Genomic DNA, 54,658 nt, shown 5'->3' with positions numbered 1-54,658 from the left:
GGTGTCGATATCCCCGGCGCGTTGGCAGCCTCGGCCACGGATGGTGTTGCCACGCTGAGCGCGCTGCAGGAATCTTTTGCACCTGCCGCACGGACGGCGCTGGCGGATGCACGCGAAACGGACAAGGGCAGCGGTTTGATGGCCTTCATCCAGCGCCAGACCGGCGCACGCTCGGTAGAGCCGCGCGATGGCTCTGACCCCGATGCGGTCCTGTCCCGCGCTGAGGCGGCGCTGACCAAGGGCGATGTCTCGACCACGCTGACCGATCTGGACGCCTTGCCGGACGCGGCCAAGGCGGCGCTGGCCGACTGGATCGCGCGCGCGACCTCCCGTCAGGAGGCGCTGAGCGCCGCTGATTCCCTGTCAACCAGCCTGAACTCGAACTGAAGGACCCGCCATGCTTTGGTCACTGCTCAAAATTCTCGTTCTGGTGGCGATTGTTGCGCTGCTGGCATTGGGTGCCGGGTATCTGATGGATACACAAGGCGGCGTGCAGATCACGATCGCCGGTACCGAATACACACTTGGGCCGCTGCAATCGGTTCTTGCCCTGATCGTGCTGGTCTGCCTCGTCTGGCTGTTCTTCAAGCTGTTGACCCTGTTGATCGCGACGCTGAAATTCCTCAACGGGGATGAAACCGCGATGTCGCGCTATTTCGACCGGGGCCGCGAGCGTCGGGGTTACCAGGCGCTGGCAGATAGCCTGATGGCGCTGGCATCGGGTGAGGGCAACGTGGCGATGGCCAAGGCCAGCAAGGCCGAGAAGCTGCTGCAGAAGCCAGAACTGACCAACCTTTTGGTGGCGCAGGCGGCCGAACTGAACGGCGACACCAAACGCGCCGCCGAGACTTATAAGAAGTTGGTCACCAACAACGCGACCCGCTTTGTTGGCGTGCGCGGGATCATGAAGCAAAAGCTGGCCGATGGCGACGAAGAGACCGCGCGCAAGTTGGCCGAAAAGGCGCTGGAGTTGAAGCCGAAACATGGCGAGACGCAGGATGTGTTGCTGAGCTTGCAGACCAAGGCACAGGACTGGGCGGGTGCCCGCTCGACACTGACCGCCAAGCTGAAATCCGGCGCCCTGCCGCGGGACGTCTATAAACGCCGCGATGCCGTGCTGGCTTTGTCCGAGGCCAAGGAGCTGTTGGATGAGGATGGCACCATCGATCAGCAGGAGCGCGCGATCGAGGCCAATCGCCTGTCGCCGGATCTGATCCCGGCTGCCGCCATGGCGGCGCGCGCGCATATCGCCAAGGGCAAGCCGCGCTATGCAACGAAGATTCTCAAGAAAGCATGGGAGGTCCGCCCCCACCCGGAACTGGCCCATGCCTTTGCCGAGATCGACCCTGACGAGACACCCGCAAACCGGGTCCGCCGCTTCTCTGCCCTGTCGCGGTTGCATCCCAACGACCCGGAAACACGACTTGTCATGGCCGAGTTGAACGTGGTCGCCGAAGACTTCCCCGAAGCGCGCCGTGCGCTGGGCGATCTGGTCGAGATGCCGGACGCGGATGCGCGCGTCTTTACCCTGATGGCGGCGATCGAACGTGGTGAAGGGGCCTCGGACGCGGTGGTGCAGGGCTGGCTCGCCAAGGCGCTGACCGCGCCGCGCGGGCCGCAATGGGTTTGTGACAATTGCCACGATATTCAGCCCGAATGGGCGCCGGTCTGTGCCAATTGCGGTAGCTTCGATACCTTGACCTGGACCGCGCCGACCAAACAGGAGGTTGCAACCGCAACCGGTGCGCAGATGCTGCCTCTGATTCTGGGTGCGCTGGAAGATAAATCCGATGAGGTTGAGGACGCGCCCGAGGATGCCCCGGACGAGGCCACGATTCTGGATGGCGAAGTTCAGCCATCTGACACGCCAGAGGCAGAACCCCGACCCGCCACCTGATAACTGCGCCCCGTATCAGGATGTGGGGCGCATCGACTGTCCTTGATGAAACAGATGCACCTTGGCCGGATCGGCGGTCAGGGCGACTTCGCTGCCGCGCTGATTGCGCTGGATGCCGGGCAGTTTGGCGATCACCGGTTCTGCCCCCGCGACCGGTTCAAAGTAAAGCAAGGTGACCTCGCCCAGTGCTTCGGTGATGTCCACCTTGCCCTTGAACAGGTAATCACCGTCGCTTGGCACCATATCCTCGGGCCGGACACCGATATTGACCGCCTTGCCGTCATCACCTGCTGTAGTCGGGATATTGGAAACCGCCGTGCCGCCGCCCTCAAGCGCGATGGTTGTCTTGGCGCCGGTGCCGGTGATCGTGCCGGGCAGCAGGTTCATCGAAGGCGAGCCGATGAACTGAGCGACAAACTCGTTTTCTGGCGTTTCATAGAGTTCCAGAGGCGTTCCGACTTGGGCGATACCCTTGTTGGCCAGCACCACGATGCGGCTCGCCAGCGTCATCGCCTCGACCTGATCATGGGTCACGTAGATCATCGTGCGATCCGGCATAGCTTCTTTCAGTCGCGCGATCTCGATCCGGGTGGCAACGCGCAGGGCGGCGTCGAGGTTCGAAAGCGGCTCGTCAAAGAGGTATACTTTCGGATCGCGCACGATTGAGCGGCCAATGGCGACACGCTGGCGTTGACCACCGGAGAGCGCCTTGGGCAGGCGATCCAAATAAGGCTCTAACTGGAGGACTTTGGCCGCTTTTTCGACGGCTGCGTCGATCTCGGATTTCGATTTCTTGGCGATCTTCAGGGCAAAGGCCATGTTGTCGCGCACCGTCATATGCGGATAAAGCGCATAGGATTGGAACACCATGGCAATACCGCGCTGCGCCGGGGGCACGTCATTCATGACCTCGCCGTCAATGGTCAGTTCACCGCCGGTGATTTTCTCCAGACCAGCGATCATCCGCAGCAAGGTTGATTTGCCGCAGCCTGAGGGGCCAACAAACACGATCAACTCGCCGGTTTTGATATCCAGGTTGATGTTGTTGAGAACATTGACGCTTTCGGCGTAGGTCTTTTCAACATTGGTGAGTTTCAGATCGGCCATGATGTCAGCCCTCCGCCCGTTTCACGATCAGATACTGCCAGGCTCCGAGCATGGCGTGCTGCCCCTTCGGGCTTACCGCGCCTCGCATCCCCTGGCTGACCACCTGCCATGACCCATCGGGAAGCGTGGCCACCGCCGGTTCGTCGCCAAGGTTGAAGGCGCAGAACAGCGTCTCGGATACATCGCTGCGCTGGAAGCTCAGCAGGTTCTGATCCGCGCGCAGATCGTCCTGGTGGCCCGCCTGCAAAGCCGGGTGCGCGCCGCGCAGCGCAATGGCGCGCCGGTAATGGTGCAGCATTGCGCCCGGGTCCTGTTCCTGCCGATCGACGGCCGCTTCTGCATGGGTCGGGCTGACCGGCAGCCAGCTTTTGCCGCTGCCGAAACCAGCATTTTCCGCCTGGGTTTGCCAGACCATCGGCGTACGGCATCCATCGCGGCCCTTGAACTCGGGCCAGAACTCGATGCCATAAGGGTCCTGCAGATCCTCGAATGCAACATCTGCTTCTGCCAGACCTAGCTCTTCGCCCTGATAGAGGCAGACAGAGCCGCGCAGGCACATGATGAGCATGGTATAGCAGCGCAACGCGTCGTCGCTCAGCCCCCAGCGGCTGGCATGGCGTTGCACGTCATGGTTCGAAAACGCCCAGCAGGCCCAACCATCCGGTGCGGCGGCTTCAAGGTCCCGGAATACCTGGGCAATGCCTTCTGCGGTGGCGCGGCGGCCTTCGAGAAATTCAAAGGCGTAGCACATATGCATGCGCGTCTCGCCTTCGGTATATTGGCCCATGATTTCAAGCCCGCGATGGGCATCGCCGATCTCACCCAGACAGGCGCGCGCGTCATAAGCGTCGGTCAGCGCGCGCAGCCGCTCCAGAAATGCCAGGTTTTCCGGCTGGCTTTTTGAATGGAGGTGGTCCTGATGGTTATAGGGGTTCACCTGCGGCGCGATACTGTCATTGCGTGCGTCCTGCGGCAGCGGCGGGTTGTCGCGCAAGTCCTTGTCGTGGAAATAGAAGTTGATCGTGTCCAGCCGGAACCCGTCGACCCCGCGATCCAGCCAGAACCGTGCCACATCCAGCAGGGCGTCCTGAACCTGGGGTTCGTGAAAATTGAGGTCGGGCTGTGCAGCCAGAAAGTTGTGCAGGTAGTATTGCTGCCGCCGCGCGTCCCACTGCCAGGCCGAGCCGCCAAAAATCGCCAGCCAGTTATTGGGCGGCGTTCCATCGGGTTTCGGATCGGCCCAGACATACCAGTCGGACTTTGGGTTGTCGCGCGACGCCCGGCTTTCGCTGAACCACGGATGCTGATCCGAGGTATGGGACAGAACCAGATCAATCATCACTTTCAGCCCAAGCGCATGGGCGCGGGCCAGCAGCGCGTCGAAATCTGCGAGCGTGCCAAACATCGGGTCGACATCGCGGTAATCGCTGACATCATAGCCGAAATCCTTCATCGGAGATTTGAAGAAAGGCGAGATCCAGATCGCATCGACGCCCAGTGAGGCCACGTAATCCAGCCGCTGCGTAATCCCGGCGAGGTCACCGATGCCGTCGCCATTGCTGTCCTGAAAGCTGCGCGGATAGATCTGATAGATCACCCCGCCGCGCCACCAATCCGCCGCACGTTCGACCGGAACACCCGGTTGAGGAGCCATTTGAGCGTTCATGAGTTTACCCTATTTGACAGAGCCGGCCAGCAATCCGCGGACCAGGTATTTTTGCATTGCGAAGAAGACCAGCAGCGGCACCGCGATCGACACGAAGGCCGCTGTAGCAAGGATTTCCCAGTTGCCGCCGCGCGTGCCCATCAGCTCGACAATCTGCGCTGTCATCACTGTGGTCTGCCCTGACGCATCGATCAGGAACACTTTGGCGACCAGCAGGTCGTTCCATGTCCACAGGAACTGGAAGATCGCGAAGGATGCCAGTGCCGGGAAGCTGAGCGGCAGGATGATCTTGGTGAAGATCTGAAAATCCGTGGCCCCGTCCACCCGTGCGTTTTCGATAATGTCGCGGGGCAGACCGGCCATGTAGTTCCTGAGCAGATAGATCGCCAGCGGCAGCCCGAACCCGGTATGCGCCAGCCAGATGCCCAGATAGCTTTTGCCGATCCCCACGCCCAGATGCAGCTTCAACAGCGGGATCAGCGCAAGTTGCAACGGCACCACCAACAGGCCGACCACCGCTGCGATCAACAGCGCGCGACCGGGAAAATCCATCCAGGCCAGCGCATAGGCGGCAAAAGCGGCCACCAGAATGGGAATGATCGTGGCCGGGATCGTCACGGTCAGCGTGTTGAAGAACGCCTTGGCCATCCCATCCACATTGGCCGGATCGAACAGGATGTTGCGATAATTCTGTAAGGTCAGTTCAGGCGGCGTTGTGGCGGTGACGAAGACTCGCGGGCCGCGATTGCCTTCGAATGCTTCGGTGTTGACCAGACGATAGCCGCCATCAGCCTGCACCGTGATCTCGCCTCCGCGCCGCAGCTCGGCGGTTTCCCCCGGCGTATAAGCGTCGATATCGCGTGACGACACGCCCCAGACCGAAATTACCGCGTCCGGGTTGTCGCCGAACAGATTGCCCTCGATCACGTACATGTCGCCTTGCTGGACCTGAGTGTCCGGCGCCGCGGTGCGCAGGGTCAGGTTCTGCTCCGAGGCGAACATGGCCCGCCACCAGCCGCTTGTGGCGATCTGGTCCGCAGTGCGGAAGGAGGACACGAACAGGCCAAATGTCGGGAAGAGCCAGAGGCAGACAAGGCCGAGCACGCAGAGATTGACGATCCAGACCAGTGCCGATCTTGAGCCAGCGATATTGTTCATCTCGGCACTCCCTATTTCATCTCAGCGCGCGCATTGCGCACATTCCAGACAAGGATCGGCATCACCAGGATCATGATCACGATGGCCGAGGCCGAGCCCACGCCCCAGTCATTGGCGCGGAACAGCTTGTCGAACATGTAATTTGCCAGCACCTGCGTCTCCCACTGGCCGTTGGTCATGGCAAAGACGATGTCGAAGACCTTGAGCACGGTGATGGTGATCGTGGTCCAGACCACCAGAATGGTGTTCTTGATCTGCGGCACCTTGATCTTGAAAAAGATCTGGAACGGGTTCGCCCCGTCGACGATGGCTGCCTCGACCGTTTCCTCGGGAATGCCACGTAGGGCCGCGGACAGGATCACCATGGCAAAGCCGGTCTGAATCCAGATCAACACGATCATCAGGAAGAACGAGTTCCAGAACGGTGTGGTCAGCCAGGTTTGCGGCTCGGCCCCGCCAATCGCCATGTAGATAGCGTTCAGTACGCCGATCTGGTCCTGCTCGACGGGCCTTGTGTCATAGACCAGTTTCCAGATCACCGCCGCGCCGACAAACGAGATCGCCATCGGCATGAAGATCAGCGATTTCGCCAGATTTCCCCAGCGGATACGGTCGGTCAGCTGCGCGGCCAGCAGGCCAAAGCCGGTGGACATGGCTGGCACCACGATCAGCCACAGCATGTTGTTGCGCATGGCCTCCCAGAACTTCGGCTCCTGCATCATTTGTTGGTAGTTCTGCAACCCGACCCACTTATAGCCGCCGCCGGGCATCCGGTCGGTCAGCGACAGTCGCAGGGTTTCGACAACCGGATAGGCCAGATAGAGGCCCAAGGCGAACAGCGCGGGAAACAGGAACAACCAGGGCCGGATCAGGTTGGCGCGGTTGATGTTGCGGCCCGCATTCGGCCCGCGCGCGGGATAGAGAACTTTGTCGAGAAACTGGTTGGAGAGGTAGAAATAGCCGACACAACCGACCACTCCGATCACGATGGTCATAAGACCCTGCAGCGCTGGGCTCATCTCTCATGCTCCGGGAAAAGGGGTAGGGGTGGGGCAGCCCGGATCATGCCGGATTGCCCCTGCTCATGAGTGAGTGGGGGTTATTGGAGAGAGTCCCAGGAGGACTGAATTTCGTCCGCAACCTCTTGCGCGTCTTTGCCGCCGGTATAGTCGACCATGCCGGTCCAGAAGGTTCCGGCGCCAACGCCGCCTGGCATCAGGTCGGACCCGTCAAAGCGGAAGGTGGTCGCGCCCAGCAGGATGTCGTTCATCTTCTTGAGTGTGGGATCCGAAAAGACTGAGGTATCGACGCCCTTGTGCGGTGTCAGGAAGCCGGTGCGGGCCATCCAGATTTCATGCGCTTCGGGGGATTGCAGGTAGTTGATCAGGTCATGCGCGCCCTGGTTGTCATTGGTGATGGCCCAGAGCGTGCCAGCGCCCAGAACGGGGCTGCCCAGATCCTTGCCTTCATAGGCGGGGAAGTAGAAGAAATCTGCATCTTCGCCCACGACTGTGCCTTCCGGGAAGAAGGCCGGGATAAAGCTGGCCTGCTTATGCATGTAGCATTGTGGCGGCGAACTGAAGAGGCCCTTGGGGCTGTCGCGGAAATCGGTGGTGGCCACCGCGCCGGCGCCTCCTGCGACATAGTCGTCGTTGCGGGCAAAGGCACCGAATTCCTCGATTGCACCAATCACCGCAGGGTCGTTGAACTTGGTCTCATTGGCGACCCACGCGTCATAGACCTCGGGCGGCTGGGTGCGCAGCATCATGTCCTCGACCCAGTCGGTTGCGGGCCAGCCCGTCGCGCCGCCTGATCCCAGGCCGATACACCAGGGCGTTTCGCCATCCGCCACGATCTGATCGGTGAGTTCTTTCAGCTCTTCCATCGTGGTGGGCACATCATAGCCCGCATCCTCGAAATTCTCGGGGCTGTACCAGACCAGCGACTTCACATCGACTTTGTAGAAAAACCCATAGAGGTCCTCGGCGCCATCCGGACCCGCATAGGTGCCCAGATCGACCCAAGATTGTCCGGCAGCGTAATTGTCGCGCACCCAGTCACCGGTGCCCTCCGCCAGCGGCGTCAGGAACCCTTCACCCGCCATGTCAGAGGCAAGGCCGGGTTGCGGAAAGACCGATACGTTGGGGGCCGAGCCCGCCTCGGCGTCGATACGGATCTGCTGTTCGAAACTGTCCGACCCGACATAGGCGACCTCATGCCCGGTGGCTTCGGCGAATCCCGCCAGCACGGCCTCGACGTTTTCCTGGTCCGGCCCCAGCCAGGGTCCAAATACGGTCACCTTGTCGGCCTGCGCCGCGCCAGCGATCAGTGCAAGTGCTGCGGTTCCCGCGAGCAATCTGTTGTTCATTGTTTCTCCTCCCAACCGCGTGGGGCGCGGTGCCTTGCTTTGGGCGCTTTCCAAAGCGCTTTGGATTTCCCTTTGTGACGTCGCGCAAGAGATTCTGTCAACACTTAGTATGAAAATTGCGTGATAAGGAGCAACTTTGAGTGATTTTCCACCCATGATCCAAAATAGATTGACGTGGCGCTCTATTCCTTTCACAAATTATCCACGAAAATTGAAAGCGCTTTGAATACCCTATGAACCTAAAAACCCTCGCCAAAAAACTGCAATTGTCGCAGACTACCGTCAGTCGCGCGCTGAACGGCTATCCCGAGGTGAGCGAGGCGACACGACGGCGGGTGGAAGAAGCGGCGCGCGCGCATAACTATCGCCCCAACAGCCGCGCCAAAGGGCTGGCGACCGGTCGGGCAATGGTGATCGGCCATGTGATCCCGGCCTCGACCCAGCATGAGATGGTCAATCCGGTCTTTGGTGATTTCGTCGCCGGGGCCTCACGCGCCTATGCCGCGTTTGGTTATGACATGATGTTCACCCGCGTCGATGATGGCGATGAGGAGCAGGTGTATCACGCATTGGTGGCCAAAGGCTCGGTCGACGGGGTCATTCTGCAGGGTCCCCGGGTGAATGACGGGCGTATCCCGCTGCTCAACCGCATCGGCTTACCGTTTATCGTGCATGGCCGTTCCTCGGGGATCGATGAAAGCTATGGCTGGGTGGATGTGAACAACAAGCGTTCGTTCCAGCGGGCGACCGAGTTTCTGCTTGATCTGGGACATAGACGGATCGCGCTAATCAACGGGTTGGAGCAGATGGATTTCGCCCATCGCCGCCGCGAAGGCTATATCAAGGCGCTGAAAACCGCTGGAATAGAGCCTGATCCCGCCCTGATGCGCAGCGCCGAGATGACCGAGGTGTACGGCCATCGTGAGACCCGAGAGATGCTGAAGATGAAGACCCCCCCCACCGCGATCCTCGCCGCGTCGATGATCTCAGCCATCGGGGTGCGCCGCGCCATTGACGAGGCGGGGCTGACGCTTGCGCGCGATGTGTCGGTCATCACCCATGACGATGATCTATCCTATCTGCGCAACGGATCGGACGTGCCGATCTTCACCGCCACCCGATCCTCGGTGCAGCAGGCCGGAGAAATCCTGTCCCGCATGTTGATCGAAAAGATCGAACAGCCCGATGCGCCGAACCAGACCCACATGCTGGAGGCTGAGCTGGTCGTCGGCCGCTCAACAGGCCCAGCGCCGGAGATGAGACGATGATGCGCCATGCGCGGCAGGATTTTCCGCCCGGCTTCACCTTTGGCGCGGCCACTTCGGCCTATCAGATCGAAGGCCACGCGCTGGGCGGTGCCGGGCCGACCCATTGGGACAGCTTCGCCGCAACACCAGGCAATGTGGTCCGCGCGGAAAACGGCGCGCGCGCCTGCGAGCATTACCTGCGCTTCGAAGGCGACCTCGATCTGGTCGCGGCGGCCGGGTTCGACGCCTACCGCTTTTCCACCAGCTGGGCGCGGGTGCTGCCGGAGGGGCGCGGCGCGGTGAACACCGACGGGCTGGATTTCTACGACCGCTTGGTCGACGCGATGCTGGCGCGCGGGATCAAGCCGCTTGCCACGCTCTATCACTGGGAATTGCCGTCGCCGCTTGCGGATCTCGGCGGTTGGCGCAATCGCGACATCGCTGGTTGGTTCGCCGATTTCACCGAGATCATCATGGGCCGGATCGGCGACCGTGTGCACTCGGTCGCGCCGATCAACGAACCATGGTGTGTCGGCTGGCTGAGCCATTTCCTTGGCCATCACGCACCGGGGCTGCGCGACATCCGTGCCACCGCCCGCGCGATGCACCACGTGATGCTGGCGCATGGCAGCGCCATTCAGGCGATGCGGGGGCTGGGCATGGATAATCTGGGCGCGGTGTTCAACATGGAATGGGCCGAACCCGCCGATAGTTCACCCGAGGCACGGCAGGCTGCCGATCTTTATGACGGCTATTACAACCATTTCTTCCTGAGTGGCGTGTTCAAGAAATGCTATCCTGAAAACGTACTTGAGGGGCTGGGGCCGCATCTGCCCGAGAACTGGCAGGACGATTTTGACATCATCGGCACACCGGTCGACTGGTGCGGGTTGAACTACTACACTCGCAAACTCATCGCACCCGATAACGGGCCCTGGCCGCATCACCACGAGGTGCCCGGACCGCTGCCCAAAACCCAGATGGGGTGGGAAATCTATCCGCAGGGCCTGTATGATTTCCTGAAGTGTACCGCTCGCGACTATACCGGCGACCTGCCGATTTATGTGACCGAAAACGGCATGGCCAATGACGACAGGCTCAAGGATGGCGCGGTGCCGGATCAGATGCGGATCGACTATCTGAATGACCATCTGGACGCCGTCAAAGCGGCCGTTGCAGAGGGCGTCCCGGTGGCGGGCTACATGGTCTGGTCGCTGCTGGACAACTACGAATGGGCGCTGGGCTATGAAAAGCGCTTCGGTCTGGTGCATGTGGATTTCGAAAGCCTGATGCGCACGCCAAAGGCCTCTTACCATGCGCTGGCGGCGATGCTGCGTTAGGCCGCGCGGCACACGTCCTTGCGAGCGGGGCGAAACAACTCTTTGCTTTGCGCAGATGCGCCCCATTTGTTAGTCAAATGAGACACCACATCGGGGGTACCATGAGCCGATATTTTAAAAACCCGGACGCGATTGCCGCGCTTTCGCCCGAAGAATTCCACGTCACCCAGCGCAGCGGCACCGAACGCCCCGGCACCGGCAAGCATCTGAGCAACAAGGAACCCGGCATCTATGTGTGCATCGTGTCGGGCGAACCGCTCTTCGCCTCAGCCCATAAATACGAATCCGGCTGCGGCTGGCCGAGCTTCACCAAGCCTATCGAGCCTGCCCACGTGCAGGAGCTGGAAGACAAGACGCTGGGCATGATCCGCACCGAGGTCCGCTCGACCCATGGCGACAGCCATCTGGGCCACGTGTTCCCGGACGGGCCGCGCGAACATGGCGGGCTGCGCTACTGCATCAACTCGGCTTCTCTGCGCTTTATCCATCGCGATGATTTGGAAGCGGAAGGCTATGGAGAGTATCTGGACCAAGTGGAGGATATCGCATGACAAGTGAACGCGCCGTATTGGCTGGCGGATGTTTCTGGGGAATGCAGGACCTGATCCGCAAACTGCCCGGAGTATCCAAGACCCGCGTGGGATATACCGGTGGAGATGTGCCCAACGCGACCTATCGCAATCACGGCACCCATGCCGAAGGGATCGAGATCATGTTTGATCCCGCCGTGATCAACTATCGCGATCTGCTGGCCTTCTTCTTCCAGATCCACGATCCCACCACGCCGAACCGGCAGGGCAATGATCTGGGTCTGAGCTATCGCTCGGCGATCTATTACGTGGACGAGGCGCAAAAACAGACCGCAATCGACACCATCGCTGACGTGAACGCCTCTGGTCTCTGGCCCGGTACGGTCGTCACCGAGGTGGAGCCCGTCGGTGATTTCTGGGAGGCAGAGCCGGAGCATCAGGACTATCTGGAACGTGTCCCCAATGGCTATACTTGCCACTTCCCGCGCCCGGGCTGGGTGCTGCCAAAACGGATGGATGCGGCGGAATAGAGCGCAATCCAAAAAGTAAGAACCGGGTTTCGGACCAAATTGCGCGTCGATAAATGGCTCTGTTTCAGCCCGAGGCCACGCGGGGCCGCCCGCTGGCCTCGACCGTCAGGGTTGCTTCGACAAACACATCACGCGCCTCGACCTGGGCGGTGCGGATATCGCGCGTGGCGATCAGGCGGATATCTTCGGCGCCTGCCGCGCGCACTTCTGCCTCTGCAACGCCCCGCAGCGTGTCTTCGAGCATCGACATGGCGGCGTCAGGATCGCCAAAGTCGCGAGGGCCGCTGTCCAGATGCACTCGGTATTTGCCCTCTGACGGCGCGGTGACAACGCCGCTGCGCCGAAAGGTGACGCGGCCCACAACCGCGCCGATTGCATTTGCCACGCCCGCGTGTTCCGGCAGCACCATGCGGCAACGCAGCCGCTCTCCCACCGCCGGGTAATAGGTCGGGGCCGAGGCGCCGAGGCCAATGACATCCACGTTCAGCGACGTATCCAACGCCAGCAAGCCACGATGCGCCGACAGGCCCTTTTGCGTCAGGACGTGGCGCGCCAGCTGGTCGGGCGGCACACCAAATTCTGCCGTTTCTTCGGCAAATGCTGCCTCCAGCAGGGTCTCTGCGGTCTGTTCGGTCAACTGGTCGACGATCATCCGCGCCAGATCGCGTGCCTCGGCAGCAAGGCGATTGCCCGATCCGATCCGTTTGCGCGCAACAAGCGTCAGCGCCTTCTCTGCGGCGTCCCTGTCCCAGACCGACAAGGTGCCGAGAACGTGACAGGCATCGGACGGGGTCACCGCCGACACCTGCGCCAGCCCGCGATCCACCAAACGGTTCAACGCTGCGTGGTCCATCCGTGTGCGCAGCAGCGCGCCCATCGGGTGCACCGCGTCACCGAGCCGATCCAGCAGGGCCTGTTCGCGCGGGCCAAGCCCGCCAGCATCCATCCCGGCCAGAGCGCGGACAAAGCGGGCGTCATACTCGCCCGGTGCTGGCGCGCGCAGTTGGGCATCAAGGCTGTCATGCACAATTTCGGGCGCTGCATGCGCAATGAGCGAGACCGGCAGCACCCGGCGCGGGCCGAGCAGGACACCGCCGCGCAGCCCTTCGGTCTGCACATGAACCTGACTATCTCCGCCGAGACCGCTGGTGCGCATCGCCACCGCCTCGACCATGGTGCGGAACGCGCCCACCCGCGCGCCCGCCGGGTCAATGGCAGGTTTACCATCGCGGATCAGGGCAACATCCGTGGTGGTGCCGCCAATATCCGAGACCAGGGCATGCTGCGCGCCGGTCAGCCAGCGCGCGCCCACGATCGAGGCTGCCGGGCCGCTGAGAATGGTTTCAATCGGTCGTGCCCGTGCCTGTTCTGCCGACATCAGCGCCCCGTCGCCACGCACCACCATCATCGGCGCGGTGATGCCCATTTCGCCCAGCACATCCTGCGCCCGCCCGATCAATCGGTCGATCATGCCGATCAGCCGCGCATTCAACACGGCCGTGACCGCCCGCTTCGGCCCGTTCAGCTTGGCCGAGAGTTGATGCGAGCATGTCACCGGAACGCCGGTACGCTCCTGAATAATGCGCGCCGCTTCCAGCTCATGCGCCGGATTTCGGGTAGCAAACTGCGCCGCAACCGCATAGCCGGAAACGCCATTATCTTTCTCTAAAAAGGCAGAAAGCGCGTCTGTGTCCAGAGCGGCGGCCTCATTCCCCGCATGGCTATGCCCGCCTGCAATGACCAGCGCCGGATCACCTTTCAGAGCATCTCGCAGCCCGTGCCTGTCCAGATCGCTTTCCCGGAACCCGATATAGATCAGGGCCACGCGCCCGCCTTGACCTTCAACCAGCGCATTGGTGGCAAGGGTGGTCGACAAGGATGCCAGCGCGATCTGATCCGCGCCCACACCCGCGCTATCCAGCACCGCACGCACGGCCGCCCCGACGCCAATGGCCAGATCGGACCGCGTGGTCAGTGCCTTGGCGCTTGCCACCACCTCGGCCTCGTCCCGCACCAGCACCGCATCGGTATAGGTGCCACCCGTATCCACCCCCAAAGCAAGGGTCATGCCTGCCTCCCGCATCTTGCGAGCCGAGAGGTAGAGCGCGATTGTTGAAACATCCAGCCTGTTTGCGTCATTTATGGCAGGCGCCCGACAGCCCAGGATGCCGCGTCCGAGACCGCCTCGTCCGGATCGTTCAGCAAGGTCTGCGCGACGGGCTTCAGCGCCGCGACACCCGAGTTGCCGATGGCATAGAGCACATTGCGCACAAACCGGTCCCGCCCGATCCGCTTGATTGGCGAGCCGGAGAACTTCGCACGAAACCCGGCATCATCCAGCGCCGCCAGCTCTGCCAGATCAGGCGCGCGCAGATCGCCGCGCGCCGTATAGCGCAGATCGCTGGCGGCAACCGCAAACTTGTTCCACGGGCAGGCGGCAAGGCAGTCGTCACAGCCATAAATCCGGTTGCCCAGCTTGCCGCGCAACGCCAGATCCACCGGCCCCTTATGTTCGATTGTCAGATAGGAGATGCAGCGCCGCGCATCCAACTGGTAGGGGGCGGGAAACGCATCGGTCGGGCAAACGTCCAGACAGGCGCGGCACGACCCGCAGCGGTCCGGTTCGGCCGGATCAGCGGGCAGGTCGAGTGTGGTAAAAACAGAGCCTATAAAAGCCCAATTGCCCCAATCGCGACTGACAAGATTGGTATGTTTGCCCTGCCAGCCCAGCCCGGCTGCTTGCCCCAAAGCCTTTTCGGGCACCGGTGCGGTATCGACAAACACCTTCACCTCGCCGCCCGCCTCTTCAATCAGCCATCGTGCCAGCCGCTTGAGGCGCTTCTTGACCAGATCGTGGTAGTCTTTGTTTTGCGCATAGACCGAGATCGCGCCCTTGTCCGGTTGCTCCAGAATGCCGCGCGGATCGTGATCCGGGGCATAGCTTTCGGCCAGCATGATCACGGTTTTCGCCTCGGGCCACAAAACCTGCGGCGCGCCGCGCCAATGCATCCGCTCGGCCATCCAGCCCATCTGACCATGATACCCGGCCTCGACAAATCGCGCCAAGCGTCCCGGTACTTCGGGCACATCCCATGGCCGGCAAAGACGGCAGGACACGAACCCTTCGGTCCGGGCCTGTTGCACCAGTTCTGCCTTTAACCCCGATCCGATTTTCATCCGGCTAAAATATCTGCCGCATTGCGCTGGTCAACACCTGGTCCCAACGCCGGAGCGCGCGAAGTGCAGTTCCCTCAGGTTTCGTGGCCGAGTGCCATATTTCTCTGACCCGTTCGCGAGCCTCGTCCCCTTGGACGTAATCAATCATAGCTGAGCGACAGGGTTTCCGACATTGGTAGCGACTGGCAGGTCAGGATCGCCCGTTTTGCAATCTCCGCGTCCTCCAGTGCCATGTGGGCGCGCATGTGGACATCGCCCTTGGTCAACGTGGCGCGGCAGGCGCCGCAAACTCCGGACTGGCAGGAAAAGGGAGGTTTCAGACCGGCGGATTTGGCCGCATCGAGAACCGACATCCCTTTAGCCACGCCGATTGAATGTTGAATGCCGCCCAGCGTAATTTCTGCAGTTGCGGCCACGCCTTCGACGCTGGTGTCAAGCTCTGCCGCGCCGCCATAGCTTTCCATGTGGATGCGGCTGGCGGGCACGTCGAACGACATCAACGCGGCCTTGACCGCCTTGTTCATCCCGCCCGGCCCGCAGATGTAATACTGCGCGTCCTGCGCATATGGCGGGTTTTCGGCGATCAGCGCCTCAATTGCGGGTTTGTCGATGATGCCCTTGCGCCAATACTCGGCAGAGGACCAAAACCCGGGTTTGGAAAAGATATGGTGGATTGTCATCCGGTCGGGGTTTGTATCCCGGATGGCGTCCAATTCTTCCTGCAACAGAATGGAATTTTCATTGGTGTTGCCATAGGCCAGATGCGCGTATGAGCTGGGCTCTGCCGCTATGACCGAGCCGAGCATCGCATAAAGCGGTGTGATGCCCGAGCCCGCACCAAAGAAGTAATGCGTGCGGCGCGCCGTAGCGCCGGGATCGAGACAGAACCCGCCAAAGGGTGGCATCACGTCGATCACGTCGCCTTTTCGCACATTGTCGTTGATGTGGTTGCTGATCACACCACCCTCAACGCGCTTCACGGTGATCCGCAGCGGGTCACCGGTGAAGGGCGAAGACGAAATCGAATAGCTGCGGCGTTGTTCCTCTGGGTCTAACGTGAAGCGGAGCGACAGATGTTGGCCCGGCCGCCAGGCGAAGGTTTCGTGCAGCGCTTCGGGTACATCGAACATGATCGTCTTGGCCATGCCGCCCATTTCGGTGCGCGTGTCCAGAACGGTCAGCGGGTGGAAATTGCGCGGGGTCATTTACCGTCTCCCAGCCATTTCAGAACGACCTTCTGATGGTCGATGACCGGGCTTTCGCCAGCTGCGGCAGGACCAGTCTCGAAATAGGGCGATTTCAGCGATTTCTGCTGCTGTTCGCAGGCATAGATGTCCTCGCCGGTGAAGTCGCCCGCGACCATCGGATCATCCTCGTTCACCGCGTCATGGGCTGCGTATTTTCCGCTGAGGCCGAACTGGGTCCAGAACATTGAGGACTTCATCGATTGCCTGGCAAACTCCCAGTCGGAACTGTTCGAGACCCGACCCCGGTTGCTGACCCGGGTCAGTTCTGGGCCGAGTGGCTCGATGATGAAAATGTTCCAGCCGTCTTCTGGTCCGGCCAGCCCGATGCCGGGGAACAGCATCGGTACCCAGGTGCCGTTCATGTCCTCGGGGATCACCCGCGGGGCAATCAGCTTGCTTTCCTGATCCTTCAGGAATGCCTCGACCGGCGGCTCCCAGAACATGTAGTGGGGGCCTTCCCAGTGGTATTCCGCCGCCTTGTGGTCGTACATCTGCAGCGTGTTCGAATGCAGATGGCTCAGGTGGTAGACGTCGATGTAATTCTCGACCACAACCTTCCAGTTGGCCTTGATTTCGTAACTGGTTTTCAACTCTTCGTATTCGACCAGCTCTTCGGGAACATGCGGGCCGATATCAGGTTCCACGGGCCCGAACCATTCGGCGATGGTCGGCGCGTCAGGGTCCGGATGCACAAAGATCATCGATTTCCATATGTCGACGCTGGCGGGTCTCAGGCCCAGGCAGGATTTGTCGAGTTGACCAAACTCTTCGCGCTCTTCGGGCACCGAGATCAGGTTGCCTTCCAGGTCATAGGTCCAGTCGTGATAAGGGCAGGTCAGTGCCTTTTGCGTCTTGCCGATGGTGCGGATCAACTGCGTGCCCCGGTGACGGCAGATGTTGTGAAACGCGCGCAGGCGACGGTCTCGGCCCATCACGACGAAGATGTTGCTCAGCCCGGCCTGAACGGTGATGAACTGGCCGGGTTCGCTGACATCCTCCATGAAGCCCGCATAGCGCCAGGTTTTCGAGAAGATGTCGCGCATTTCGCGATCGAACCAAGCCTGCGAGGTATAGGCCTCGACAGGCAGCAGATGCAGCATTCGGGTCAATTGGGTACTCCTCGAATTGGCATCAGCCCCAGCCAGGCAGAAAATCAGCCATCATCAGCAGGACGCCGAAGACGAACCAGGCGATTTGGATCAGCCAATACAGGGCCGGGTCTTCTTCCCGCGTTACGTCTGACAGCAGGAAAGCATAGCCCGTGCGGTAACTCTGGACCGTCCAATAAAGGAACAGCAGACCCCAGAGTGACTGATAGCCAAGTGCCGTGGCCGTCATCAGCGCAGCGAAGGCGGCGTAGTTGAGTGCGCGAGCCTGCGTCATGACGGATCACCCAACCTGCTCAAAAGACTACGCGCGAGGGCATGCGCGGTATGCGCCCACTCCTGCGGCATATCCAACGGCGCCAGAGAGGCCACGTTCAGATAAAGCGCTACGATGCCATGGGCTGCTGCATTGATCGCGTGATCGTCGGCTAGTGGATGGTCTTGACGCAGAACTCCGGTGAACGCGGCCTCGAACTCCAGAAGGGACTCGCGACAGGCGGCGCGCAGGTCGGTGTCTTCGGCAGCGCGCGCCGTCAGGGCCGCAAAGGCCAGCACCATGTCCGGAGACGATCCCGTCGTGTCTAGGAACAGAATATCGACCAATGCCGCAGCGGCTGCGTCATCGGGCAAGGCCGCGATCAACGCCTCGGTCTGTTCGCTAAAGCTCTGCAGGACGTAGCCTTGCAGCGCCGCGATCATCTCTTCGCGATTACCCAGATGATGACGGATCAGCGGCCGGGTCAGCCCGGCCTCGGCCGCGATCTGGGTCAGAGAGGCACCTTCCAGCCCAAAGCGCGCCACACATCGCACCAGAGCCTGCATCACCTGAGCATAGCGTTCGTCGCGATTTGAAGGGCGTCCAGCCATGTCAGTTCCAGTATTTCAGCCGCAGCGTTGATTTAGCCGTCGCGCCGGTTGCGACGGCCGCATCCTCGAATTTTGACGGCAGGCCACGGCGCCCCATGGCGGCAAAGGCATAGCCCTCGGTTGGGACCTCGCCCTTCATGCCTAGATCGCCGTCCAGGTCTTCGTCATGCATTGCGGCGAAGGCATATGTTCCCTGCGGCAAATCGTGAAACGTGACCGAAACCTTCGCGCCAGCAGCAGGAATTTGGGCCACCGCAGCAGCTTTGCTCATGTCCATCGCCTCAAACGCCACGGCCTGATCGAAGGCCGCCACGATCACCGCGCCCTTCCCATTGCGAAGCCCCTCGACAGTCACCGAAAGCGGCGCGGTTTCAATCGCTTGGGCGAAGGCCGCGCAACCGCCAGCGGCGGCAAGACCCGTGAATGAGAGGAGTTTGAAAGATCGCATCAAGTCGCCTTAAATTGTCAATTATGACAGCACTTAAGGGCATGCATATTGATTGTCAATAGAGACAGCTTAATGCCGGAGAGGCACCCTCTGCGCCAGCACGCCTAGCTGGCAGTTACAGTGGCCGAATACTTGCACCGCTCTGCCATCTTCTCGGGATGAAAGGTCAACCCTGCGAACAAGGCCTGCGCCCAGTGCAAGGCTCCGGAGGTCAGCAGGAACACTTCGGGTATGATCACCCATTCTCCGATCCATGCGCCGCCGGACCTTTCGTGCTCATGCAAGGTGAACTCTCCGATCTGTTCGGCCTTCTGTCGGCCAAGGCGGGAAACCGCTTCCATGAACTCGGAGGCTCGCTGGTTGCGCTTGTGGTGCATGGAAGAGGACGCGCCCTTGCCGTTCGCAGGCGCTTCCGAGGCTTCGGCAATGTCGGAGGACGACAACAGGTTCACATTGTGGGCGATCTTGCAGAGTGTGGCGCATAGGGCACCTAGAGCAGTCGCCACATCAGCAATCCCGTCCCGCGCGTTTTGCCAATGGGGCGCGACAACACCTAGCCCGAGCCGCGCTGCAACTGCGGCTTTGACCTGCTCTCCTGACCCGTCCTGATAGCCGCGCAGATCTCCGACCGGGCCGCCGATCTGCACGTTGAGACCACGGTCGGCGGCCTGTTCAAGAGCCTCTCTGCGCCGAACCAGTTCCGAGCGCCACACGGTCAGCTTGGTTGTCAGTTTCATAGGAACCGCGTGCTGCCCATTCGTGCGCCCCAAGAGCATGGTCGATGGGTGGGCACCTATATGGCCGTCCAGCAGATCAATCAGGTGTCCCGTACAGGCCCCGATCTCGGTCAGACCGAGGTTCATTTGCATGACCATCGCGGTATCCATGATGTCCTGCGTGGTTGCCTTGTGGTGTAGGTGGCACCCATACTCTCCTACCAACGCCCGAAGTTGTTTCACCAGCCCAACGATGGGTCGCCCGACCAATTCCATCTCGGTCGCCAATGCTTCGATGTCCAGATCAGAGATGCTGACCGTTTCGAGTGCAGCAGCCGCATCCAAGGGGATCAGAGACAGATCGGCCTGACAGCGGGTAAGGATCTGTTCGACTTTCAGCCAAGCGGAGATCGTCGCATGCTCGGACCAGATCATTCGCATTTCCGAGGATGAGAAGCAGTTGCGGTAGACACGGTAATCAAGCATCGCCAAGCCCCCCTTCGGCGATGCGGCGTTCTTTCATGATCGACCGGATGCGAAAGCCCATGGCGGCAAGTCCGAGCAGCAGGAAACCAGCGGCGATGGGGCGTTCAACGAAGATCAGCGCGCCGCCATCGGACATCAGCAAAGACTGCCGGAATGTTTCCTCGGCTCCTTTGGCCAGCACGAAGGAGATCACGAAGGCCGCGACGTTGAAGTCGAACTTGCGCATCAGCCATCCGATGAACCCGGCCACGGTCATGACGGTCACGTCGAACATCGAGCCACGGGCGGAATAGGCGGCGATAAAGGCGGTCAGGAAGATTAGCGGATACAACACGTTCACCGGAACCTTCAGGATCAGGCGCGCGACCTGCGTGGCGCCAAAATAGCCGATGAGGCCATAGGCGAAGATGCCCAGCATCCCGCAGGCAAAGAGTTGATAGACCAGTTCCTTGTCCGTCAGGAACAGGGTGGGACCGACCTGAATGCCGTGGATCAGAAAGACGCCTAGCAGGATAGCCCCGATGGTGGAGCCCGGGATGCCGAGTGTCAGAAGCGGCGCCATTGATGGGCCAGACACCGCGTTGTTGGCGGCCTCGGGCGCGGCAACGCCTTCCAATGCGCCCTTGCCCCATTGTTCGGGGTTCTTGGCGCGACGCTTGCCTTCCCCATATGAGATGAACGCCGCGATTGCCGAGCCGAGACCCGGTAGCACGCCGATACCAGCACCGATGAAGCCGCCACGAATGGCATGCGGGATGCAGGGCTTGTATTCTTCATAGGTAAGTGTGTGCCCGCTTGGATCGCTTTCATTTTCGCGGACCTCGCCCTTGGCTTTTTTGCGCTCTTCGAGCTGCGCAAAAACTTCACCCAGAACAAAAACACCGATCATGAGCGGCACCAGACCAATGCCATTGGACAATTCGAAGGAGCCGAACGTGTACCGCTCCTCGCTGGAGATCGGATCGAGGCCGACCATGGCAACAAGGATGCCAAGCAAGGCCGAGATCAGACCTTTGGTAACGGATTTGCCGATCACCGAACCGATCACCACGAAGGCGGCGAAATAGATGGCAAAGGTCTCCGGCGGGCCGAGCTTCAGTGCGATGGCGGCGATGAATCCAACGCCGATCACAAGCATGATATCGCCCATGAAATCGCCGATGACTGACGAGATCGTCGCGACCTTCATCGCTTTTCCGGCTTTGCCTGCGCGGGCCAGCGGATAGCCATCGATCTGCGTCGCAGCACTTGCCGCCGTTCCGGGCGTGTTGAACAGGATCGCGGCAACCGAGCCGCCGTAGCGCCCGGATTTGCCGATCACATAGAGAAACGCCAATGCAAACAGCGGCGGCATGTAAAAAGTGATGGGCAGAAGCATCGCAATCGCTGCGGATGCGGTGAGGCCTGGCGTCGCTCCAACGATCATGCCGACAGCAGCGGCCAGCACGATGGCGAACAGAAGCGTTGGATCGGTGATGACCGACAGAAGGGCGGGAAATATCTCCATTCGGTTTACCCCCTAAACCAGTCGAACAGGTCGAACACTTCGCCATAAGGCGGAAAGACACCGAGCAGCTCGAAGAAAATGATGTGGAAGATGAGCGGGCAGGCGATCACAGATGCGGCCAACCCGATCCAGTTGCGGACGCCGAAGATATAGAGCACCACCGGCGCAACGATGGCCGTGGGCAGGACGTAGCCGAACCAGCGGAAGGATTGCTGGTAGATCAGCGCAACCGCAAACAGGATCAGGATATCCAGCGTACCGCTATCACCTCCGTCAGCAGAGGCTTGGCCGGCGTGTGTGGCGCGCAGCCCGTTCAGTAGCACGACACCGGAAAGAGCCAGCAAGGCAACCGAGGCCGCGAAAGGCACAATCCCTGCCCAAGTATCGCCGGGGCTAGCCGCCGGTACCTGCCAGGCGCCCCAGATCGCGACCAACGACAACAGAGCGAGCACAATTCCTTCGACCATATCTCGCATGGCGTCCTCCCTAGAATATAGGTGCGGTGAGACGGGTGGGTCCGGTCTGAATCCGGCCCACCCGACACCTGCCTCAGTTGTTCAGGTTCTTAACCAGCGGAGCGGCATCCGCTTGCATCGCGGTCAATGCGGCCTTTGCATCGGCCCCGTTGGCAAAAACCGGCCCGGTGCCGCGTTCGGCCAAAAGCTCTGCAAATTCAGGTTTGGCGGCAATCTCTGCCAGCGCCGTTTCCATGGCCGTAATGATCTCGACCGGCGTGTCTTTGGGCGCGAAAACGATCACCTGAGACGACACGGCCGCGAACGGAATACCTAATTCGCCAAAGGACGGAACATCGGACATGATGGTGTCCCGGTCGGCGCTGTTGACGGCCAGAGCGCGCAACTGCTCTTCAAAGCCGCGCAGCTGCTGTACCCCGAGGAACCCAAAATCGGCCTGCTCGCCGATCAGCGCGGCGCGGGTTGGGCCGCCACCCTTGAAAGGTACATCTTGTGCCTCGATCCCGTTGTTGGCCAGGAAGCCCAGACCGCCCACGTGATGGAACCCGCCGCGACCGGAATGGGCCCAACGCAGCGAACCGGGCTCCGCTTTTGCCGCGTCAACGACATCTTGCACGGACTGATAGGGGCTGTTGACCGGCACCATAAGCGAGGTCTGCAACTGACCGACCTGCGCAACGAAGTCGAAACTGTCCAGAGCGTCGATCTTGGTGTCCCGCGTCATGGTCGAAAGCAGGAACGATCCACCCGAGGTCATCATCATCGTGTATCCGTCGGGCCGGGCTCCGACCACGGCGTTGGCACCGTTGAGGCCGCCGGATCCGGGTTTGTTCACAACGACGACCGGTACATCCAGCACGCCTTCTGCAGCGGCGGAGATGGCACGCGCATAAGCGTCGGTTCCACCCCCGGCCTTGTAGGGCACGACCAGGTTGATGGGGCGTTTGGGCCAGTCAGCCGCATAGCCGGTGGCCGTCGTCGCAACCAGCGCGGCTGCCGCCGTTATCGCACCAAGGAATGCTCTGCGTTTCATTTGGGCTCCTCCAAAATAGTGACGCAGCCTTAATAGCAGGCGCTTAGATTGTGATTTCTGCAAATATAGCATCTAATACTGCAAAATAGTAAAGAGTCGAGATCATGAACATCAAAGCGCTCCGGGCCTTTCGTCATGCCTTTTCCGAAGGCTCCGTTGCCGCGGCTTCCGAGGTCATGCATCTCAGTCAGCCTGCCATCAGCAGATTGATCAGCGGTCTGGAGGCAGAGTTGAAGCTCAAGCTCTTCGATCGCAGCGGGCGTAGCCTCTCCCCTACTATAGAGGGGATTGCATTTTACCGGGACGCCGGTCGCATCCTCGATAATCTCGACGAGATTCCCCGGATTGCAGGGGAAATCCGGGCTGGCCGAACAGAGAGCCTCAGAATCGTAACGATGCCAAGGATCGCCCAGTTCCTGTCGGCCCCAGCCGTCGCGCAATTCATCCAAGATCATCCGGATGTCAACGTGACCCTCGATGTGCGGGCGCGTCGCGAGGCCGGAAAATGGCTGGCCGGACAGCAATATGATATCGGCATCGCCGCCCTGCCGGTCAGCCATCCCGATATTCAGACGATACCTCTTGTCCGTGTCAGGGCCCTGGTGATTCTGCCCAAAAGCCACCCATTGTCAGATGCGGATCATGTGACTGCCGATCAACTCGCCAATGACACGATCATCCGTCTGATGCACGGGCTGCTGCTACGCGATCAGCTTGACGACACGTTCAATTCGGCTGGTGTAACACTACACAAAACGCATGAAGTGTCTTCGTCGCAATTGGCCTGTGCTCTGGTTGCGGAGGGCGCGGGGATCACGATTGCGGATGAGATGGTCGCCCATCCATTTCGCGATCGGATTGCTGCGGTTCCAATTGAGCCTGCGAGATGGATGACATTTGGCCTGTTGCTGCCGAAGACGCGCAAGCCCAACGAAGCGGCAGATCGCTTCAGAGAAATCCTGACCTGGCATGTCGACCGCGTATGCTCCTCTAGCGAAACCATGCACAGTCTAACCCGAAAGTCAGATGGTTGAGCCGGAATCCACGGGTGCCTTGGCGGATAGGGATTCTATGAACCGCTGCTGACCGTCCAGGCCGCAGATAGCCCTCTCTGCCGAATGCGCTCAGAAATCCAGATCGGCGTAATGAGCAGGCGGGCGGAACCCGGGGATCTGATCGGCCAGGATCGAGCGAAAGGCCGGTCGCGACTTGATCTTGGCATACCAGTCCTTGACCGGTTGGCTGCGATTCCAGTCCACATCCGAGATATAGTCGAGCGACGACAGATGCGCGGCGGCGGCAAAATCGGCCAGCGACATGGCGTCGCCCGCCAACCAGCGGCGGTGATCCAGTAGCCAGGTCATATAGTCCAGATGGTATTTGATCGCCTTGGCGCCGTCCTTGACGTTGCGGCTGTCGGGATAGCCTTCTTTGGTGACCTTCTTGTTCACCCGCTCATAGAGCAGCTTGGCGGTCACCTCGTGGTGGAATTTGTCATCAAACCAACTGATCAACCGCCGAACCTCGTAACGATCCTCGGGTGATTTGGGCATCAGGGCCGGTTCGGGGCGGGTATCCTCGATATATTCGCAGATCGCCGCGCTTTCGGCCATCATCCGGCCATCCAGTTTCAGCACCGGAACCTTGCCTGCCGGGTTGCGGCGCATGAAGTCGGGGTCACGTTCCCAATAGCGCTCTTCGATCAGCTCGACCTCGATCTTCTTTTCCGCCAGCGACAGGCGGACTTTTCTGCAAAAGGGCGAGAGGGGAACATGAAACAGACGCGCCATGATATTCCAATTTCAAAGATAACAGGGTGATCCAGAAATGCCTTGCCGCGCGGATTTTTTCAATCCTCGAAACACGCGGCGCGACCGTCTGCGCGAATCGTGGCCGCCCCGTCGATGATCGAGGCGGTGCGGCGACGCACGAAACTGGTGGGTTTCGAGGCCGAACGGGTCTTGGGCGCGGGCAACACGGCGGCGATGCGTGCCGCCTGCAGTGCGGTAAGATCCTGCGCGTCGACCTTGAAATAGGATTGCGCCGCCGCCTGCACACCGAACACGCCCTCATCCATCTCGGCCACGTTCAGATAGACCTCTATAATCCGCTGCTTTGACCAGATTGCTTCGACCGCCGGGGTCAGCGCGGTTTCCAGCGCCTTGCGCACCCAACTGCGGCCTTGCCAGAGAAACACATTCTTGACCACCTGCTGCGACAGGGTCGAGGCGCCTCGCGTGCTGCCATCTTCGATCGCGTCCCGGATCGCCTCGACATCAAATCCCCAATGCAGGCAGAAATTGGCATCCTCCGCCGCGACGACTGAACGGGCCATGACTGGCGCGATCTGCTCAATCGCTACCCAGTCGCGATCCACCGATCCCAGCCGTCGCCATTCTGACCAGATCGTATGGGTGACGGGAGGGTTCACGAAGGCAAAGAGAAAGATCAAAGCCGTGAACAGAACCGCCACGACCAGACCGGCGCGCACCACAATAGTACCCACTCTGTTGAGGAGGGGCTTACGAGTTTTCTGGCGCGATTTGCTCGATTTTTTGCCTGACTTGCGGGCTGCCTTTTTCGCCATGGGGGATTTATAGGCGAGCTCCGCGGATCTGCAAAGGTGATCTTGCGGACGAATAAGGTGTTTCACACTTGGTAGATTTAGCACCGTCGCGGGAGGGCGATCCCAAGAATTGGTAGGCTGACCTTCGATTCAGGGTTTCTGGCGGCCGTTATACGGGACGAGGGCGAAGCCGCTTTCGCGGTATTGGCGCTTGTGGCGAGTTGGGTGCGCTGAACTGGACACTTCGATTTTGTGGATGGGTGTGTCTGTCTGAAGTTTGGGATTTTCTCAATCTGATGACAGGAGGTTCCGATGACGGACCTGTATATTCCCGTTCTTCGCCGGCGATTTCTTGAGGACATGCGGATCAAGGGGCTGCTGCCCAAGACGCAGACGATGTATCTGCGGGCAATGCGCGAGTTGCGGATCTCTTCCGCGCCCATGGTGCTGCCTATCGCAGCGACCATGCAGGCCACCTGAACCGGCCGCAGTTGAAGGTGATGTCCGCGATCGAGACCTGCCGGACCGCCGCGCTCGGCGGGCAGGTGGCGGCCTGCACCAAGTGCGGCCACGAGCACATCGCTTACAACTCATGCCGCAACCGACATTGCCCGAAGTGCCAAGGGGCCGCGTCGCGGGAATGGATGCAGGCGCGCATCTCGGATCTGTTGCCGGTGGAGTACTTCCACGTGGTCTTCACCCTGCCGGCCCAGCTTGCTGACAATGCCTTCCAGAACAAGGCGGTGGTCTATGGCCTGCTGCTCAAAGCATCCGCCCAGACGCTCCTCACCATTGCGGCCGAGCCGAAGCATCTTGGTGCCCGGATCGGCATGACCAGCGTGCTGCACACCTGAGGATCGGCGATGACGCACCACCCGCATGTGCATATCATTGTGCCGGGCGCAGGAATGTCACCGGATGCAACCCGATGGATCGGCTGCCGCCCGGGGTTCTGCCTTGCCAAGTTCATCGCCGCCGGATCACACGCATCCAGAAACCACAAAACGTGGACAAAACGGACCTCGGCCCGGTCGGCTAAATCACTTCGCAGGCCTACGTTAGGGACCGTCCTTGGGGGCTGCTGTAACCAAATCTACTTCATTGAATGCATCGAGTTTCTGCATCGACCACCGGACGACCCCGCCGACCCAAATGAAGCCGAGCAAGCCGCCAAAATATACGTTCATTGTCCCGCCAGGTGCGATAAATCCGGAGTTCCCGAAGATAGTGACGGTTTCTATTGCTTGTTCCAATCCGAATAAGACACTAAGCCAAGCAAGCCAGGGCGGTATGGCCTTTTCCGTACCAAAGCCCAACACCGCGACTGCCATAGCCATAGCAGTGCTGGATGCGTTCACGACTGGACCCCAGTAGGCGGCGATGGCGAAGATTACCCGCGCTGTTTCGTCGCTCAGACCATTCGGGTGAAATGCCAGCCCTGCCCAGACCCACGCTTGGACTTGAGCCGTTATTGCAAATCCCAGCACACCCGCGAAAAATATGTAGCGATTTGGTGCCGGAAGAAGGGCCGAGACTTGGCCAGCGAAAATCATCAAACCAAGCGAAACAAAAGTCGAGGCCCACGCATAGATCCGCGCATTTGTACCGTTTTCAGAAAACCACGCTACGACCTCGGTTCCTGTCGACTCAATGGTTGGGACGGAACCGCCCAGAGCAACAAAGCTAAAAACATAGAAAGCCGCAGTCAAAAGGATGTTGATTAGCAAAAAACTCTTGGCGCTAATAGGCATCTAGTCTTCCTCTTTAATGCTCATCGCATGAAGGTCTGAGCCTCATATTTTCAGTTACTACCACGAATGGCCACTCACGTGACCAAGCGCGGATAAAATGTTGAATACGATGCTCCCATGCAAGAAATTAGGCCGTGACACCGCCCGCTTAGGGCTTCAATGCCGCTACGCAAATCTGTTTGCCAAATGTAAGCTTCTCGCAGACAACATCGGACAGGCCGCTGTGCTGGCGATCTTTCACCAACTCAAAGAAAAAGGGCCGCCGGATGGCAGCCCTCGATACCAAGTGCTGAAGGATATCAGCCGTTCACGCTGTCTTTCAGCGCTTTTGCGATGGTCATTTTGACAACCTTGTCGGCTTCTTTGGTGAAGGTTTCACCAGTGGCCGGGTTGCGGACCTGACGCTCGGGGCGTTCGCGGCAATAGATCTTGCCAACGCCCGGCAGGGTCACGGCGCCACCGCCCGACACTTCGCGGGTGATCAGGCCGGTGATGGCCTCCAGCGCGGCGCCGGCGGATTTCTTGTCAGTACCCATTTCTTCAGCAAGTGCTGTGACGAGCTGGGTTTTGGTCATAGGCTTTGCCATTTCTTGGTCTCCTTACAGTGCCCGAACACTTGGGCCTCACTGCGTAACAATAACGGCATCTAGTATGACAACACAACGAATAGTAGCGTGGAAAACCATAAAAATAGGCGATTTTTGGGATTTTTTTGCATCACAGAAAGGCTGTTTCGTCAAATGAGCGCAATTTCCGGCTGTGCAACCGCTCTAACGGCATCCCGCGCAGCATTTCCATGGCCCGGATTCCGATCGCAAGATGGCGCTGAACCTGGGTGGTATAGAACTCTGACGCCATGCCGGGCAGCTTCAACTCGCCATGCAGCGGCTTGTCGGAGACACAGAGCAGCGTGCCATAAGGCACCCGGAAGCGATAGCCGTTTGCGGCGATGGTCGCGCTTTCCATATCCAGCGCGATGGCGCGTGACTGGCTCAGCCGATGCACCGGGCCTGACTGATCGCGAAGCTCCCAGTTGCGGTTGTCGATGGTGGCCACGGTGCCGGTCCGCATGATGCGTTTCAGGTCATAACCTTCCAGTTGGGTAACCTGTTCCACCGCCTGTTCCAGCGCGATCTGAATCTCGGCCAGGGCGGGGATCGGCATCCAGACCGGCAGGTCGTCATCCAGCACATGGTCTTCGCGCAGATATCCATGGGCCAGCACGAAATCCCCCAAAGCCTGCGTGTTGCGCAGCCCCGCACAATGGCCGACCATCAGCCAGGCATGCGGGCGCAGGACGGCGATGTGATCGGTGGCGGTTTTGGCGTTGGATGGCCCGACACCGATATTGACCAGCGTGATGCCCGAGCCGTCAGGGCGCTTCAGATGATAGGTTGGCATTTGCGGCAGCTTCAGAACCTGCTCCAGCGGCGCGTCGGCCTGCGTGATCTCGACGTTTCCGGTGCTGACGAAACTGGTATAGCCGCTATCGGGATCGGCGAGTTGCTCCCGTGCAAAGGCTTCGAATTCGGATACGTAGAACTGGTAGTTGGTGAACAGAACATGGTTCTGGAAGTGTTCGGGATTGGTGGCTGTGTAATGGGACAGCCGCGCCAGCGAATAATCGACCCGCTGCGCGGTGAACAGCGCTAGGGGACCGGTGTCATCCGGCGCGGTATAGGTGCCGTTAACGATGTCATCATTGGTGGTCGCCAGATCGGGCACATCGAACACATCGCGCAGAGTAAACCCGGCCGCACCTTCCTGCGGCACCACCATGTCAGAGCGGTTAGCCACGGCGAAATGAACCGGCATCGGCGTGTCCGAACAGCCGATCGTCACAGGTTGCCCGTGGTTTCGGATCAGCAGACCGATCTGCTGCGTCAGGTACGACCGGAACAGATCGGGCCGGGTGATCGTGGTCGCATGCATTCCGGGATGCGAGACGTGGCCATAGCTGAGCCGGCTGTCCACTTGCGCATAGCTGCGGGTCTTGATCCTGATTTCAGGATAGAAGGCGCGGTGATGAATGCCACTCGCGCCATGGCGCATCACGTCGGCAAAGCGGTCACATAGGAACCCGGTCGCCTGATCATAAAGCTCTTCCAGCCGCTGAACAGCGGCGGCGGGGTCGGTGAATTCTTCGGGCTTCGGGGCGTCCGGTGTTATTGTTCTTGTCATCTGGTCGCTTTCAGGGGGTCTTTGGCGCGCTTGCCGGGGGCTGCTTCTCAACCGGCGCGACAGAGGCTGCGGGCGCAGGCGCATCTATCGATCGGACACGGGAAGGGGCGGCAGGGCGGGTCTTCATGGCTTACACTTTCTCAAAGCCCGCAGCTGTGCAACCCCCGCACGGGCCGCGTCATCAAAGTTTCACCGCTTCAGATCGTGCTTGACCAGCAAGTATAGCGCGCGGAAGCTGTGCGCATGGATTATGACAAGATAGATGCGGACGGGTTCGGGCGCGCGCTGCGCGGCATCGGATTGAACCTGCTGGTGCGCGACGTAGTGGCGGAATGTGCCTTTTTAGAGGCTGTTTTTGACATGGCTGCTCATCAGGTGACTGCCGATTTTGCCATCGTCACTTATGGGGATCAGGTCTTTCAGCTGCACAGCGATGGCACCTATCATTCGAACCCGCTTCTTGGGCTGTTGCCTGAATCGCCACCACGCGGCGCGGGTATGGAAATCCGCCTATATGACACGGACCCCGATGCGGCCGTCGGGCGTGCCGAGGCGCTGGGAGCGATGGTTCTGCAACAGGCCACCGACAAACCGCACGGGCTGCGCGAGGCCTATATCCTGTGTGAAAACGGATATGCCTGGGTGCCGAGCCGTCCCAAGGATTAACCCCTCACCCTGCTTCGGCAGCGATTTCCCGGCGTATCCAATCGGCAAAGGCCACCGCGCCCGGTGTCTGCTCGGCCTGCGGTGAGAGCAGCAGGTAGTAGGCCTCTTGCATCGCTTCGCGATGGGCGAAGGGCGCGACAAGGCGGCCTGCCTCGATCAGGTGCCGGGCGATCGTATCATGGGCCAGGCAAAGGCCGCCGCCCGCCATGGCGACCGACAAGCTGACCAGATAGGTCGTGGAATAGGTGATGGGCGGGTCCGGCCAATGCAGCCCACAGGCTTCGGCCCAGTTTGCCCAGTTCGACAAGAGGTTCGAGCAATCATAAAGCGGCTGATCGGCCAGCATGTCCAGCGTCACCGGATAACCCGGTGCGCAGACCGGGTAATAGTGATCGCTGCGCAGCAACTCGGTCCGCACGGTATCGGCGGGGCGCAGGGAATAGCGGATTTCGACCGAGGCCCCCTCGGCCATCTCGCGCGGTTCCCACAGTTCGGTCGAGATGGTCAGCCGAATATCGGGGTGCCGGGCCTGAAACCGGGGCAGGCGCGGGGCCAGCCAGTTGGCCGCGAAGGTGATGTTGCTTTGTACCTGCACGGTGTTGTGCTGATCACCGGTGACCGCGCGGGTCCCCTGCAGCAGGGTGCGAAACGCCTCGCGCACCACCGGCAGATAGGTGATCCCCGCCTCGGTCAGTTCCAGTGCACGGGGTCTGCGGTGAAACAGGGGCTGACCCAGATACCCTTCCAGCGACTTGATCTGCTGGCTGACCGCGCTCTGCGTCATGTTCAGATCGCGCGCGGCGCCGGTGAACGACAGGTGCCGGGCCGCAGCCTCGAAGGTGCGCAGCCAGCCGAGTGGGGGAAGGGCGGTTTTCATCACATAACCTTGCCATAAGTTTTACTACTGCAATAGGTTCAATTTTTTCGTTGGTCAAAACCGCGTGCCGGAGTCAGGCTGTCTGACGACACAGGGAGAGCTGGCATGAGCGTGACCAATCTGCGACCGAACATGGATCATTGGGCCGAGCGTGTGGATCTGGCCGCTGCGTTCCGCTGGACCGTACGGCTGGACATGCATGAGGGTGTGGCCAATCACTTCAGCCTTGCGGTGAACGAGGACGGCACGCAGTTCTTGATGAACCCCAACCAGATGCATTTCGACCGCATCCGCGCCTCGGATCTGCTGCTGCTGGACGCCAATGACCCCAAGACAATGGAAATGCCCGGCGCGCCGGACCCGACCGCCTGGGGTCTGCATGGCTCGATCCATCGTCATTGCACCCATGCGCGCTGCGTGATGCATGTGCATTCGATCTTTGCCACCGTGCTGGCCTCGCTGGCCGACAGTACCTTGCCGCCGATCGATCAGAACACCGCGACCTTCTACAACCGCTATGTAGTGGATGAGGAATTCGGCGGGCTGGCTTTTGAGAGCGAGGGCGAACGTTGTGCCGCGATGCTCAGCGATCCGAAGAAGCAGGTCATGATCATGGGCAATCATGGTGTGCTGGTGATCGGCCGGGATGTCGCGGATGCCTTTAACAGGCTCTATTATTTCGAACGCGCGGCCGAGACCTATATTCGCGCGCTGCAAACCGGGCAGCAGTTGCGGGTGCTGTCCGACGAGATTGCCGAGAAAACCGCGCGCGAGCTGGAGGATTATCCCGATCAGGCCGAAGCGCATCTGCGCGAGATCAAGGCCATCCTGGATAGTGAAAGCTCCACCTACGCGAGTTGACCACCATGACGGACACGCCTCAGCAAGAAGAGATGAGCCGCGAGTGGAACTACCATCCGGACTTGCCGCTGCATAACCCTTCGATCTTTCGCTGGCCGCCCGATCCGGGCTTTCTGGCACGCTGGCTGGTCAAGAACTGGCTGACGTTGAGCGAGCGGGTGCTGATGCTGGCCCTGGCCATCGCGCTCTGGGCGTTTTTCTACCCTTCGCTCGATGCCGCGCGCAGCGTTGCCTTTGGTTGGATTTTTCAGGTCTGGCTGGTGAACCTTGCGATCATCTTTGCCATCTCGGGCGGGCTGCATTGGTATTTCTACATGCGCAGGGCGCAGGGCAAGAAGCTCAAATTCGAGCGTCGCGACATGGGGACCAGAAACAGGTTGTGGGATTTCAACGATCAGGTGCATGACAACATGTTCTGGTCTCTGGGTTCGGGCGTGCTGCAACTGACCGGGTTTCAGATCGTGACCATGTGGCTGATGGCAAACGGCTATGCGCCCGTGATCAGTTTTGCCGAGCACCCGATCTGGTTCGTGCTCTGGCTGATCCTGCTGCCGATCTGGTCGGCCTTTCATTTCTACTGGGTGCACCGGCTGTTGCATCTGCCCTTTCTGTATCGCAGGGTCCACAGCCTGCATCACCGCAACGTCAATATCGGCCCGTGGTCGGGGTTCTCGATGCATCCGGTTGAACACCTGCTCTATCTCTCGTCGCTTTGCATCCACTGGATCGTGCCCAGCCACCCGATCCACCTCTACTTTCATGTCGTGTTTCAGGGGCCGGGCGCGGCGATGACCCATACCGGCTATGAGGACCTGCTGATCAAGGACAAGCGCAGGCTGGCGCTGGGCACGTTCTACCATCAACTGCACCACCGGTATTACGAGTGCAATTACGGCAATCAGGAGATGCCCTGGGATCGCTGGTTCGGCACTTTCCACGACGGCTCGCCCGAGGCGACCACCGAGACCCGCGCGCGCAAGAAACGGATGTTTGGATAAATTCCCTTATTAGAGCCGCTTTTTGCGCATCTCGCTCGGTGATTGACCGAACTCGCCGCCAAAGGCGCGCGTCATTGCACTGGCATTCTCGTAGCCCGCGCGTACGGCGATCTCGGACACAGGTAGATCGGTCTCGCTGACCATCTTGCGCGCCAGATTGAGCCGCATCCGGCGATAGACCCGCGCAGGTCCCGCGCCCAACTCGGCCTTCATGCGCACCTCTAACGCTTTCTGCGTCAGTCGCGCCTGCGCGGCGATGTCGGGGATTGCCAAGGGCTGTTCCAGATTGGCCTGCATCGCGGCCAGCGCCCGGTTGACCGGCGCGCTGGTGCCGCTGCTGGCATGGGAGCGCGCCGAGTCGCGCGTCATGAACAGCTGCGCCACCTCCAACGCCAGCGCCTGACCGTGATCGCGCCCGATCAGATGCATGACCAGATCAAACGCCGCCATCGCACCAGAACAGGTGATGCGGTTGCCATCGATCACAAAGCGTTCGCGCAGCACCTCGGTTTCCGGAAACCGCTCCGCAAAACCGGTCAGCTCTTCCCAGTGAATCGTGGCTTTGAGGTCGGTCAGCAGACCCGCCTCGGCCAGAAGCCAGCTGCCTGTGTCCAGGCCAACCAAGGTGGAAAAACGGCCTGCCGCGCTGCGCAGGGCGGCACCGATGGGCCAGTTCAGGTAGTTACGAAACCCATAAGACGGCATCACCATCAGCAAATCGCCGCCCTCATCGCTCAACCGCGCGTGCGGCGCGACGCGCAGCCCGCTGGACGAGGTGACCGACCCGGCATCCAGCGACAGGAACCGCCACTCATAGAGTGTCTTGCCTGACAGCATGTTCGCGGCGCGCAGCGGTTCGATACTGTTGGCTAGGCAATGGTTGGAGAAGCCATCAAACAGCAAAACGCCGAAAGACTGACAGCGCGACGATGATTTTTGCCATTGTTGCATGATAAGCATCTAACTCTGCATGATATCCGCAGCAAGACGCGCGACCATCCCCTAAACGGATTTTCGGAGCGCGCTATGCAGTTTGGCCTGAGTGACGAGCAGGAGATGATCGTCTCGACCGTCCGCAGCTTTGTGGAAAACGAGATCTATCCGCATGAGGCTGAGGTCGAGCGTACCGGGCAGGTGCCGCAGGAACTGGGCGAGGCGATCAAGCAGAAAGTCATCGATCTGGGATTCTATGCCTGCAACTTCCCAGAAGAAGTTGGCGGCGCCGGATTGAGCCATCTGGATTTCACATTGGTTGAACGCGAGTTGGGGCGCGGATCAATGGCGCTGACGCATTTCTTCGGTCGCCCGCAGAACATCCTGATGGCCTGCAACGAAGAGCAGCGTGAGCGTTATCTGTTGCCCGCCGTGCGGGGCGAGCGGATGGACGCGCTGGCGATGACCGAACCGGATGCGGGCTCGGATGTGCGGGGCATGAAATGTCAGGCGCGGCGCGATGGCGGGGATTGGGTGATCAACGGCTCGAAACACTTCATCTCGGGTGCGGAACATGCCGATTTCTTTATCGTGTTTATCGCCACAGGCGTGGATGAGACTCCCAAAGGGCCGAAAAAACGGATCACGACCTTTCTTGTGGATCGCGGTACGCCCGGTTTCGAGGTGCGCGAAGGGTATAACTCGGTCAGCCACAAAGGTTACAAGAACTACATCCTCTACTTTGATAACTGCCGCCTGCCGGATGCGCAGGTTCTGGGCGAGGTCGATGGTGGTTTTGCGGTGATGAATGAGTGGCTCTATGCAACGCGATTGACGGTCGCAGCCTTCAGCGTCGGCCGCGCGCGGCGGTGTTTCGATTATGCGCTATCCTACGCCGCTGAGCGCAAGCAGTTCGGCCAGCCCATAGGCAAGTTCCAGGGCGTGAGCTTCCAGATCGCCGACATGATCACCGAGATCGATGCGGCGGACTGGCTGACACTGGCCGCCGCCTGGCGGTTGGATCAGGGTCTGCCCTCGAACCGAGAGATCGCCTCGGCCAAGCTGTACGCGTCCGAGGCGCTGGCGCGGGTGACTGACACCACTTTGCAGATCTTTGGCGGTATGGGGCTGATGGATGATTTCCCGATCGAGCGATTCTGGCGCGACGCGCGGGTCGAGCGGATTTGGGACGGCACCTCGGAAATCCAACGCCATATCATCAGCCGCGAGCTGCTGCGGCCTTTGGGGGCATAATGACCAAACCAAGTATCCGCATCACCTATTGCACCGGCTGTAACTGGATGCTGCGTGCCTCCTGGATGGCGCAGGAACTGCTTTCGACCTTTGGCAGCGATTTGGGCTCGGTCACGTTGATCCCTGATGACTCGGGCGGTGTGTTCGAGATCCACGTCGATGATCACCTGCTGTGGGAGCGCAAGCGCGATGGCGGTTTTCCAGATGCGCGCGAGCTGAAATCCCGCCTGCGTGACAAGATCGCGCCCGAGCGCGATCTGGGTCACCTCGACCGGAACTAGGGGTAGCAATGGTGCGCGATCTGTCCCGTTTGCTCAGGCCGTCTTCGATCGCGGTGATCGGCGGCGGTGCGTGGTGCGCGTCCATCATCGAGTCCACGCGCCGGATCGGGTTCGAAGGCGAGATTTTTCCAGTGCATCCCAGGGGCAAAGACATTGCGGGGCTGCCCTCTTATCGCCGGATCGAAGATTACGCCGGCCCAATTGACGCAGCTTTTGTCGGCGTCAATCGCCACGCAACGATCGATATCGTGCGCACCCTCAGTGCGCGGGATGCCGGGGGCGCAATCTGTTTCGCCTCGGGCTTTACCGAAGCGGCGGCCCAAGATCAGTCGGGCTCCGATCTGCAATCGGCGCTGGTTGCGGCGGCGGGGGATATGCCGATCCTCGGGCCGAACTGCTATGGCTTCGTCAACGCGCTGGACCGGGTCGCGATCTGGCCCGATCAGCACGGGATGCAGCCCGTGGACCGGGGCGTTGCCATCCTGACCCAAAGCTCGAACATTGCCATCAACCTGACTATGCAGAAACGCGGGTTGCCTTTGGCCTACATGGTCACGGTGGGCAATCAGGCGCAGACCGGATTGGCCGAGATGGCCACGGCTTTGCTGGAGGACGAGCGGGTAACCACGCTGGGCCTGCATATCGAAGGTTTCGGCGATCTGCGCGGGTTCGAGGTGATGGCGGCGCGCGCGGCAGAACTGGGCAAGCCGGTCGTCGCGCTCAAGGTCGGTAAATCGGCGCAGGCGCGTGCCGCCACCGTCTCTCACACCGCCTCGCTGGCGGGGGGAGATGCGGGGGCACAGGCCTTGCTGGCGCGTCTCGGCATCCCGCGCCTGAACAGCCTGCCCGCGTTTCTGGAAACGCTGAAGCTGCTGCATGTGAGGGGCTGGCTGCCCTCCAACACCATCGCGACCATTAGTTGCTCGGGTGGTGAAGCCAGCCTTGCCGCTGACAGCGCCCTTGGCCGTGATCTGGTCTTCCCGCCGCTCAACGACCGCCAGCGCAGCGATTTGCGGGCCGCGTTGGGGCCAATGGTGGCGCTGGCCAACCCGCTGGATTACAACACATATGTCTGGCGTGATGTGCCCGCAATGACGGCGGCCTTTGCGGCGATGCTGGACCCAGACCTGGCGATGACCTTGCTGGTCGTGGATTTCCCCCGCGATGATCGTTGCTCGGCCCGGGACTGGGACTGTGCCATCGAAGCGGTGATTGGTGCGCTGGGCCGGACCGATCTGCCGATTGCCATGGTGGCGACCCTGCCCGAACTGATGCCCGAGGAGGTTGCCGACCGTCTGAGAGCACATGGGATCGTCGCGTTTCACGGCTTGGACGAGGCACTTGCCGCCTGCGAGGCCGCCTGTCGTCCGCGCCCGACGAGGTCCGCACCCCTCCTGCTGCCCGGCGCTGCGCGTGACGCCATTCTGATCCCCGAGGCCGAGGCCAAGCAACGGCTGGCACAGCACGGGTTGCGTGTGCCGAGGTCCGAGCGTTGTGACGATGCGGCCACCGCAGCGCAAGCGGCGGAGCGCATCGGCTTTCCGGTTGTCCTGAAGGGCGAAGGGATCGCGCATAAGACAGAAGCGGGTGCCGTGGCTTTGAACCTCGCAAACGGCGATGCCGTTGCGGAGGCCGCCAATAGCATGCCTGCCGAGTGTTTTCTGGTTGAAGAAATGATCACCGGCGGTGTTGCAGAACTGCTGGTGGGTGTGCTGCGTGATCCTGCACATGGCTTTGTCCTGACCCTTGCCGCGGGGGGCGTTTTGACAGAGCTGTTGCAGGACAGCGCATCGCTGCTGCTGCCCGCAAGTGACGAGATGATTGTGACAGCGTTGGACAGCTTGCGGATCGGGCGCGTGATCGCGGGCTATCGCCGGCAGACGGGTGCTGATAAACGGGCTCTGATAAGGGCAATTCGTGCAATTTGTGACTATGTCCATCACCATAAGGACGATCTGGAAGAGATTGAGGTCAACCCGCTGATCTGCACGTCGGATGATGCGGTAGCAGCGGATATATTGCTGCGGCAGAAGGAGTAAATGATGACTGAGACGCCAATCAGGACCCGCCGCGACGGGCCGATCCTGGAGGTCACATTGGACCGCCCCAAAGCCAACGCGATTGACCTGATCACCAGCCGCATCATGGGCGACGTGTTTCGCAACTTCCGCGATGACCCCGAGTTGCGCGTCGCCATCCTGACCGGCGGGGGCGAGAAGTTTTTCTGTCCCGGATGGGACTTGAAGGCGGCAGCCGATGGTGACGAGGTGGATGGTGATTATGGCGTCGGTGGTTTTGGCGGATTGCAGGAGCTGCGCGGCATGAACAAGCCGGTGATCGCGGCGGTCAACGGCATTGCCTGCGGCGGCGGGCTGGAACTGGCGCTGAGCGCTGACATGATCCTTGCAGCGGATCACGCGAGCTTTGCCTTGCCCGAGATTCGCTCGGGCACCGTTGCGGATGCGGCCAGTGTGAAACTGCCCAAACGCATTCCGTATCACATCGCGATGGAGCTGCTGCTGACCGGGCGCTGGTTCGACGCCGAAGAGGCGCATCGCTGGGGGTTGGTCAATGAGATCGTTTCCGCTGATCAATTGATGGAGCGCGCCTGGGAGCTGGCGCGGCTGCTCGCCAGTGGCCCGCCACTGGTTTATGCCGCGATCAAGGAAATCGTGCGTGATGCCGAGGATTCAAAGTTTCAGGACGCCATGAACCGGATCACCCAGCGACAATTGCGCAGCGTCGATGTGCTTTATGCCTCCGAGGATCAGATGGAAGGCGCGCGCGCCTTTGCCGAAAAGCGCGATCCGGTCTGGAAGGGGCGCTGAGGCGGGCCCGAAACGCAGGATCAGGCTTTCTCGAACACCGCGATGAAGGCGGTGTCATCCTTGTTGTCGCCGGTTGCGAGGTTGCCATAGATGCGGAGTTCGGGCAGTGACAAATGCTCAATCCGGTTGTTTTCTACAAGCGCGTCCAGCTTGTCGGCAAAGCCTTTGGCGGCGAAATGCTTGGCGTTGATCGACAGGGCGAACACCGCACCACGTCGTGCGATGCGCAGCAATTCGTTCAGCGCGTCTGGCCCCACATGCCCATGGGTGAATGTGCCGGATGAGACGATGCCGGAATAGCTGTCGCGCGGAACCGGGACGCCTTCGTTCAGATCGGCCTCGATTGCGTCGCGGTAGATGTCCTTGCGCATCGCGCGCTCCAGCATTTCGCTGCTGATATCGGTGGCATCAAGCGGCCCGACACCCAGATCGGTCAGCACCTCGCCGCAGAGCCCGGTGCCTGCGCCAACATCCAGGGCTGGCCCCTGACCGCCAGCGCGCACAAAGGCGCGGGCGGTATGAACATGCAGCTGATAATCCTCGGTCTGCGCGAATGCCCGATCATACTCATCCGCCCATTCCGCATATAGCCGCCGCGAGTCGTCGGGCGTTTCCAGGGCATAGGCACTGTGCAGGTCGGGTGGTTTGCGGGTCATGCCCAATTGAAAGGCGGATGAGGGATTCGAATCAAGAAAAGATACCAATTACTTGCATCCCGGACGCCCGCAGATCATCAAGGGCGCATGGCAAAGACACTATTTTCCTTCGGGCATGGCTATACCGCGCGCGCGCTGGCGCGGGACCTGAAACCGCAAGGCTGGACCATGATCGGGACAACCCGGTCGCCAGAGGCGCTGAGTGAAATCGAGGCGCAGGGCGCAACACCGCTGCTCTGGCCGGGTGATGTACCTGATCTTGAGGGCGTGACCCATCTGCTGATCTCGATCGCGCCAAAGGCGGATGGCGATCCGGTTCTAAGAGCTCTGGGCGATGAGATTACCGCGCGGGCGGGGCAGTTTGAATGGGTCGGGTATCTGTCGACAACGGCTGTTTATGGCGATCATGGCGGCGACTGGGTGGATGAGGCCACGCCACCCACCCCCACCGCAGAGCGGGGCCGCTGGCGTCTGGCGGCAGAGCGGCAATGGGCGGCAATCCCGCATCTGCCGCTGCATATTTTCCGGCTGGCGGGCATTTACGGGCCCGGGCGCGGGCCGTTTTCCAAGCTGCGCCGGGGCGGGCTGCGGCGGATCATCAAGCCGGGGCAGGTTTTTTCGCGCATCCATGTGGATGATATCTCGCAGGTGCTGCAGGCTTCGATGGCGCAACCTGATCCGGGCGCGGTTTACAATGTCTGCGACGACGAGCCGGTGCCGCCGCAAGACGTGATCGCCTATGCGGCCGAGTTGCAGGGCCTGCCCTTGCCGCCCGCCGTGTTCTTTGACGAGGCCGATCTGACCCCGATGGCGCGCAGTTTCTATTCCGAGAACAAGCGCGTGCGGAATGACCGCATCAAGGAGGAATTGGGCGTAACGCTTCTTTACCCGGATTACCGGGTCGGCCTGAACGCGCTGGCGGATGGTGGGTTCTAGGCCCGCTGCTCGCCGATCGTCGCGACGCCCAGAACGTCCAGCACCTTGGCCTCGATCTGTTCGGCGTTCATGGCGGCGGTGCTGTACATATCCGCAGGGCTGGACTGGTCGATAAAGATGTCGGGCAGCACCATTGAGCGGTACTTCAGCCCCGTGTCGAAAACACCCTCTTCTGCCAGAAGCTGCGCCACATGGCTGCCGAAACCGCCAACGGCGCCTTCTTCGATGGTGATCAGCGCCTCGTGACCCGCGGTCAGGTCCAGGATCAGCTCCCGGTCCAGCGGTTTGGCGAAGCGGGCATCGGCGATTGTGGGGCGGATGCCGCGCGCCTCCAGCGCTTCGGCGGCTTTCTGAACCTCTGACAGGCGGGTGCCAAACGACAGCAGCGCCACACGCGAGCCGGTCTGGATCATCCGGCCTTTGCCGATTTCCAGCACCTCGCCGCGTTCGGGCAGGTCAACGCCGACTCCCTCGCCGCGCGGATAGCGGAACGCGATCGGGCCGTCATCATGGGCGGCGGCAGTGGCCACCATATGCATCAGCTCGGCCTCGTCAGCGGCGGCCATGACCACCATGCCGGGCAGGTTGGCCATATAGGCAATGTCGAAACTGCCCGCATGGGTGGCGCCATCGGCCCCCACGAGTCCTGCGCGATCAATGGCAAACCGCACGGGCAGGCGCTGAATCGCCACGTCATGCACAACCTGATCATAGCCGCGCTGCAGGAAGGTCGAGTACATCGTACAGAACGGCTTCATCCCGCCGGCGGCCAAGGCGGCAGAGAAGGTCACGCCATGCTGTTCCGCGATACCAACATCGAAACAACGGGATGGATAGCGCTCTGCAAACAGGTTCAGTCCGGTGCCATCGGGCATCGCGGCCGTGACCGCCACGATCTTGTCATCACGCCCGGCCTCTTCGACCAGCGTTTTGCCAAAGACCGAGGTATAGCTGGGCGCGTTCGAGGGCGCTTTTTTCTGCTCGCCGGTGACCACATCGAATTTCGCGGTGGCGTGACCCTTGTCGCGGGCCGCCTCGGCGGGGGCATAGCCCTTGCCCTTCTTGGTCAGCGCATGGATCAGGATCGGCCCGGTGGCGCGTGCCTTGACCATGCGCAGAACCGGCAGCAACTGGTCCATGTCATGACCATCGATGGGGCCGATATAGGAAAAGCCCAGCTCTTCGAACATGGTGCCGCCCATGGCCATGCCTTTCAGCATGTCCTTGGCGCGCTTTGCCCCTTCGCGGAAGGGTTCGGGCAACAGCGACACCGCGCCTTTGGCGGCGGCTTTCAGATCCTGGAACGGTTCCTCGGTGTAGAGCCGCGAGAGATAGCTGGAGAGCGCCCCGGTCGGGGGCGCGATGCTCATCTCATTGTCGTTCAGGATGACGATCAGGCGCTTTTTCAGATGGCCCGCATTGTTCATCGCCTCAAAGGCCATGCCCGCCGACATCGACCCGTCGCCGATGACGGCAATGGCATCGCCCAGCCCTTCGGGCGTCACGCCACCCAGATCGCGGGCCACGGCAAAACCCAATGCGGCACTGATCGAAGTAGAGCTATGGGCCGCGCCAAACGGGTCATAAGGGCTTTCGCTGCGTTTGGTGAACCCGCTCAGCCCGTCTTTCATCCGCAGGGTGCGGATGCGGTCGCGGCGTTCGGTCAGGATCTTGTGCGGGTAACATTGGTGGCCCACATCCCAGATGATCTTGTCGCGCGGCGTGTCGAAAACCGCATGCAGCGCCACGGTCAGTTCCACCACGCCAAGGCCCGCGCCCAGATGCCCGCCGGTCACCGAAACCGCCGAGATGGTCTCGGACCGAAGCTCTGAGGCAAGTTGCGTCAGCTGCGTATCGCTGAACCGCTTGAGATCCGCAGGGCGGTTCACAAGATCCAGCAGGGGCGTGTTCGGGCGGTCAGACATGGCGCCTCCAAGCGCGGATTAGCTGTCGCGGGCAATAACGAAGCGCGCGGCCTGCTTCAAGGTCTCGGCGGCAAATCCATAGCCGTCTAACGCGGCGTTGGCCTCTTCGACCAGCTCAACCGCGCGCGATCTGGCCTGATCCAGACCCAGCAGCGAGACAAAGGTCGCTTTGCCTGCCGCGTCGTCCTTGTTCAGCCGCTTGCCTGCTTTTTCGGCATCCCCCTCAACATCCAGAATGTCGTCAGCGATCTGAAAAGCAAGCCCAAGCGCACGGGCATATTGGCGCAGTGGAGCAGGGTCGGATCCCGCCATGATCGCGCCCACACTGGCCGACCACTCGATCAATGCCCCGGTCTTGCCCGCCTGCAGGCGCGTGATCTGCTCCAGATTGAGCGGCACCGGCGCGGCCTCGGCCGCGATATCCAGCGCCTGTCCCAGCACCATGCCCTTGGCGCCGCTGGCCTCGGATAGGCTCTGAACAAGGGAAATTCGCGTCTCAGCCGGCCCTATCTCCGGCCGCGCCACCAGATCAAAGGCAAGCGTTTGCAAGGCATCGCCAGCAAGAACGGCGGTGGCCTCATCCCATTTCACATGTACAGTGGGCCGTCCGCGCCGCAAATCATCGTCATCCATGCAGGGCAAGTCATCATGGACAAGGCTATAGGCGTGCAGCGCTTCAATCGCGGTGGCGGGCCATATCGCGCAGGCTGGATCGACTGCCAACAGCCGGGCGCTTTCCAGCACCAGAAACCCACGCAGCCGTTTGCCGCCCCGTGTGGCGTAGGCCATCGCCTGTGTAACGGGCAGGGTGTCGTAAGCGGCCAGAACCAGGTCAAATTGATCCTGTATCCGCGCCGCGTCTTTCGCCAGCTGGTCGCGGAACATCACATGCCTTCGACGGGTTTCGTTCCGGTTGGCGTGCCGTCGCCATCCAAGGTGATGGCGGCAACTTTCTCTTCGGCACGCTTCAGCTCATCTTCGCAGCGTTTCTTGAGCAAGGCACCCCGTTCATACAGCGTGATCGACTGATCCAGAGCGACATCGCCACGTTCCAACTGGCTGACAACACTTTCCAGCTCTTTCATCGCCTGTTCAAAGCTCATCTGGTCCACGGGCGTGTCGGTCATTGTGCTGCCTTTATCAGTTCTTCCACATGCGCCTTGGTCGAGGCGGCCAGCGCGTTCAGATCATATCCGCCTTCCAGAGTCGAGACGATACGGCCCTCGCAAAGCTCTGCGGCAAGGGTGCAGATCTCGCGTGTCAGCCAGGCGAAATCTGCGGTTGCCCAGTTGAGCGAGGCCAGCGGGTCGTCCTGATGTGCATCAAAGCCTGCCGAGATGATGATCAGCTCGGGCTTGAACGCGCGCAGGCGTGGGAAGGCCAGCCGCTCATAGCCCTCCCGCATCTCACCCCCGCCGCTGCCGGGGCCAAGCGGTATGTTGACGATCGTGTCGAAATCGCCGGTTTCATCGGGGCGACCCGAGCCGGGCCAAAGCGGCATCTGCTGTGACGTGATCACCAATGCGCGGCGCTCGTCCCACAGCAGATCCTGCGTGCCATTGCCGTGATGCACGTCGAAATCCACCACTGCGACGCGTGACAGCCCATGATGATCCAGCGCGTGTTTGGCCGCCAGCGCCGCATTTCCAAACAGGCAGAAGCCCATTGCCGTATCTTTTTCGGCGTGATGGCCGGGCGGGCGGATGGCGCAAAAGGCGTTTTCTGCGTCCCCGGTCAGCACCAGATCAACAGCGCGCGTGACTGCACCCGCTGCGCGATAGGCGGCGTCCACCGAACCGGGCGACAGGAAGGTGTCTCCGTCAATCTGTGCGAAGCCTTCTGTAGGGCGGTCACCTCGGATCTGGTTGATGTAGTCGGCCGGATGAATGCGCAGTAAGTCATCATCCGCCGCCATGGGTGCGGTCACCCTTTGCAGCTCAAGCGGCTCCAGCGCGTGCAGGATATGTTCCAGCCGCGCTACCCGTTCGGGATGCCCGGTGGGCGTCACATGGGCAAGACAGTCGGCATGGGTCAGCAGGGCGGTCTTCATCGGGGTCCGTTCTTTATCTGTCTATAAACATCCTCGCCGAGGGCATAGAACTGCCGCGCAGCGGCATCGATCAATCCGGCGCCAGCATATAACCAGCGCCGCGCACTGTCTGCAAATAGCGCGGCTGCTTCGGATTAGGCTCTATTTTTCGGCGCAATCGGGTGATCTGTACATCCACCGCACGTTCCTGTGCCTGGCCCCGGTCACGACCCAGATCCTCGACCAATTTCGTGCGGCTCACCGCCTCACCGGGTTGCGCTGAAAAAATCTTCATCAACTGGCTTTCGGTGGCGGTCAAGCGCACCAGATCCTCGCCCTGCCACATCTCGCCGCGCTCGATGTCATAGCGGATCGGGCCCAGATGCAGAATCTTGGGCGCGGTATCTTCGGCGGGGGTTTCCGGCATGCGTCGCAGGATCGCGCTGATCCTCAGCAGCAATTCTTTGGGCTCGAACGGTTTGGCCAGATAATCGTCAGCCCCGGCCTCAAGCCCGGCGATGCGGTGTTCGGTCTCGCCACGTGCGGTCAGCAGCAGGATTGGTGTGGCGTGGGTTTCGCGCAGGCTGCGGGTCAGGCTGACGCCATCCTCGCCCGGCATCATCACATCCAGCACGATCAGATCGAAATCGAGCCCCGACAGCACCCGCCGCGCATGGGCGGCATCGCGCGCGGCGGTGACCAGGAACCCGTTGCGCATCAGAAATTTCTTGAGCAGATCGCGGATGCGTTCATCATCATCAACGATCAGCAGATGCGCGTCCAGATCGCTCATGTGGGTCCGTCCTTCAGGTTTCGGTAGGCGCGTTGCATGCTGGTATCCATCATTGCCTCAAGCACCTGTTTAAACCCTGCGACCGCCTCAGGGCCAGCATCCTTGTAAGCCGCCCGCATCCGCGCCCGCTGGGCATCGGACAATTTGGTCTCCAGCGCGCGGCCCGCATCGGTCAGGAACAGATGCCGCTCGCGCTTGTCCACCGTGCCGACGCGGCTTTCCACCAGACCATCCGCGATCAGCGTGCGCAACACACGATTAAGAGACTGCTTGGTGACGCCAAGAATGCTCAGCAGGTTGTTGACGGTGGTGCCCGGCGCGCGGTTGATGAAATGGATCGCCCGGTGATGGGCGCGGCCATAGGCCATTTCGGCCAGAATCCGGTCGGGATCAGCGGTAAAGCCGCGATAGGCAAAGAACATCGCCTCGATCCCCTGCCGCAATTGCTCGTCGGTCAGGAACAACAGGCTTTCGCCGCCATAGACAGGGGCGCTGCGCGCGTCCGACATCAGAGGCCTCCCGGTTGATTTCAGGCAGTTTATGTCAGTCTTGTTGACATTCCAAGAGCAAAGCGGTATCGAGTCGCAGTTTTGGCGCAACTTTATGTCCATTTCGGCCCTAGGTTGCGCAACTTTTTGTAAATCAGTCCTTTTCGGGAGGCACCCCATGGCGGGATATGATGATCGCGACGGCGTGATTTGGATGGATGGCGAACTGACCGACTGGCGAGATGCAAAGGTGCACATTCTGTCGCACGCGATGCACTACGCCTCGTCTGTGTTCGAAGGGGAACGCGCCTATAATGGCAAGATATTTAAGAGTCGCGAGCATTCCGAGCGCCTGATTGCCTCGGCACAGGCGCTGGATATGCCGATGGAATGGTCCGTCGACGATATCGAGGCGGCAAAGGCCGAGGCGCTGAAGGCCAGCGGGCTGGAAGACGCCTATGTGCGCGCCGTGGTCTGGCGCGGCTCGGGCGAGGATATGGGCGTGGCCTCGGCCCGTAACCCGGTGCATATGGCGGTCGCGGTCTGGCCCTGGGGCGCTTACTATGGCGACGCCAAGATGCAGGGCGCCAAGCTGGACATCGCCGAATGGAAGCGGCCCAGCCCGGAAACCATTCCGGTCCATGCCAAGGCGGCGGGGCTTTACATGATCTGCACCATCTCCAAGCACAAGGCCGAGGCCAAGGGATGCTCTGACGCACTGTTCATGGATTACCGCGGTTATGTGGCCGAGGCGACCGGGGCCAACGTGTTCTTCGTCAAGGATGGCGAAGTGCATACGCCCAAGCCCGATTGCTTCCTGAACGGCATCACCCGGCAGACGGTGATCCAGATGCTGAAGGACCGTCAGATCCCGGTGCATGAACGCCATATCCTGCCGGAAGAAATGTCAGGGTTCGAACAATGCTGGCTGACCGGCACCGCCGCAGAGGTCACTCCGGTGGGCGAAATCGGACCCTACAGGTTCGAAGTGGGTGAGCTGACCCGCGACATCGCCGAAGCCTACGAACAACTCGTGCGCGCCTGACCGGCGCGCGTTGGATTTTTAGGTCCGGTCCAATGCACCCCGGCGCACTGGACCGGAGCTGCGCAATCAGCGATCTAGCCACATGCTCATCTTGAGCAATCAGAAATCGACGCCGCGCTGGGCTTTGATCCCGGCCTGGAACGGGTGCTTTACCTCGGTCATTTCGGTGACCAGATCGGCATAATCGCACAGCGCTTGCGGAGCATCGCGGCCGGTCAGGATAACGCCGGTCTTGTCCGAGCGCCCCTCCAGCCCGGCCACAACCTCGTCAGCGCTCAGGTATTCATACCGCAGCGCGATGTTGATTTCGTCCAACACCACCAGATCATAGTCGCCGCTTGCCATCAGGTCGCAGGCCTTGCCGAAGGCTGACTTGGCGGCGGCAATATCGCGGTCGCGATCCTGCGTGTCCCAGGTGAACCCTTCGCCCATCGTGTGCCATGTGACGCCGCCATGCTCCTCAAAAAAGCGGCGTTCGCCGGTCTTCCATTTGCCCTTGATGAATTGAACCACGGCCACCTTCTGGCCCCAGCCCAGCGCGCGGATCACCACCCCGAAGGCGGACGAGGATTTGCCCTTGCCCTTGCCGGTATGCACAAGCACCAGACCCCGGCCCGGGTCCTGTGCCTCGGACACTTTGGCGCGGTGCTTGGCCTGCACCTCTTTCATCTTTTTCTTGTGGTCTTGGGCGTCTGTCATGATCGGTCCTCGCATGTCGGTTGCGCCACCCTATTGCGCAGGCGCGAAAGGTAAAGCTCAGTTTTTCGGTAGCCGCAGAGCCCGCGTCTTGCTGCGCTCCAGCCCCAGCTGGTGTTCGCGCCAGACCACAACAATATTGCCCGCAATGACCAGAGCCGCGCCGATCAGGATGACGCTCGTGGGCCATTCCCCGAACCAGACATAGCCGATCAGAACCGCAAACAGCATCGAGGCATAGTCGATCGGTGCCAGCATCGAGGCTGGACCGAAGCGATAGGAAGAGGTCACCAATATCTGTGCAACCCCGCCGATCAGCCCGGCGGCGATCAGCTTTGCCAGTTGCTCGGGGTCCGGAACCACCCAGCCAAAGAACCACGTGATCAGTGACAGAAGCGAGGCTGTGACCGAGAAATAGAACGCTATTGCAGCTGTGTGATCGGTCGCCACCAATTGTCGAATATGGATCTGTACGAAGGAGCGTGCGCAGGTCGCGGTAAGGATCAGCAGCGCGCCAATCGTCGCGGTATCCTGCAGCGTTCCGCCACCACCCAAGCGGGGCCAGATCATGATCAACACCCCAAGCAGCCCGATCGCAACCGCAGAGATCCGGATCAGCCTGACCCGCTCGCCCAGCATGATTGCGGCCAGGATGATGGTGAAGATCGGCGTTGCATAACCTATGGCGGTTGCCTCCGGCAGCGGGATCAGCGCCAGCCCGGTAAACGTCAGCCCCATCGCCGTGGTGCCCAGCACCCCGCGCCAGAAATGGCCCATCGGGTTTCGGGCGATCAGCCCGTGGCGCAGCTCCCCCTTCAGGATCAGCCAGATGACGATCACCGGGATCGCACAGAAGGACCGAAAGAACACGGCCTGTCCGGGCGGAATCTCGCCATCCAGCGATTTGATCAGCGCAGCAAGCAGCGTGAACAGAAAGATCGCGTTGGTTTTCAGACCGACCGCCAGTAGCGGTCGATGCGATGTTAAGGATGTCGCCATGGGCCGGACACTGCGCCTTTGGATGAAAAAGATCAATTGCTTGATTTTTCCCGACCGCTTCCGCAACTCTGCGCCAGAGTCATCAAAGGAGGCGGCCATGAGCGCTGAGAACCATCTGATATCTGCCCTTCGCGCGGCGAGCGCCGGGCGTGGCGCGAATGTATTTGCGATGGTTCCGGGTGGTGAAGATGTAAGTTTCGGGACGCTTTTTGCCGGGGCAGAGCGGATGGCGGCAGCCCTTGTCGCGCTTGGCGTAGAGCCGGGTGACCGCGTTGCGGTGCAGGTGACCAAGACTATCGAGGCGATCGAGCTCTATCTAGGAACGGTCATGGCGGGGGCGGTGTTTCTCCCTTTGAACACTGCTTATACAGGGGCCGAGGTGGGGTATTTCGTCGGCGATGCAGCACCGGCACTTGTCGTCTGCGATCCCGCCCGCAAGGCCGAGATCGACGCCATTGCGGGGGACGCATGCGTCCATACTCTGGATTCGGCTGGTGAGGGAACGCTGCGAAGCCTCGCGGATGGTCAGGGCGGGTTTGATCCGGTGCCTCGGGCGCCCGGCGATCTGGCGGCGATCCTTTATACCTCGGGCACGACGGGCCGATCCAAGGGCGCCATGCTGAGTCACGCGAATCTCGTCTCTAATTCAGAGGTTTTGCGAGATTATTGGCGCTTCACGCCCAAGGATGTGCTGATCCACGCCCTACCCATCTTTCACACCCACGGGCTGTTTGTCGCCACCAATGTAGCGCTCCTTGCCGGGGCGCAGGTTGTGTTTCTGCCGGGCTTCGACGCGGACGCGATCCTCGACGCGATGCCGGGGGCGACGGCGATGATGGGGGTGCCAACTTTCTATACCCGTCTGCTGGACGATCCACGCCTGACGCGGGCGCAGACCTCGAATATAAGGCTCTTCATCTCAGGCTCAGCGCCGCTGCTGGTGGACACGCATGAGCAATGGGAGGCACGGACGGGTCATCGCATTCTGGAACGTTACGGCATGACCGAGACCAACATGAGCACTTCGAACCCCTATGAGGGCGAACGCCGCGCGGGCACTGTCGGCTTCCCGTTGCCCGGCATCGAGGCGCGGATCATGAAAGACGGCGCTGAGGTTCCGGTCGAAGAGATCGGCGAGCTTGAGGTGCGCGGCCCCAACGTGTTTCAGGGCTATTGGCAGATGCCGGAAAAAACCGCCGAAGAACTGCGCGCTGACGGCTGGTTCATCACCGGTGACCTGGCCCGGAGGGATGCGGACGGCTATATCTCGATCGTCGGCCGGGAAAAGGATCTGATCATCACCGGTGGTTTGAATGTCTATCCCAAAGAGGTGGAAAGCCTGATTGACGACCTGCCCGGCGTGTTGGAAAGCGCTGTCATCGGCGTTCCTCATCCAGATTTTGGAGAAGGGGTTGTTGCCGTTGTTGTGTGTGAAAACTCCAATTTAGAGCCTGATAGTGTCACGTTGGCACTGGAAGGACAGCTTGCGAATTTCAAACAACCAAAGCGTGTCATCCTTGCCGAAGCGTTGCCGCGCAACACAATGGGCAAGGTGCAGAAAAAGGCACTACGCGATCTCCATAAGGACGTATTCGATGACAAAGGCTGAGCTTTCCAACTTCGGAGCACTGCAGTTTGATGTCTCAGGTGATGCGACTTGGCGGTCCTGTTTTGCCGTCAGCGAGTTGGCAGCGCTGTCGATGGGTGCTGTGGGCTCGGCCATGGCCGATCTGATCGTGACGCTTGGCCTGGGACCAAGGCCAAGGGTAACAGTGGATCGGCGGCTGGCCTCGCTCTGGTTTCAGGGATCGATCCAGCCCAAGGGTTGGTCTGTACCGCCGCTCTGGGACGCGGTCGCGGGCGACTACCCGGCGCAGGACGGGTGGATCAGGCTGCACACCAACGCCCCCCATCATCGGGCGGCAGCCTTGTCGGTTTTGGCGTGCAGACCCGAAAGAGATTGCGTTGCCGATGCCGTCGCCGGATGGACAAAAGACAAGCTCGAAGCAGAGATCGTGGCCGCCGGTGGCGCCGCCGCCGCCATGCGTAGCCGCGCAGATTGGCGGGCACATCCGCAGGGCCAGGCGGTTGCTGCCGAACCTCTGGTGCGCTGGGTGCGACGGTCAGGGGAGTGTCGCGACAGGCGGCCCACGAACGACCGTCCCCTGACGGGATTGCGGGTTCTCGACCTTACCCGGGTGCTGGCTGGCCCGATTTCTACGCGCACGTTGGCAGGCTTTGGTGCCGACGTGCTGCGCGTGGACCCGCTGGATTGGCAAGAGCCCGGCGTTGTGCCCGACGTGACGCTGGGCAAGAGGTGCAGTCGGCTGGACTTGAAATCCACGGAAGGGCTCTCACGGTTCGAGACTCTGATCGGAAGGGCGGATGTGCTTGTCCACGGCTACCGTCCCGGCGCGCTGGATACGATCCTGCCCCCCGCGCGCCGTGCAGCGCTTGCGCCGAATCTGATCGAGGTCTGCCTCGATGCCTACGGCTGGGCCGGACCCTGGGCCGCACGGCGCGGGTTTGATTCGCTGGTGCAGATGAGCAGCGGGATTGCGGAGGCCGGATCGCGCTGGGCCGGGACCGACCGCCCGCATCCGCTGCCGGTACAGGCCCTTGATCATGCGACGGGGTATCTGATGGCGGCCTCGGTTATCACGGGGCTTAAACACGCTCTGGCGCAACGCGAGGTCGGAACCGCGCATCTGTCGCTCGCCCGCACTGCGGAATTGCTGGTTTCGCTTGATGAGACGAGAGGGAGCGACCTAGCCGGACCGGTGAAGGCTGACTTCTCGGACCAGACCGAACATACGCCATGGGGACCGGCCAATCGGTTGCGCCCGGCAATCCATGTCGCGGGCACGCCGATGCGCTGGAATCGTCCCGCTTCGAACCTCGGCAGTGTCGATCCTGCTTGGGACTAACCGCAGTTTTCGTGTATCGCGCTGTCGACCTCAGTGGCAAGATCACGCAAAAAGCCCAGCATTAGAGCCTTTTTTTGCTCGGCCAACGCACGCCGAGCATCGGTCAGCCTGTCGTCAGTCAGCGTCAGGAGCTTGATGCGCCAATGGTCGAGCGCATGGGCCAACTTCAAACCGAGGACTCTAAGCAATAGCTGGTCAGAATAAAAAAAATAGGCCCCCGCTTTCGCGAGGGCCTGCTTTTCTTGCCAAAGACGTTTGGGTCAGAGACCGGTGGACACGTCGATGGTGTTACCCTCTTCGAGGGTCACATAGGCTTTCTTGACGTCTTTCCGCTTGCCCAGCTGGCCGCGGAACCGCTTGACCTTGCCTTTGGTCACGGTGGTGTTCACCGCCTTGACCTTCACACCAAAGAGCGCCTCAACGGCTTCCTTGATCTGCGGCTTGTTGCTGTCGATCGCCACTTCAAAAACAACCGCGCCGTTTTCGGACGCCATGGTCGATTTCTCGGTGATGACCGGCTTGCGGATCACGTCGTAATGTTCTGCTTTCGCGCTCATTTCAGACGAGCCTCCAGTGCTTCGACACCCGCTTTGGTGAGCACCAGCGTGTCACGGCGCAGGATGTCATAAACGTTTGCACCCATCGACGGCAGGATATCCAGACCTTCGATGTTGCGCGACGCCTTCAGGAACCCTTCGTTCACGGTTGCCCCGTCGATGACCAACGCGCGCTTCCAGCCCAGGTTTGCAACCTGTTTGGCCAGAGCCCCGGTCTTGCCCTCGGCGGCAGCGTCTTCGATCACGACCAGTTCACCGGCTTTCGCCTTGGCGGACAGAGCGTGCTTCAGACCCAGCTTGCGGAACTTCTTGGGCAGGTCGTGGCCGTGCGAACGCGGCGTCGGACCCTTGTAGATACCACCCTTGCGGAAGATCGGCGCGTTGCGGTCACCATGGCGTGCGCCACCGGTGCCCTTCTGGCGATAGATCTTCTTGGTCGAGTAGCTGGTTTCCGAGCGGGTCTTGACCTTGTGGGTGCCAGCCTGCGCGTTGTTGCGCTGCCAACGGACCACACGGTGCAGGATGTCCGCGCGCGGCTCCAGACCAAACAGGTCCGCATCCAGCTCGATGTTGCCGGCCTTGCCGCCGTCGAGTTTGATCACATCAAGTTTCATGCTTCACCACCTTCCGCGGGTGCTTCTTCCGCAGGTGCTTCGGTTGCAGCCGATTTGATCGCAGCCGGGAAGGGCAGACCTTCGGGCGCTTTCTTTTTCACGGCGTCCTTGACGGTGACCCAGCCACCTTTCGAACCCGGAACCGCGCCTTTGATCATGAGCAGGCCACGATCGGCATCGGTTTTGACGACTTCGAGGTTCTGGGTGGTGACACGGGCAGCACCCATGTGACCGGCCATCTTCTTGCCCTTGAACACCTTGCCAGGGTCCTGACACTGACCAGTCGAGCCGTGCGAACGGTGCGAGATCGACACACCGTGCGAGGCGCGCAGGCCGCCGAAATTGTGCCGCTTCATGGCACCGGCGAAACCTTTACCGATCGAGGTGCCGGTCACGTCCACTTTCTGACCTTCCAGGAAGTGTTCGGCCGAGATTTCGGCACCAACGTCGATCAGCCCGTCTTCTTCCACGCGGAACTCGACCAGCTTGCGCTTGGGCTCAACCTTGGAGGCCGCGTAGTGGCCGCGCATCGCCTTGGAGACACGCTTGACCTTGGGCGAACCTGCACCAAGCTGAACGGCGGTATAGCCGTCTTTTTCGGTGGTCCGCTGGGCAACAACCTGCAGGCCGTCCAGCTGAAGAACGGTCACAGGGATCTGCTTGCCGTCTTCCTGGAACAGCCGGGTCATGCCGACTTTCTTTGCGATAATACCGGAACGCATTCTCATACCCTCCGATTACGATTGCAGCTTGATCTCGACATCCACACCAGCGGCGAGGTCGAGCTTCATCAGCGCGTCCACGGTCTGGGGGGTCGGATCTACGATGTCGAGCAGACGCTTATGCGTGCGGATCTCGAACTGATCGCGGGATTTCTTGTCGACGTGAGGACCACGGAGAACCGTGAACTTCTCGATTTTGTTCGGCAGAGGGATCGGGCCACGCACTTGCGCACCGGTCCGCTTGGCAGTGTTGACGATCTCTTGCGTGCTGGCATCCAGGACGCGATAGTCAAATGCCTTGAGCCGAATACGGATATTTTGGCTTTGCATTCTAACAGCCTTTATCTTCAGGCGTTGGAGTTGAGAGGAGGACAGGCGCCCATCGCCCACCCTCATCGAACCCAAAAGGCGGGAATCACCCCGCCTCAATGTTCTTGATGAGAACCCGCGCGCTATACAGGTGTGTGCGAGGGGTGGCAAGGGGGAATGACGATGCCCCGTGCCCAAAGATGATCAGCCCCAACCCAACGTTTGGGGTGCCGCCCAGCGGCACTGCGGGCGCATGCTGACACTCTGAGCAACATCTGATGGTGTAGCCCATTCACGGAAGATGCAAAACCTGACAAACCGCCGATGACAAGTGCTCAAATCCCGTCTAGACAATCCCCACGGCCCCGTGGCTCAACTGGATAGAGCAGCCCCCTCCTAAGGGGCAGGTTGCAGGTTCGAATCCTGCCGGGGTCGCCAAAACTTCCTGAAAAATATGTCTTATTTGCAAGGGGTTATGCAGAAGCGTGCAGAAACTCCCGTTTCGTTTTCCGGCGAATCCTCCGAAAACGACCGAAATCTCGTACAAAACCTGTACAAAAATCGCACGTCCGTGCGGCTTTTGGGGCGTTCTCATGAGCTGGCGTGTGGCGAATGCGTGTGCGGAGCGGAAGTTTAGGAGTGCGACGCGCAAGCAGATCATCATGTTCTTGGCAGACAAGGCATCTGAGCGACGGCTAGATGTCGTCGAGTTCGTTGAGTGGTTTCATGCCCTGAAAGCTGATCCGAAAGCTGCCGTTTCGGCTATCTCGGATGTAATTTCCGATTAAGCTGTAAGGGACGCTACACGGGCATCAATTCCCTCCCAGGTGCAAGCCAGTAGTTCACCCGGAAAGTCCACTGGGAGAGCACGCTCTGCATCCGCTTTTGCAGTCGGAACCCGGCCTAGAAGATCACCAATTGCATTTTCAACCAAGTCACCCCCCAGCCCAACGGCTTTGGTCGTCTCAAGGAAGTGGCGCTTGACCACCTCATTAATCCGATAGTGGTTCTGATCGCCGACGCACATTGCAAGGCGCATCCGATTGTGGCGGATTTGCCCGTCTGCCACAGCCTTCTGCGCTGTGAGAACGTCATAGAGCGGGATAATTCGGAACCCGCCGCCCGGACGTAAGGCGATGCTAAAGTTCTTTGCATGGCCATCCGTCGCCCCAAGAAGCCAGAAGACGACCTGAGCTTTGAAGAATGTGAGACGGTCATTGTTTGGGGCGTCGCTGGCCGACAAAAGCTTCATACCTTCAGCGATGCCTGGCCCGCCATCCATTTGGTACTTTTGACTCGGCGGGTAGCCAAGCGCCTGACAGAAATCCTCTTGAGGCAGGCGGATCAGCCTGCCGTCGCGCGACCAGCGCCGGTCGAAGCGCGTCACCACCAGCGAGCGCACGTCCTCGAAATCGACGATCTCGACCTCAGCCACTTCCAGCCCCATGGCTTTGCAGAACGCTATGCAAAGGAACTCGTTCTCGACGCTATCGGACAGATTGATCCCGTTCGGCAGCTCCCCAAGCTGCGTTTTCAGGATGTGGGTTGTCGGAGTCATGCCCACGGGCCTGATCCAATCGCCGTCTTTTCTCAGAAGCGCAGTCTTCTCCTGCGCACCGGCGAGTGAAATCCGAAAATCGTCATCCTCAATCCCAAGCGGAGCCGTCGCGAGGTTGCGGAGCACGTCTGCCACCTCTGCGTCTGAAACCGGCTCCCCTTCTAGGCTCCAGACTCATTGATTTACAGCCAGAATAGGACTGTAGCAGCGAGAGCGATGGCCGAGAGGAATACCTTTGGGCATCTGTCATATCGGGTGGCGACGCGCCGCCAATCCTTCAGGCGTCCGAACATGATCTCAAT

57 protein-coding genes, 1 tRNA gene and 2 pseudogenes (1 of these 60 cut by a window edge) are annotated in these 54,658 nt (G+C 60.7%); 21 read left to right on the top strand and 39 right to left on the bottom strand.

Going from position 1 to position 54,658, the window contains the following annotated elements; translation table 11 throughout:
• Together AB1E34_RS17525 and AB1E34_RS17520 are read left to right on the top strand one after the other, a co-directional pair.
• Positions 1-387, top strand: the end of a protein-coding gene (locus tag AB1E34_RS17525; RefSeq protein WP_372573616.1) for a COG4223 family protein. It extends 942 nt beyond the left edge of the window; 387 of the gene's 1,329 nt are visible here — the last part of the coding sequence; its start codon lies beyond the left edge, outside the window; the stop codon is at positions 385-387.
• 10 nt (positions 388-397) lie between these two features.
• Complete coding sequence (locus AB1E34_RS17520; RefSeq protein WP_372573615.1) at positions 398-1,897, top strand: heme biosynthesis protein HemY; 1,500 nt, start codon at positions 398-400, stop codon at positions 1,895-1,897.
• Between the two features lie 15 nt (positions 1,898-1,912).
• Here the strand turns inward: AB1E34_RS17520 and AB1E34_RS17515 are convergent, their stop codons facing one another.
• From AB1E34_RS17515 to AB1E34_RS17495, 5 genes are all read right to left on the bottom strand, one after another.
• Complete coding sequence (locus AB1E34_RS17515) at positions 1,913-3,004, bottom strand: ABC transporter ATP-binding protein (protein ID WP_372573614.1); 1,092 nt, start codon at positions 3,002-3,004, stop codon at positions 1,913-1,915.
• Between the two features lie 4 nt (positions 3,005-3,008).
• Positions 3,009-4,670 carry an alpha-amylase family glycosyl hydrolase gene (locus tag AB1E34_RS17510; protein WP_372573613.1) on the bottom strand — a complete coding sequence of 554 codons (1,662 nt, stop codon included), beginning with the start codon at positions 4,668-4,670 and terminating at the stop codon, positions 3,009-3,011.
• 9 nt (positions 4,671-4,679) lie between these two features.
• Entirely contained in the window at positions 4,680-5,828 is a 1,149-nt protein-coding gene (locus tag AB1E34_RS17505; protein ID WP_372573612.1) for a carbohydrate ABC transporter permease, read from the bottom strand.
• Between the two features lie 11 nt (positions 5,829-5,839).
• On the bottom strand, positions 5,840-6,847 hold the full coding sequence (locus tag AB1E34_RS17500) for a carbohydrate ABC transporter permease (protein WP_372573611.1): 1,008 nt from the start codon (positions 6,845-6,847) through the stop codon (positions 5,840-5,842).
• Positions 6,848-6,927: 80 nt separating this feature from the next.
• Positions 6,928-8,196 (bottom strand): ABC transporter substrate-binding protein, encoded by a 1,269-nt coding sequence (locus AB1E34_RS17495; RefSeq protein ID WP_372573610.1) that lies wholly within the window; start codon positions 8,194-8,196, stop codon positions 6,928-6,930.
• A 233-nt stretch (positions 8,197-8,429) separates the two neighbouring features.
• On the opposite strand from AB1E34_RS17495, the gene AB1E34_RS17490 reads away from it, so the two are divergent.
• From AB1E34_RS17490 to msrA, 4 genes are all read left to right on the top strand, one after another.
• On the top strand, positions 8,430-9,464 hold the full coding sequence (locus AB1E34_RS17490) for a LacI family DNA-binding transcriptional regulator (RefSeq protein WP_372573609.1): 1,035 nt from the start codon (positions 8,430-8,432) through the stop codon (positions 9,462-9,464).
• Entirely contained in the window at positions 9,461-10,783 is a 1,323-nt protein-coding gene (locus tag AB1E34_RS17485) for a GH1 family beta-glucosidase (RefSeq protein WP_372573608.1), read from the top strand. The genes AB1E34_RS17490 and AB1E34_RS17485 overlap by 4 nt, the downstream gene beginning before the upstream one ends.
• A gap of 101 nt (positions 10,784-10,884) precedes the next feature.
• Complete coding sequence (gene msrB / locus AB1E34_RS17480) at positions 10,885-11,334, top strand: peptide-methionine (R)-S-oxide reductase MsrB (RefSeq protein WP_372573607.1); 450 nt, start codon at positions 10,885-10,887, stop codon at positions 11,332-11,334.
• Positions 11,331-11,843, top strand: a complete 513-nt coding sequence (gene msrA / locus AB1E34_RS17475; RefSeq protein ID WP_372573606.1) for a peptide-methionine (S)-S-oxide reductase MsrA — start codon at positions 11,331-11,333, stop codon at positions 11,841-11,843. Before msrB ends, msrA begins: the two co-directional genes overlap by 4 nt.
• A gap of 64 nt (positions 11,844-11,907) precedes the next feature.
• Here msrA and AB1E34_RS17470 read toward each other — a convergent pair whose 3' ends face one another.
• From AB1E34_RS17470 to AB1E34_RS17420, 11 genes are all read right to left on the bottom strand, one after another.
• A complete protein-coding gene (locus AB1E34_RS17470) occupies positions 11,908-13,911 on the bottom strand; it encodes a hydantoinase/oxoprolinase N-terminal domain-containing protein (protein ID WP_372573605.1) in 2,004 nt (667 codons plus the stop codon).
• Between the two features lie 71 nt (positions 13,912-13,982).
• The gene (gene queG, locus AB1E34_RS17465) at positions 13,983-15,020 is read right to left on the bottom strand and encodes a tRNA epoxyqueuosine(34) reductase QueG (RefSeq protein ID WP_372573604.1); all 1,038 of its coding nucleotides are present in this window, start codon (positions 15,018-15,020) and stop codon (positions 13,983-13,985) included.
• Between the two features lie 140 nt (positions 15,021-15,160).
• Positions 15,161-16,225, bottom strand: coding sequence for a 2Fe-2S iron-sulfur cluster-binding protein (locus AB1E34_RS17460; RefSeq protein WP_372573603.1), 1,065 nt, complete (start codon positions 16,223-16,225; stop codon positions 15,161-15,163).
• Complete coding sequence (locus tag AB1E34_RS17455; protein WP_372573663.1) at positions 16,222-17,367, bottom strand: aromatic ring-hydroxylating oxygenase subunit alpha; 1,146 nt, start codon at positions 17,365-17,367, stop codon at positions 16,222-16,224. Before AB1E34_RS17455 ends, AB1E34_RS17460 begins: the two co-directional genes overlap by 4 nt.
• Positions 17,368-17,398: 31 nt before the next feature.
• A complete protein-coding gene (locus AB1E34_RS17450) occupies positions 17,399-17,650 on the bottom strand; it encodes a hypothetical protein (protein WP_372573602.1) in 252 nt (83 codons plus the stop codon).
• Positions 17,647-18,240 carry a TetR/AcrR family transcriptional regulator gene (locus AB1E34_RS17445; protein ID WP_372573601.1) on the bottom strand — a complete coding sequence of 198 codons (594 nt, stop codon included), beginning with the start codon at positions 18,238-18,240 and terminating at the stop codon, positions 17,647-17,649. Before AB1E34_RS17445 ends, AB1E34_RS17450 begins: the two co-directional genes overlap by 4 nt.
• 1 nt (position 18,241) lies before the next feature.
• The gene (locus AB1E34_RS17440) at positions 18,242-18,688 is read right to left on the bottom strand and encodes a DUF2141 domain-containing protein (RefSeq protein ID WP_372573600.1); all 447 of its coding nucleotides are present in this window, start codon (positions 18,686-18,688) and stop codon (positions 18,242-18,244) included.
• A gap of 104 nt (positions 18,689-18,792) precedes the next feature.
• Positions 18,793-19,890: a lyase family protein gene (locus AB1E34_RS17435; RefSeq protein ID WP_372573599.1), complete on the bottom strand. Its 1,098-nt coding sequence runs from the start codon at positions 19,888-19,890 to the stop codon at positions 18,793-18,795.
• The gene (locus tag AB1E34_RS17430; RefSeq protein ID WP_372573598.1) at positions 19,883-21,397 is read right to left on the bottom strand and encodes a tripartite tricarboxylate transporter permease; all 1,515 of its coding nucleotides are present in this window, start codon (positions 21,395-21,397) and stop codon (positions 19,883-19,885) included. The genes AB1E34_RS17435 and AB1E34_RS17430 overlap by 8 nt, the downstream gene beginning before the upstream one ends.
• A gap of 5 nt (positions 21,398-21,402) precedes the next feature.
• Positions 21,403-21,873: a tripartite tricarboxylate transporter TctB family protein gene (locus tag AB1E34_RS17425; protein WP_372573597.1), complete on the bottom strand. Its 471-nt coding sequence runs from the start codon at positions 21,871-21,873 to the stop codon at positions 21,403-21,405.
• Positions 21,874-21,946: 73 nt separating this feature from the next.
• Positions 21,947-22,906, bottom strand: a complete 960-nt coding sequence (locus tag AB1E34_RS17420) for a tripartite tricarboxylate transporter substrate binding protein (RefSeq protein WP_372573596.1) — start codon at positions 22,904-22,906, stop codon at positions 21,947-21,949.
• A 104-nt stretch (positions 22,907-23,010) separates the two neighbouring features.
• On the opposite strand from AB1E34_RS17420, the gene AB1E34_RS17415 reads away from it, so the two are divergent.
• The gene (locus AB1E34_RS17415; protein ID WP_372573595.1) at positions 23,011-23,940 is read left to right on the top strand and encodes a LysR family transcriptional regulator; all 930 of its coding nucleotides are present in this window, start codon (positions 23,011-23,013) and stop codon (positions 23,938-23,940) included.
• A 90-nt stretch (positions 23,941-24,030) separates the two neighbouring features.
• Here AB1E34_RS17415 and fzlA read toward each other — a convergent pair whose 3' ends face one another.
• Together fzlA and mtgA are read right to left on the bottom strand one after the other, a co-directional pair.
• Positions 24,031-24,696 carry an FtsZ-binding protein FzlA gene (fzlA, locus tag AB1E34_RS17410; RefSeq protein ID WP_372573594.1) on the bottom strand — a complete coding sequence of 222 codons (666 nt, stop codon included), beginning with the start codon at positions 24,694-24,696 and terminating at the stop codon, positions 24,031-24,033.
• 59 nt (positions 24,697-24,755) lie between these two features.
• The gene (gene mtgA / locus AB1E34_RS17405; protein ID WP_372573593.1) at positions 24,756-25,493 is read right to left on the bottom strand and encodes a monofunctional biosynthetic peptidoglycan transglycosylase; all 738 of its coding nucleotides are present in this window, start codon (positions 25,491-25,493) and stop codon (positions 24,756-24,758) included.
• A gap of 291 nt (positions 25,494-25,784) precedes the next feature.
• Here mtgA and AB1E34_RS17400 point away from each other — a divergent pair, with 291 nt between their 5' ends.
• Together AB1E34_RS17400 and AB1E34_RS17395 are read left to right on the top strand one after the other, a co-directional pair.
• Positions 25,785-25,952, top strand: coding sequence for a hypothetical protein (locus tag AB1E34_RS17400; protein ID WP_372573592.1), 168 nt, complete (start codon positions 25,785-25,787; stop codon positions 25,950-25,952).
• Positions 25,892-26,479: pseudogene (locus AB1E34_RS17395) on the top strand (IS91 family transposase); the annotation flags it as partial. The gene AB1E34_RS17400 and the pseudogene AB1E34_RS17395, both read left to right, overlap by 61 nt.
• Before the next feature lie 51 nt (positions 26,480-26,530).
• Here the strand turns inward: AB1E34_RS17395 and AB1E34_RS17390 are convergent.
• From AB1E34_RS17390 to AB1E34_RS17380, 3 genes are all read right to left on the bottom strand, one after another.
• A complete protein-coding gene (locus AB1E34_RS17390; protein ID WP_372573669.1) occupies positions 26,531-27,223 on the bottom strand; it encodes a hypothetical protein in 693 nt (230 codons plus the stop codon).
• A 299-nt stretch (positions 27,224-27,522) separates the two neighbouring features.
• Positions 27,523-27,810, bottom strand: a complete 288-nt coding sequence (locus AB1E34_RS17385; RefSeq protein ID WP_249708941.1) for an HU family DNA-binding protein — start codon at positions 27,808-27,810, stop codon at positions 27,523-27,525.
• 130 nt (positions 27,811-27,940) lie between these two features.
• On the bottom strand, positions 27,941-29,404 hold the full coding sequence (locus tag AB1E34_RS17380; protein WP_372573591.1) for an AMP nucleosidase: 1,464 nt from the start codon (positions 29,402-29,404) through the stop codon (positions 27,941-27,943).
• Between the two features lie 243 nt (positions 29,405-29,647).
• Between AB1E34_RS17380 and AB1E34_RS17375 the strand changes: the two genes are divergently transcribed.
• Positions 29,648-30,070 carry a VOC family protein gene (locus AB1E34_RS17375; RefSeq protein ID WP_372573590.1) on the top strand — a complete coding sequence of 141 codons (423 nt, stop codon included), beginning with the start codon at positions 29,648-29,650 and terminating at the stop codon, positions 30,068-30,070.
• 4 nt (positions 30,071-30,074) lie between these two features.
• On the opposite strand, the gene AB1E34_RS17370 is transcribed toward AB1E34_RS17375, so the two are convergent.
• Positions 30,075-30,947, bottom strand: a complete 873-nt coding sequence (locus tag AB1E34_RS17370; protein ID WP_372573589.1) for a LysR substrate-binding domain-containing protein — start codon at positions 30,945-30,947, stop codon at positions 30,075-30,077.
• Positions 30,948-31,052: 105 nt separating this feature from the next.
• On the opposite strand from AB1E34_RS17370, the gene AB1E34_RS17365 reads away from it, so the two are divergent.
• Both AB1E34_RS17365 and AB1E34_RS17360 read left to right on the top strand, forming a co-directional pair.
• On the top strand, positions 31,053-31,808 hold the full coding sequence (locus AB1E34_RS17365) for a class II aldolase and adducin N-terminal domain-containing protein (protein ID WP_372573588.1): 756 nt from the start codon (positions 31,053-31,055) through the stop codon (positions 31,806-31,808).
• A 5-nt stretch (positions 31,809-31,813) separates the two neighbouring features.
• A complete protein-coding gene (locus tag AB1E34_RS17360; RefSeq protein WP_372573587.1) occupies positions 31,814-32,806 on the top strand; it encodes a sterol desaturase family protein in 993 nt (330 codons plus the stop codon).
• Between the two features lie 9 nt (positions 32,807-32,815).
• Here the strand turns inward: AB1E34_RS17360 and AB1E34_RS17355 are convergent, their stop codons facing one another.
• Complete coding sequence (locus tag AB1E34_RS17355; protein WP_372573586.1) at positions 32,816-33,757, bottom strand: GlxA family transcriptional regulator; 942 nt, start codon at positions 33,755-33,757, stop codon at positions 32,816-32,818.
• A 75-nt stretch (positions 33,758-33,832) separates the two neighbouring features.
• Between AB1E34_RS17355 and AB1E34_RS17350 the strand changes: the two genes are divergently transcribed.
• The 4 genes from AB1E34_RS17350 to AB1E34_RS17335 are packed head-to-tail and all read left to right on the top strand — an operon-like array spanning position 33,833 to position 38,102.
• The gene (locus tag AB1E34_RS17350; RefSeq protein WP_372573585.1) at positions 33,833-34,993 is read left to right on the top strand and encodes an acyl-CoA dehydrogenase family protein; all 1,161 of its coding nucleotides are present in this window, start codon (positions 33,833-33,835) and stop codon (positions 34,991-34,993) included.
• Positions 34,993-35,274 (top strand): Rdx family protein, encoded by a 282-nt coding sequence (locus AB1E34_RS17345; protein WP_372573584.1) that lies wholly within the window; start codon positions 34,993-34,995, stop codon positions 35,272-35,274. Before AB1E34_RS17350 ends, AB1E34_RS17345 begins: the two co-directional genes overlap by 1 nt.
• Before the next feature lie 8 nt (positions 35,275-35,282).
• Positions 35,283-37,313 (top strand): acetate--CoA ligase family protein, encoded by a 2,031-nt coding sequence (locus AB1E34_RS17340; protein WP_372573583.1) that lies wholly within the window; start codon positions 35,283-35,285, stop codon positions 37,311-37,313.
• 3 nt (positions 37,314-37,316) lie between these two features.
• Entirely contained in the window at positions 37,317-38,102 is a 786-nt protein-coding gene (locus AB1E34_RS17335; protein ID WP_372573582.1) for a carnitinyl-CoA dehydratase, read from the top strand.
• A gap of 20 nt (positions 38,103-38,122) precedes the next feature.
• Here AB1E34_RS17335 and AB1E34_RS17330 read toward each other — a convergent pair whose 3' ends face one another.
• Positions 38,123-38,758, bottom strand: a complete 636-nt coding sequence (locus AB1E34_RS17330; protein WP_372573581.1) for a class I SAM-dependent DNA methyltransferase — start codon at positions 38,756-38,758, stop codon at positions 38,123-38,125.
• An 87-nt stretch (positions 38,759-38,845) separates the two neighbouring features.
• Between AB1E34_RS17330 and AB1E34_RS17325 the strand changes: the two genes are divergently transcribed.
• Positions 38,846-39,694 (top strand): SDR family oxidoreductase, encoded by an 849-nt coding sequence (locus tag AB1E34_RS17325; protein ID WP_372573580.1) that lies wholly within the window; start codon positions 38,846-38,848, stop codon positions 39,692-39,694.
• On the opposite strand, the gene dxs is transcribed toward AB1E34_RS17325, so the two are convergent.
• From dxs to AB1E34_RS17295, 6 genes are all read right to left on the bottom strand, one after another.
• Positions 39,691-41,619, bottom strand: a complete 1,929-nt coding sequence (gene dxs, locus AB1E34_RS17320) for a 1-deoxy-D-xylulose-5-phosphate synthase (protein ID WP_372573579.1) — start codon at positions 41,617-41,619, stop codon at positions 39,691-39,693. The genes AB1E34_RS17325 and dxs overlap by 4 nt on opposite strands.
• 18 nt (positions 41,620-41,637) lie before the next feature.
• Positions 41,638-42,504 (bottom strand): polyprenyl synthetase family protein, encoded by an 867-nt coding sequence (locus AB1E34_RS17315; protein ID WP_372573578.1) that lies wholly within the window; start codon positions 42,502-42,504, stop codon positions 41,638-41,640.
• The gene (locus tag AB1E34_RS17310) at positions 42,504-42,746 is read right to left on the bottom strand and encodes an exodeoxyribonuclease VII small subunit (RefSeq protein WP_372573577.1); all 243 of its coding nucleotides are present in this window, start codon (positions 42,744-42,746) and stop codon (positions 42,504-42,506) included. The genes AB1E34_RS17315 and AB1E34_RS17310 overlap by 1 nt, the downstream gene beginning before the upstream one ends.
• Complete coding sequence (locus AB1E34_RS17305; RefSeq protein ID WP_372573576.1) at positions 42,743-43,669, bottom strand: histone deacetylase family protein; 927 nt, start codon at positions 43,667-43,669, stop codon at positions 42,743-42,745. Before AB1E34_RS17305 ends, AB1E34_RS17310 begins: the two co-directional genes overlap by 4 nt.
• Before the next feature lie 70 nt (positions 43,670-43,739).
• Positions 43,740-44,441, bottom strand: a complete 702-nt coding sequence (locus AB1E34_RS17300) for a response regulator (RefSeq protein ID WP_306202641.1) — start codon at positions 44,439-44,441, stop codon at positions 43,740-43,742.
• Positions 44,438-44,950, bottom strand: a complete 513-nt coding sequence (locus AB1E34_RS17295) for a MarR family winged helix-turn-helix transcriptional regulator (RefSeq protein WP_372573575.1) — start codon at positions 44,948-44,950, stop codon at positions 44,438-44,440. Before AB1E34_RS17295 ends, AB1E34_RS17300 begins: the two co-directional genes overlap by 4 nt.
• Positions 44,951-45,107: 157 nt before the next feature.
• Between AB1E34_RS17295 and AB1E34_RS17290 the strand changes: the two genes are divergently transcribed.
• Positions 45,108-45,974 carry a branched-chain amino acid aminotransferase gene (locus tag AB1E34_RS17290; RefSeq protein ID WP_372573574.1) on the top strand — a complete coding sequence of 289 codons (867 nt, stop codon included), beginning with the start codon at positions 45,108-45,110 and terminating at the stop codon, positions 45,972-45,974.
• A 99-nt stretch (positions 45,975-46,073) separates the two neighbouring features.
• On the opposite strand, the gene cobO is transcribed toward AB1E34_RS17290, so the two are convergent.
• Positions 46,074-46,673 (bottom strand): cob(I)yrinic acid a,c-diamide adenosyltransferase, encoded by a 600-nt coding sequence (cobO, locus tag AB1E34_RS17285; protein ID WP_372573573.1) that lies wholly within the window; start codon positions 46,671-46,673, stop codon positions 46,074-46,076.
• A gap of 57 nt (positions 46,674-46,730) precedes the next feature.
• Positions 46,731-47,669 carry a DMT family transporter gene (locus AB1E34_RS17280; protein WP_372573572.1) on the bottom strand — a complete coding sequence of 313 codons (939 nt, stop codon included), beginning with the start codon at positions 47,667-47,669 and terminating at the stop codon, positions 46,731-46,733.
• A 97-nt stretch (positions 47,670-47,766) separates the two neighbouring features.
• Here AB1E34_RS17280 and AB1E34_RS17275 point away from each other — a divergent pair, with 97 nt between their 5' ends.
• Both AB1E34_RS17275 and AB1E34_RS17270 read left to right on the top strand, forming a co-directional pair.
• Positions 47,767-49,278, top strand: coding sequence for a malonate--CoA ligase (locus tag AB1E34_RS17275; RefSeq protein ID WP_372573571.1), 1,512 nt, complete (start codon positions 47,767-47,769; stop codon positions 49,276-49,278).
• Complete coding sequence (locus tag AB1E34_RS17270; RefSeq protein WP_372573570.1) at positions 49,265-50,596, top strand: CoA transferase; 1,332 nt, start codon at positions 49,265-49,267, stop codon at positions 50,594-50,596. Before AB1E34_RS17275 ends, AB1E34_RS17270 begins: the two co-directional genes overlap by 14 nt.
• Here AB1E34_RS17270 and AB1E34_RS17265 read toward each other — a convergent pair.
• The 5 genes from AB1E34_RS17265 to rpsJ all read right to left on the bottom strand — a co-directional run bounded on the left by AB1E34_RS17265 (position 50,593) and on the right by rpsJ (position 52,819).
• Positions 50,593-50,760, bottom strand: coding sequence for an HD domain-containing protein (locus AB1E34_RS17265; protein WP_372573569.1), 168 nt, complete (start codon positions 50,758-50,760; stop codon positions 50,593-50,595). The genes AB1E34_RS17270 and AB1E34_RS17265 overlap by 4 nt on opposite strands.
• 96 nt (positions 50,761-50,856) lie before the next feature.
• Positions 50,857-51,153: a 50S ribosomal protein L23 gene (locus tag AB1E34_RS17260; RefSeq protein ID WP_039523333.1), complete on the bottom strand. Its 297-nt coding sequence runs from the start codon at positions 51,151-51,153 to the stop codon at positions 50,857-50,859.
• Positions 51,150-51,767, bottom strand: a complete 618-nt coding sequence (gene rplD, locus AB1E34_RS17255; protein ID WP_372573568.1) for a 50S ribosomal protein L4 — start codon at positions 51,765-51,767, stop codon at positions 51,150-51,152. The genes AB1E34_RS17260 and rplD overlap by 4 nt, the downstream gene beginning before the upstream one ends.
• Entirely contained in the window at positions 51,764-52,489 is a 726-nt protein-coding gene (rplC, locus tag AB1E34_RS17250) for a 50S ribosomal protein L3 (protein ID WP_372573567.1), read from the bottom strand. The genes rplD and rplC overlap by 4 nt, the downstream gene beginning before the upstream one ends.
• 15 nt (positions 52,490-52,504) lie before the next feature.
• Positions 52,505-52,819 carry a 30S ribosomal protein S10 gene (gene rpsJ / locus AB1E34_RS17245; RefSeq protein WP_005621947.1) on the bottom strand — a complete coding sequence of 105 codons (315 nt, stop codon included), beginning with the start codon at positions 52,817-52,819 and terminating at the stop codon, positions 52,505-52,507.
• A 340-nt stretch (positions 52,820-53,159) separates the two neighbouring features.
• Between rpsJ and AB1E34_RS17240 the strand changes: the two genes are divergently transcribed.
• A tRNA-Arg gene (locus AB1E34_RS17240) sits at positions 53,160-53,236 on the top strand.
• A 346-nt stretch (positions 53,237-53,582) separates the two neighbouring features.
• On the opposite strand, the gene AB1E34_RS17235 is transcribed toward AB1E34_RS17240, so the two are convergent.
• Entirely contained in the window at positions 53,583-54,491 is a 909-nt protein-coding gene (locus AB1E34_RS17235; RefSeq protein ID WP_372573566.1) for a HipA domain-containing protein, read from the bottom strand.
• 47 nt (positions 54,492-54,538) lie between these two features.
• Positions 54,539-54,658 (bottom strand): annotated as a pseudogene (locus AB1E34_RS17230) (IS5/IS1182 family transposase); the annotation flags it as partial.

The sequence above is a fragment of the Ruegeria jejuensis genome, from assembly GCF_041537905.1.
Classification (GTDB): Bacteria; Pseudomonadota; Alphaproteobacteria; order Rhodobacterales; family Rhodobacteraceae; genus Ruegeria_C.
This window is presented reverse-complemented; position numbering and strand designations above follow the sequence as displayed.

Excerpts from the sequence above, each read along its gene's own strand:
- AB1E34_RS17520 (WP_372573615.1), top strand. The coding sequence starts at position 398 with ATGCTTTGGTCACTGCTCAAAATTCTCGTTCTGGTGGCGATTGTTGCG.
- AB1E34_RS17515 (WP_372573614.1), bottom strand. The coding sequence starts at position 3,004 with ATGGCCGATCTGAAACTCACCAATGTTGAAAAGACCTACGCCGAAAGC.
- AB1E34_RS17510 (WP_372573613.1), bottom strand. The coding sequence starts at position 4,670 with ATGAACGCTCAAATGGCTCCTCAACCGGGTGTTCCGGTCGAACGTGCG.
- AB1E34_RS17505 (WP_372573612.1), bottom strand. The coding sequence starts at position 5,828 with ATGAACAATATCGCTGGCTCAAGATCGGCACTGGTCTGGATCGTCAAT.
- AB1E34_RS17500 (WP_372573611.1), bottom strand. The coding sequence starts at position 6,847 with ATGAGCCCAGCGCTGCAGGGTCTTATGACCATCGTGATCGGAGTGGTC.
- AB1E34_RS17495 (WP_372573610.1), bottom strand. The coding sequence starts at position 8,196 with ATGAACAACAGATTGCTCGCGGGAACCGCAGCACTTGCACTGATCGCT.
- AB1E34_RS17490 (WP_372573609.1), top strand. The coding sequence starts at position 8,430 with ATGAACCTAAAAACCCTCGCCAAAAAACTGCAATTGTCGCAGACTACC.
- AB1E34_RS17485 (WP_372573608.1), top strand. The coding sequence starts at position 9,461 with ATGATGCGCCATGCGCGGCAGGATTTTCCGCCCGGCTTCACCTTTGGC.
- msrB (WP_372573607.1), top strand. The coding sequence starts at position 10,885 with ATGAGCCGATATTTTAAAAACCCGGACGCGATTGCCGCGCTTTCGCCC.
- msrA (WP_372573606.1), top strand. The coding sequence starts at position 11,331 with ATGACAAGTGAACGCGCCGTATTGGCTGGCGGATGTTTCTGGGGAATG.
- AB1E34_RS17470 (WP_372573605.1), bottom strand. The coding sequence starts at position 13,911 with ATGACCCTTGCTTTGGGGGTGGATACGGGTGGCACCTATACCGATGCG.
- queG (WP_372573604.1), bottom strand. The coding sequence starts at position 15,020 with ATGAAAATCGGATCGGGGTTAAAGGCAGAACTGGTGCAACAGGCCCGG.
- AB1E34_RS17460 (WP_372573603.1), bottom strand. The coding sequence starts at position 16,225 with ATGACCCCGCGCAATTTCCACCCGCTGACCGTTCTGGACACGCGCACC.
- AB1E34_RS17455 (WP_372573663.1), bottom strand. The coding sequence starts at position 17,367 with ATGCTGCATCTGCTGCCTGTCGAGGCCTATACCTCGCAGGCTTGGTTC.
- AB1E34_RS17450 (WP_372573602.1), bottom strand. The coding sequence starts at position 17,650 with ATGACGCAGGCTCGCGCACTCAACTACGCCGCCTTCGCTGCGCTGATG.
- AB1E34_RS17445 (WP_372573601.1), bottom strand. The coding sequence starts at position 18,240 with ATGGCTGGACGCCCTTCAAATCGCGACGAACGCTATGCTCAGGTGATG.
- AB1E34_RS17440 (WP_372573600.1), bottom strand. The coding sequence starts at position 18,688 with ATGCGATCTTTCAAACTCCTCTCATTCACGGGTCTTGCCGCCGCTGGC.
- AB1E34_RS17435 (WP_372573599.1), bottom strand. The coding sequence starts at position 19,890 with ATGCTTGATTACCGTGTCTACCGCAACTGCTTCTCATCCTCGGAAATG.
- AB1E34_RS17430 (WP_372573598.1), bottom strand. The coding sequence starts at position 21,397 with ATGGAGATATTTCCCGCCCTTCTGTCGGTCATCACCGATCCAACGCTT.
- AB1E34_RS17425 (WP_372573597.1), bottom strand. The coding sequence starts at position 21,873 with ATGCGAGATATGGTCGAAGGAATTGTGCTCGCTCTGTTGTCGTTGGTC.
- AB1E34_RS17420 (WP_372573596.1), bottom strand. The coding sequence starts at position 22,906 with ATGAAACGCAGAGCATTCCTTGGTGCGATAACGGCGGCAGCCGCGCTG.
- AB1E34_RS17415 (WP_372573595.1), top strand. The coding sequence starts at position 23,011 with ATGAACATCAAAGCGCTCCGGGCCTTTCGTCATGCCTTTTCCGAAGGC.
- fzlA (WP_372573594.1), bottom strand. The coding sequence starts at position 24,696 with ATGGCGCGTCTGTTTCATGTTCCCCTCTCGCCCTTTTGCAGAAAAGTC.
- mtgA (WP_372573593.1), bottom strand. The coding sequence starts at position 25,493 with ATGGCGAAAAAGGCAGCCCGCAAGTCAGGCAAAAAATCGAGCAAATCG.
- AB1E34_RS17400 (WP_372573592.1), top strand. The coding sequence starts at position 25,785 with ATGACGGACCTGTATATTCCCGTTCTTCGCCGGCGATTTCTTGAGGAC.
- AB1E34_RS17390 (WP_372573669.1), bottom strand. The coding sequence starts at position 27,223 with ATGCCTATTAGCGCCAAGAGTTTTTTGCTAATCAACATCCTTTTGACT.
- AB1E34_RS17385 (WP_249708941.1), bottom strand. The coding sequence starts at position 27,810 with ATGGCAAAGCCTATGACCAAAACCCAGCTCGTCACAGCACTTGCTGAA.
- AB1E34_RS17380 (WP_372573591.1), bottom strand. The coding sequence starts at position 29,404 with ATGACAAGAACAATAACACCGGACGCCCCGAAGCCCGAAGAATTCACC.
- AB1E34_RS17375 (WP_372573590.1), top strand. The coding sequence starts at position 29,648 with ATGGATTATGACAAGATAGATGCGGACGGGTTCGGGCGCGCGCTGCGC.
- AB1E34_RS17370 (WP_372573589.1), bottom strand. The coding sequence starts at position 30,947 with ATGAAAACCGCCCTTCCCCCACTCGGCTGGCTGCGCACCTTCGAGGCT.
- AB1E34_RS17365 (WP_372573588.1), top strand. The coding sequence starts at position 31,053 with ATGAGCGTGACCAATCTGCGACCGAACATGGATCATTGGGCCGAGCGT.
- AB1E34_RS17360 (WP_372573587.1), top strand. The coding sequence starts at position 31,814 with ATGACGGACACGCCTCAGCAAGAAGAGATGAGCCGCGAGTGGAACTAC.
- AB1E34_RS17355 (WP_372573586.1), bottom strand. The coding sequence starts at position 33,757 with ATGCAACAATGGCAAAAATCATCGTCGCGCTGTCAGTCTTTCGGCGTT.
- AB1E34_RS17350 (WP_372573585.1), top strand. The coding sequence starts at position 33,833 with ATGCAGTTTGGCCTGAGTGACGAGCAGGAGATGATCGTCTCGACCGTC.
- AB1E34_RS17345 (WP_372573584.1), top strand. The coding sequence starts at position 34,993 with ATGACCAAACCAAGTATCCGCATCACCTATTGCACCGGCTGTAACTGG.
- AB1E34_RS17340 (WP_372573583.1), top strand. The coding sequence starts at position 35,283 with ATGGTGCGCGATCTGTCCCGTTTGCTCAGGCCGTCTTCGATCGCGGTG.
- AB1E34_RS17335 (WP_372573582.1), top strand. The coding sequence starts at position 37,317 with ATGACTGAGACGCCAATCAGGACCCGCCGCGACGGGCCGATCCTGGAG.
- AB1E34_RS17330 (WP_372573581.1), bottom strand. The coding sequence starts at position 38,758 with ATGACCCGCAAACCACCCGACCTGCACAGTGCCTATGCCCTGGAAACG.
- AB1E34_RS17325 (WP_372573580.1), top strand. The coding sequence starts at position 38,846 with ATGGCAAAGACACTATTTTCCTTCGGGCATGGCTATACCGCGCGCGCG.
- dxs (WP_372573579.1), bottom strand. The coding sequence starts at position 41,619 with ATGTCTGACCGCCCGAACACGCCCCTGCTGGATCTTGTGAACCGCCCT.
- AB1E34_RS17315 (WP_372573578.1), bottom strand. The coding sequence starts at position 42,504 with ATGTTCCGCGACCAGCTGGCGAAAGACGCGGCGCGGATACAGGATCAA.
- AB1E34_RS17310 (WP_372573577.1), bottom strand. The coding sequence starts at position 42,746 with ATGACCGACACGCCCGTGGACCAGATGAGCTTTGAACAGGCGATGAAA.
- AB1E34_RS17305 (WP_372573576.1), bottom strand. The coding sequence starts at position 43,669 with ATGAAGACCGCCCTGCTGACCCATGCCGACTGTCTTGCCCATGTGACG.
- AB1E34_RS17300 (WP_306202641.1), bottom strand. The coding sequence starts at position 44,441 with ATGAGCGATCTGGACGCGCATCTGCTGATCGTTGATGATGATGAACGC.
- AB1E34_RS17295 (WP_372573575.1), bottom strand. The coding sequence starts at position 44,950 with ATGTCGGACGCGCGCAGCGCCCCTGTCTATGGCGGCGAAAGCCTGTTG.
- AB1E34_RS17290 (WP_372573574.1), top strand. The coding sequence starts at position 45,108 with ATGGCGGGATATGATGATCGCGACGGCGTGATTTGGATGGATGGCGAA.
- cobO (WP_372573573.1), bottom strand. The coding sequence starts at position 46,673 with ATGACAGACGCCCAAGACCACAAGAAAAAGATGAAAGAGGTGCAGGCC.
- AB1E34_RS17280 (WP_372573572.1), bottom strand. The coding sequence starts at position 47,669 with ATGGCGACATCCTTAACATCGCATCGACCGCTACTGGCGGTCGGTCTG.
- AB1E34_RS17275 (WP_372573571.1), top strand. The coding sequence starts at position 47,767 with ATGAGCGCTGAGAACCATCTGATATCTGCCCTTCGCGCGGCGAGCGCC.
- AB1E34_RS17270 (WP_372573570.1), top strand. The coding sequence starts at position 49,265 with ATGACAAAGGCTGAGCTTTCCAACTTCGGAGCACTGCAGTTTGATGTC.
- AB1E34_RS17260 (WP_039523333.1), bottom strand. The coding sequence starts at position 51,153 with ATGAGCGCGAAAGCAGAACATTACGACGTGATCCGCAAGCCGGTCATC.
- rplD (WP_372573568.1), bottom strand. The coding sequence starts at position 51,767 with ATGAAACTTGATGTGATCAAACTCGACGGCGGCAAGGCCGGCAACATC.
- rplC (WP_372573567.1), bottom strand. The coding sequence starts at position 52,489 with ATGCGTTCCGGTATTATCGCAAAGAAAGTCGGCATGACCCGGCTGTTC.
- rpsJ (WP_005621947.1), bottom strand. The coding sequence starts at position 52,819 with ATGCAAAGCCAAAATATCCGTATTCGGCTCAAGGCATTTGACTATCGC.